Source organism: Nocardia sp. NPDC057272, from assembly GCF_042668615.1.
In the GTDB taxonomy this organism is placed as follows: Bacteria; Actinomycetota; Actinomycetes; order Mycobacteriales; family Mycobacteriaceae; genus Nocardia.
In genome coordinates this window covers 1-55,353 of record NZ_JBHUYK010000035.1, presented here as the reverse complement: position 1 = coordinate 55,353, position 55,353 = coordinate 1, and the positions used below count along the sequence as shown (strand labels likewise).

General features: G+C 68.3%; 56 protein-coding genes (1 of these 56 only partly in view). 30 read left to right on the top strand and 26 right to left on the bottom strand.

Annotated features, from left to right (window positions below):
- Positions 1-1,449, bottom strand: the 5' portion of a protein-coding gene (locus tag ACFULV_RS31285) for an ATP-binding protein (protein ID WP_378635934.1). 6 nt of this gene lie to the left of the window's left edge; the window shows 1,449 of its 1,455 coding nt (coding positions 1-1,449); its start codon is at positions 1,447-1,449; its stop codon lies beyond the left edge, outside the window.
- 9 nt (positions 1,450-1,458) lie between these two features.
- Positions 1,459-2,145, bottom strand: coding sequence for a response regulator transcription factor (locus ACFULV_RS31280; RefSeq protein ID WP_358071318.1), 687 nt, complete (start codon positions 2,143-2,145; stop codon positions 1,459-1,461).
- Between the two features lie 292 nt (positions 2,146-2,437).
- Between ACFULV_RS31280 and ACFULV_RS31275 the strand changes: the two genes are divergently transcribed.
- The 6 genes from ACFULV_RS31275 (at position 2,438) to ACFULV_RS31250 (ending at position 8,098) form a co-directional block, all read left to right on the top strand.
- The gene (locus ACFULV_RS31275) at positions 2,438-5,218 is read left to right on the top strand and encodes an ATP-binding protein (protein ID WP_378662997.1); all 2,781 of its coding nucleotides are present in this window, start codon (positions 2,438-2,440) and stop codon (positions 5,216-5,218) included.
- Positions 5,215-5,619 carry a roadblock/LC7 domain-containing protein gene (locus tag ACFULV_RS31270; RefSeq protein WP_056813970.1) on the top strand — a complete coding sequence of 135 codons (405 nt, stop codon included), beginning with the start codon at positions 5,215-5,217 and terminating at the stop codon, positions 5,617-5,619. The genes ACFULV_RS31275 and ACFULV_RS31270 overlap by 4 nt, the downstream gene beginning before the upstream one ends.
- Positions 5,620-5,625: 6 nt before the next feature.
- On the top strand, positions 5,626-5,997 hold the full coding sequence (locus ACFULV_RS31265; RefSeq protein WP_056813973.1) for a DUF742 domain-containing protein: 372 nt from the start codon (positions 5,626-5,628) through the stop codon (positions 5,995-5,997).
- 4 nt (positions 5,998-6,001) lie between these two features.
- Positions 6,002-6,601, top strand: a complete 600-nt coding sequence (locus tag ACFULV_RS31260) for an ATP/GTP-binding protein (RefSeq protein WP_266295760.1) — start codon at positions 6,002-6,004, stop codon at positions 6,599-6,601.
- Positions 6,594-7,370, top strand: a complete 777-nt coding sequence (locus tag ACFULV_RS31255) for an MHYT domain-containing protein (protein WP_378662994.1) — start codon at positions 6,594-6,596, stop codon at positions 7,368-7,370. Before ACFULV_RS31260 ends, ACFULV_RS31255 begins: the two co-directional genes overlap by 8 nt.
- Before the next feature lie 503 nt (positions 7,371-7,873).
- Positions 7,874-8,098 carry a hypothetical protein gene (locus tag ACFULV_RS31250; protein WP_336084385.1) on the top strand — a complete coding sequence of 75 codons (225 nt, stop codon included), beginning with the start codon at positions 7,874-7,876 and terminating at the stop codon, positions 8,096-8,098.
- A gap of 76 nt (positions 8,099-8,174) precedes the next feature.
- Here the strand turns inward: ACFULV_RS31250 and rpmF are convergent, their stop codons facing one another.
- Genes rpmF through mrf form a run of 3 tightly spaced genes read right to left on the bottom strand, consistent with a single transcriptional unit; the run spans position 8,175 to position 9,919 of the window.
- On the bottom strand, positions 8,175-8,348 hold the full coding sequence (rpmF, locus tag ACFULV_RS31245; RefSeq protein WP_378635926.1) for a 50S ribosomal protein L32: 174 nt from the start codon (positions 8,346-8,348) through the stop codon (positions 8,175-8,177).
- A 3-nt stretch (positions 8,349-8,351) separates the two neighbouring features.
- On the bottom strand, positions 8,352-8,618 hold the full coding sequence (locus ACFULV_RS31240; protein WP_378662991.1) for a type B 50S ribosomal protein L31: 267 nt from the start codon (positions 8,616-8,618) through the stop codon (positions 8,352-8,354).
- Positions 8,615-9,919, bottom strand: a complete 1,305-nt coding sequence (gene mrf / locus ACFULV_RS31235) for a ribosome hibernation factor-recruiting GTPase MRF (protein ID WP_378662988.1) — start codon at positions 9,917-9,919, stop codon at positions 8,615-8,617. The genes ACFULV_RS31240 and mrf overlap by 4 nt, the downstream gene beginning before the upstream one ends.
- A gap of 103 nt (positions 9,920-10,022) precedes the next feature.
- Between mrf and rpmB the strand changes: the two genes are divergently transcribed.
- Genes rpmB through rpsR form a run of 4 tightly spaced genes read left to right on the top strand, consistent with a single transcriptional unit; the run spans position 10,023 to position 11,038 of the window.
- Complete coding sequence (gene rpmB, locus ACFULV_RS31230; RefSeq protein WP_194826729.1) at positions 10,023-10,259, top strand: 50S ribosomal protein L28; 237 nt, start codon at positions 10,023-10,025, stop codon at positions 10,257-10,259.
- Between the two features lie 9 nt (positions 10,260-10,268).
- On the top strand, positions 10,269-10,439 hold the full coding sequence (gene rpmG / locus ACFULV_RS31225) for a 50S ribosomal protein L33 (RefSeq protein ID WP_378635921.1): 171 nt from the start codon (positions 10,269-10,271) through the stop codon (positions 10,437-10,439).
- Positions 10,439-10,744 carry a 30S ribosomal protein S14 gene (gene rpsN / locus ACFULV_RS31220; protein ID WP_378635918.1) on the top strand — a complete coding sequence of 102 codons (306 nt, stop codon included), beginning with the start codon at positions 10,439-10,441 and terminating at the stop codon, positions 10,742-10,744. The genes rpmG and rpsN overlap by 1 nt, the downstream gene beginning before the upstream one ends.
- Positions 10,745-10,780: 36 nt before the next feature.
- Complete coding sequence (gene rpsR, locus ACFULV_RS31215) at positions 10,781-11,038, top strand: 30S ribosomal protein S18 (RefSeq protein WP_067449582.1); 258 nt, start codon at positions 10,781-10,783, stop codon at positions 11,036-11,038.
- A gap of 59 nt (positions 11,039-11,097) precedes the next feature.
- Here the strand turns inward: rpsR and ACFULV_RS31210 are convergent, their stop codons facing one another.
- Positions 11,098-11,655, bottom strand: coding sequence for a LysM peptidoglycan-binding domain-containing protein (locus ACFULV_RS31210; RefSeq protein WP_378635915.1), 558 nt, complete (start codon positions 11,653-11,655; stop codon positions 11,098-11,100).
- Between the two features lie 170 nt (positions 11,656-11,825).
- Here ACFULV_RS31210 and ACFULV_RS31205 point away from each other — a divergent pair, with 170 nt between their 5' ends.
- Positions 11,826-12,269, top strand: coding sequence for a hypothetical protein (locus ACFULV_RS31205; protein ID WP_378662985.1), 444 nt, complete (start codon positions 11,826-11,828; stop codon positions 12,267-12,269).
- A 55-nt stretch (positions 12,270-12,324) separates the two neighbouring features.
- Here the strand turns inward: ACFULV_RS31205 and purH are convergent, their stop codons facing one another.
- The 6 genes from purH to sucC all read right to left on the bottom strand — a co-directional run bounded on the left by purH (position 12,325) and on the right by sucC (position 19,576).
- A complete protein-coding gene (gene purH, locus ACFULV_RS31200) occupies positions 12,325-13,890 on the bottom strand; it encodes a bifunctional phosphoribosylaminoimidazolecarboxamide formyltransferase/IMP cyclohydrolase (RefSeq protein WP_378662983.1) in 1,566 nt (521 codons plus the stop codon).
- The gene (gene purN / locus ACFULV_RS31195; RefSeq protein ID WP_378636340.1) at positions 13,883-14,563 is read right to left on the bottom strand and encodes a phosphoribosylglycinamide formyltransferase; all 681 of its coding nucleotides are present in this window, start codon (positions 14,561-14,563) and stop codon (positions 13,883-13,885) included. The genes purH and purN overlap by 8 nt, the downstream gene beginning before the upstream one ends.
- Before the next feature lie 36 nt (positions 14,564-14,599).
- Entirely contained in the window at positions 14,600-16,123 is a 1,524-nt protein-coding gene (locus ACFULV_RS31190; protein WP_378662980.1) for a DUF6350 family protein, read from the bottom strand.
- Positions 16,124-16,237: 114 nt separating this feature from the next.
- Positions 16,238-17,272 carry a DUF5336 domain-containing protein gene (locus tag ACFULV_RS31185; RefSeq protein WP_378662978.1) on the bottom strand — a complete coding sequence of 345 codons (1,035 nt, stop codon included), beginning with the start codon at positions 17,270-17,272 and terminating at the stop codon, positions 16,238-16,240.
- Between the two features lie 204 nt (positions 17,273-17,476).
- Positions 17,477-18,394 (bottom strand): succinate--CoA ligase subunit alpha, encoded by a 918-nt coding sequence (sucD, locus tag ACFULV_RS31180; RefSeq protein ID WP_378635903.1) that lies wholly within the window; start codon positions 18,392-18,394, stop codon positions 17,477-17,479.
- A gap of 12 nt (positions 18,395-18,406) precedes the next feature.
- Positions 18,407-19,576 carry an ADP-forming succinate--CoA ligase subunit beta gene (sucC, locus tag ACFULV_RS31175; RefSeq protein ID WP_358109230.1) on the bottom strand — a complete coding sequence of 390 codons (1,170 nt, stop codon included), beginning with the start codon at positions 19,574-19,576 and terminating at the stop codon, positions 18,407-18,409.
- 517 nt (positions 19,577-20,093) lie between these two features.
- On the opposite strand from sucC, the gene ACFULV_RS31170 reads away from it, so the two are divergent.
- Complete coding sequence (locus ACFULV_RS31170) at positions 20,094-21,134, top strand: M23 family metallopeptidase (RefSeq protein ID WP_378635899.1); 1,041 nt, start codon at positions 20,094-20,096, stop codon at positions 21,132-21,134.
- Between the two features lie 216 nt (positions 21,135-21,350).
- Entirely contained in the window at positions 21,351-22,730 is a 1,380-nt protein-coding gene (locus tag ACFULV_RS31165) for a DUF1731 domain-containing protein (protein ID WP_378662976.1), read from the top strand.
- A 52-nt stretch (positions 22,731-22,782) separates the two neighbouring features.
- Here the strand turns inward: ACFULV_RS31165 and ACFULV_RS31160 are convergent, their stop codons facing one another.
- Positions 22,783-25,365, bottom strand: coding sequence for a UvrD-helicase domain-containing protein (locus tag ACFULV_RS31160; protein WP_378662973.1), 2,583 nt, complete (start codon positions 25,363-25,365; stop codon positions 22,783-22,785).
- 377 nt (positions 25,366-25,742) lie between these two features.
- On the opposite strand from ACFULV_RS31160, the gene ACFULV_RS31155 reads away from it, so the two are divergent.
- Entirely contained in the window at positions 25,743-26,036 is a 294-nt protein-coding gene (locus tag ACFULV_RS31155) for a chorismate mutase (protein WP_056816138.1), read from the top strand.
- 102 nt (positions 26,037-26,138) lie between these two features.
- On the opposite strand, the gene ACFULV_RS31150 is transcribed toward ACFULV_RS31155, so the two are convergent.
- On the bottom strand, positions 26,139-27,596 hold the full coding sequence (locus ACFULV_RS31150) for an NAD-dependent succinate-semialdehyde dehydrogenase (protein ID WP_378662970.1): 1,458 nt from the start codon (positions 27,594-27,596) through the stop codon (positions 26,139-26,141).
- 89 nt (positions 27,597-27,685) lie between these two features.
- Here ACFULV_RS31150 and pgi point away from each other — a divergent pair, with 89 nt between their 5' ends.
- Positions 27,686-29,326: a glucose-6-phosphate isomerase gene (gene pgi, locus ACFULV_RS31145; protein ID WP_378662967.1), complete on the top strand. Its 1,641-nt coding sequence runs from the start codon at positions 27,686-27,688 to the stop codon at positions 29,324-29,326.
- Here the strand turns inward: pgi and ACFULV_RS31140 are convergent.
- The 4 genes from ACFULV_RS31140 to ACFULV_RS31125 all read right to left on the bottom strand — a co-directional run bounded on the left by ACFULV_RS31140 (position 29,295) and on the right by ACFULV_RS31125 (position 32,944).
- Entirely contained in the window at positions 29,295-29,861 is a 567-nt protein-coding gene (locus tag ACFULV_RS31140; protein ID WP_378662964.1) for a potassium channel family protein, read from the bottom strand. The genes pgi and ACFULV_RS31140 overlap by 32 nt on opposite strands.
- Before the next feature lie 115 nt (positions 29,862-29,976).
- On the bottom strand, positions 29,977-30,642 hold the full coding sequence (locus tag ACFULV_RS31135) for a nucleoside/nucleotide kinase family protein (protein WP_378662961.1): 666 nt from the start codon (positions 30,640-30,642) through the stop codon (positions 29,977-29,979).
- Positions 30,643-30,691: 49 nt separating this feature from the next.
- A complete protein-coding gene (locus tag ACFULV_RS31130; RefSeq protein ID WP_378662958.1) occupies positions 30,692-32,320 on the bottom strand; it encodes an acyl-CoA dehydrogenase family protein in 1,629 nt (542 codons plus the stop codon).
- Positions 32,321-32,338: 18 nt separating this feature from the next.
- Positions 32,339-32,944, bottom strand: coding sequence for a TetR/AcrR family transcriptional regulator (locus tag ACFULV_RS31125; RefSeq protein WP_378635879.1), 606 nt, complete (start codon positions 32,942-32,944; stop codon positions 32,339-32,341).
- A gap of 64 nt (positions 32,945-33,008) precedes the next feature.
- Between ACFULV_RS31125 and ACFULV_RS31120 the strand changes: the two genes are divergently transcribed.
- Together ACFULV_RS31120 and ACFULV_RS31115 are read left to right on the top strand one after the other, a co-directional pair.
- On the top strand, positions 33,009-33,821 hold the full coding sequence (locus tag ACFULV_RS31120) for a crotonase/enoyl-CoA hydratase family protein (protein WP_378635876.1): 813 nt from the start codon (positions 33,009-33,011) through the stop codon (positions 33,819-33,821).
- Positions 33,821-35,188, top strand: coding sequence for a hypothetical protein (locus ACFULV_RS31115; protein WP_378662955.1), 1,368 nt, complete (start codon positions 33,821-33,823; stop codon positions 35,186-35,188). Before ACFULV_RS31120 ends, ACFULV_RS31115 begins: the two co-directional genes overlap by 1 nt.
- Here ACFULV_RS31115 and ACFULV_RS31110 read toward each other — a convergent pair whose 3' ends face one another.
- Complete coding sequence (locus ACFULV_RS31110) at positions 35,189-35,878, bottom strand: TetR/AcrR family transcriptional regulator (protein ID WP_378662952.1); 690 nt, start codon at positions 35,876-35,878, stop codon at positions 35,189-35,191.
- Positions 35,879-35,935: 57 nt separating this feature from the next.
- On the opposite strand from ACFULV_RS31110, the gene ACFULV_RS31105 reads away from it, so the two are divergent.
- A complete protein-coding gene (locus ACFULV_RS31105; protein WP_378662950.1) occupies positions 35,936-36,613 on the top strand; it encodes a DUF4386 family protein in 678 nt (225 codons plus the stop codon).
- Here the strand turns inward: ACFULV_RS31105 and ACFULV_RS31100 are convergent.
- Both ACFULV_RS31100 and ACFULV_RS31095 read right to left on the bottom strand, forming a co-directional pair.
- Positions 36,562-37,254, bottom strand: coding sequence for a TetR/AcrR family transcriptional regulator (locus ACFULV_RS31100; protein WP_378662947.1), 693 nt, complete (start codon positions 37,252-37,254; stop codon positions 36,562-36,564). The two genes, ACFULV_RS31105 and ACFULV_RS31100, sit on opposite strands and share 52 nt — an antisense overlap.
- A 44-nt stretch (positions 37,255-37,298) precedes the next feature.
- Positions 37,299-38,597, bottom strand: a complete 1,299-nt coding sequence (locus tag ACFULV_RS31095) for an alpha/beta hydrolase-fold protein (protein WP_378662944.1) — start codon at positions 38,595-38,597, stop codon at positions 37,299-37,301.
- A gap of 132 nt (positions 38,598-38,729) precedes the next feature.
- Here ACFULV_RS31095 and ACFULV_RS31090 point away from each other — a divergent pair, with 132 nt between their 5' ends.
- Positions 38,730-40,832, top strand: a complete 2,103-nt coding sequence (locus ACFULV_RS31090) for a bifunctional lysylphosphatidylglycerol flippase/synthetase MprF (RefSeq protein ID WP_378662941.1) — start codon at positions 38,730-38,732, stop codon at positions 40,830-40,832.
- Positions 40,833-40,849: 17 nt separating this feature from the next.
- Here the strand turns inward: ACFULV_RS31090 and ACFULV_RS31085 are convergent, their stop codons facing one another.
- Positions 40,850-41,542: a pyridoxamine 5'-phosphate oxidase family protein gene (locus ACFULV_RS31085; RefSeq protein ID WP_378662939.1), complete on the bottom strand. Its 693-nt coding sequence runs from the start codon at positions 41,540-41,542 to the stop codon at positions 40,850-40,852.
- 79 nt (positions 41,543-41,621) lie between these two features.
- Here ACFULV_RS31085 and ACFULV_RS31080 point away from each other — a divergent pair, with 79 nt between their 5' ends.
- From ACFULV_RS31080 to ACFULV_RS31070, 3 genes are read left to right on the top strand one after another with little or no spacing between them, the layout of a single operon-like run.
- Positions 41,622-43,016, top strand: a complete 1,395-nt coding sequence (locus ACFULV_RS31080; protein ID WP_378662937.1) for a PLP-dependent aminotransferase family protein — start codon at positions 41,622-41,624, stop codon at positions 43,014-43,016.
- A 50-nt stretch (positions 43,017-43,066) separates the two neighbouring features.
- Positions 43,067-43,312 carry a DUF2630 family protein gene (locus ACFULV_RS31075; protein ID WP_101465668.1) on the top strand — a complete coding sequence of 82 codons (246 nt, stop codon included), beginning with the start codon at positions 43,067-43,069 and terminating at the stop codon, positions 43,310-43,312.
- Positions 43,309-44,754 (top strand): dihydrolipoyl dehydrogenase family protein, encoded by a 1,446-nt coding sequence (locus ACFULV_RS31070; RefSeq protein ID WP_378662934.1) that lies wholly within the window; start codon positions 43,309-43,311, stop codon positions 44,752-44,754. Before ACFULV_RS31075 ends, ACFULV_RS31070 begins: the two co-directional genes overlap by 4 nt.
- Here the strand turns inward: ACFULV_RS31070 and ACFULV_RS31065 are convergent.
- Together ACFULV_RS31065 and cobF are read right to left on the bottom strand one after the other, a co-directional pair.
- On the bottom strand, positions 44,747-45,616 hold the full coding sequence (locus ACFULV_RS31065; RefSeq protein WP_378635851.1) for an Fpg/Nei family DNA glycosylase: 870 nt from the start codon (positions 45,614-45,616) through the stop codon (positions 44,747-44,749). The genes ACFULV_RS31070 and ACFULV_RS31065 overlap by 8 nt on opposite strands.
- Before the next feature lie 18 nt (positions 45,617-45,634).
- Positions 45,635-46,393, bottom strand: a complete 759-nt coding sequence (gene cobF, locus ACFULV_RS31060) for a precorrin-6A synthase (deacetylating) (protein WP_378662931.1) — start codon at positions 46,391-46,393, stop codon at positions 45,635-45,637.
- A gap of 58 nt (positions 46,394-46,451) precedes the next feature.
- Between cobF and ACFULV_RS31055 the strand changes: the two genes are divergently transcribed.
- From ACFULV_RS31055 to ACFULV_RS31030, 6 genes are all read left to right on the top strand, one after another.
- Complete coding sequence (locus ACFULV_RS31055) at positions 46,452-47,255, top strand: thymidylate synthase (protein WP_378635846.1); 804 nt, start codon at positions 46,452-46,454, stop codon at positions 47,253-47,255.
- Positions 47,252-47,737, top strand: coding sequence for a dihydrofolate reductase (locus ACFULV_RS31050; RefSeq protein WP_378662928.1), 486 nt, complete (start codon positions 47,252-47,254; stop codon positions 47,735-47,737). The genes ACFULV_RS31055 and ACFULV_RS31050 overlap by 4 nt, the downstream gene beginning before the upstream one ends.
- A 104-nt stretch (positions 47,738-47,841) precedes the next feature.
- Positions 47,842-48,168, top strand: a complete 327-nt coding sequence (locus ACFULV_RS31045) for a cupin domain-containing protein (RefSeq protein ID WP_101465662.1) — start codon at positions 47,842-47,844, stop codon at positions 48,166-48,168.
- Positions 48,169-48,246: 78 nt separating this feature from the next.
- Positions 48,247-49,302 carry a Dyp-type peroxidase gene (locus tag ACFULV_RS31040; protein ID WP_378635841.1) on the top strand — a complete coding sequence of 352 codons (1,056 nt, stop codon included), beginning with the start codon at positions 48,247-48,249 and terminating at the stop codon, positions 49,300-49,302.
- A complete protein-coding gene (locus ACFULV_RS31035; RefSeq protein WP_378662926.1) occupies positions 49,303-50,100 on the top strand; it encodes a family 1 encapsulin nanocompartment shell protein in 798 nt (265 codons plus the stop codon).
- Positions 50,101-50,195: 95 nt separating this feature from the next.
- Complete coding sequence (locus ACFULV_RS31030) at positions 50,196-50,723, top strand: hypothetical protein (RefSeq protein ID WP_101465660.1); 528 nt, start codon at positions 50,196-50,198, stop codon at positions 50,721-50,723.
- A gap of 6 nt (positions 50,724-50,729) precedes the next feature.
- Here the strand turns inward: ACFULV_RS31030 and ACFULV_RS31025 are convergent, their stop codons facing one another.
- Positions 50,730-51,650 carry a GlxA family transcriptional regulator gene (locus ACFULV_RS31025; RefSeq protein ID WP_378662923.1) on the bottom strand — a complete coding sequence of 307 codons (921 nt, stop codon included), beginning with the start codon at positions 51,648-51,650 and terminating at the stop codon, positions 50,730-50,732.
- 203 nt (positions 51,651-51,853) lie between these two features.
- Between ACFULV_RS31025 and ACFULV_RS31020 the strand changes: the two genes are divergently transcribed.
- A complete protein-coding gene (locus ACFULV_RS31020) occupies positions 51,854-52,675 on the top strand; it encodes an alpha/beta fold hydrolase (protein ID WP_378635832.1) in 822 nt (273 codons plus the stop codon).
- Positions 52,676-52,711: 36 nt separating this feature from the next.
- Here ACFULV_RS31020 and ACFULV_RS31015 read toward each other — a convergent pair whose 3' ends face one another.
- A complete protein-coding gene (locus tag ACFULV_RS31015; protein ID WP_378635830.1) occupies positions 52,712-53,383 on the bottom strand; it encodes a TetR/AcrR family transcriptional regulator in 672 nt (223 codons plus the stop codon).
- Between the two features lie 217 nt (positions 53,384-53,600).
- Between ACFULV_RS31015 and ACFULV_RS31010 the strand changes: the two genes are divergently transcribed.
- The gene (locus ACFULV_RS31010) at positions 53,601-55,136 is read left to right on the top strand and encodes an amino acid permease (RefSeq protein WP_378662921.1); all 1,536 of its coding nucleotides are present in this window, start codon (positions 53,601-53,603) and stop codon (positions 55,134-55,136) included.
- The last annotated feature ends 217 nt before the right edge of the window (positions 55,137-55,353 follow it).

Here is a 55,353-nt window from a genome sequence, read left to right as displayed (position 1 = left end):
GGCGTCGGACTCGTCGAGAACGGTCGGCGCCTCCCCCGGCAACACGATGCGCACCAGCGCGCCGCCCCGATCGGAGGTGTCCACCGCGATGGTGCCGCCGTGTTTGGTCACCACCTGCTTGACGATGGCCAGCCCGAGTCCGGAACCGGGCATCGAGCGCGAGGCGGTCGTGCGGTAGAAGCGTTCGAAGACCAGTTCGCGTTCGCCGGTGGGGATGCCGGGGCCCGCGTCGCCGACGGCCAGTTCGAGCAGTCCGGGACCGGCCGGGCGCATGGTGATCCGCACGACCGCGTCGGGCGGACTCCACTTGGCCGCGTTGTCGAGGACGTTGAGGACGGCCCTTTCCAGCCCCGCCTCGTGCCCGTAGACGAACCAGGGGGCCAGATCGGCCACGAAGGTGATGCCCACCCGTCGGCGGCGCGCACGCTCGAGCGCACGCTCGGCCACCTCGCCGAGATCCACCCGCTCGTACACGGTTTCGGGGGCATCCTCACGGGCCAGGTCGACCAGGTCGCCGACCAGAGTCGACAGCTCACCGATCTGCGCGACCACATCGGCGCGCAATTCGGCCATGTCCTCGTCGGGCAGCCGGGGCGCGCCCGGCCTGCCCGAGGCGATGAGCAGCTCCATGTTGGTGCGCAGCGAGGTGAGCGGCGTGCGCAGTTCGTGGCCCGCGTCGGCGACGAGCCGGCGCTGACGATCGCGTGATTCGGTCAGCGCCCGCAGCATCGTGTTGAAACTCTCGGTGAGTCTGGCCAATTCGTCGTCACCGGTCACCGGGATCGGCGTCAGGTCGTCGGTGCGGGCGACGCGCTCGGTGGCCGCGGTGAGCCGGGCGATCGGGCGCAGACCGGTGCGGCCCACCGCGGTTCCGGCCGCGGCGGCGAGCACGACACCGCACGCGCCGACCACGAACAGCAGCCATGCCAGCTGATCGAGCACCTCGCGGGTGCGGTAGAGCTTCTGCGAGATGATCAGCGTCGCGCCGCTGTGCGTGCGCGCGGCGAGTACCCGCTGGTCACCGACGGTGCGCAGGGAGGAATTGATCTTGCCGTCGGCCACCGCGAGCTCCTGGGCACCGACCGGTGGAATCGTCTGCTGGGGTGGCATATAAGGCTTGTGACCGGCATAGATCAGCGCGACGCCGACATCGTTGGAGAACAGCCCGGCCAGCACGATCGACTGGAAACCGGCGGTCTCGAAATTGTTGTTGATCATCGTCGCCGCGCGGGCCTCGAGCTGGGCGTCGACGTCGGCGTAGAGCGCGCGCGCCACCATCGCGTAGGCGGCGATCGAGGTGACCGCGACCGCGATCAGCACCACCGACGCCGCCAGCAGCGTCACCCTCCAGCGCAGGGACACCGAGCGCGTGAGCGGGGTCGGCGGACGCATCTCGCTCGCGTCCAGCGGCCTGCCGAGAACGGCGACCGCGGGTTCCTTGTGTGCCATCTCGCCCGCCTACGGAGGGGTCTCGCGCAGCACGTAGCCGACGCCACGCACGGTGTGGATCAGTCGTTCCTCGCCGTCGGCCTCGGTCTTGCGGCGCAAATAACCGATATAGACCTCCAGCGCGTTGCCGGAGGTCGGAAAGTCGTAACCCCAGACCTCTTCGAGGATTCGTCCGCGAGTGAGCACCCGGCGCGGATTGGCCATCAACATCTCGAGCAACGAGAACTCGGTCCGCGTCAGGCTGATCGCGCGTTCGCCGCGCGAAACCTCGCGCGTGACCGGATCCAGCGACAAGTCAGCGAACACCATCGCCTCCGACGCTTCACCGGGATCGGGCGTTCGACGACGCAGCAACGCCCGTAAACGCGCCAGCAATTCCTCCAACGCGAAAGGTTTCGGCAAATAATCGTCGGCGCCCGCGTCGAGCCCGGCCACTCGTTCGGACACCGAATCGCGCGCGGTCAAAACGAGAATCGGCAGATCGTCGCCCGTACTGCGCAGCCTTCGGCACACTTCGAGGCCGTCCAGGCGCGGCATCATGACGTCGAGAACCAGCGCATCGGGCCTGGCCGCGGTCACTTTCTCGAGTGCGTCCAGACCGTCGACAGCCAGGTCGACGGTGTAGCCGTTGAAGCTCAGTGACCGGCGCAGTGATTCCCGCACCGCGCGATCGTCGTCGACTACCAGAATGCGCATGTGCTGTAGTTTGCCGTGAACGACTGAGAACGTACTGAGAGGCCTCGGCGCGCCGAACGTCGTGTTCTCACCGGACGTGTGTTGTAGGTCTTGACAAACCTCAACGAATCGTCGTTGTGTCAGCGCATATTCGGCGAATTACAGACCGTGTGGCCCGGATTGCCGATGCCCACTCGGCACGGTATCTTTCCTGCGGTAAAAGAAGACCTCCAGTTGGTTCTGCGCTCGCATCGCTCCGCGACCTCCCCGCGCGGGCCGGGGTCACACGTGGAAGCAGAGGCAACGCACGCGGATGGAACCTGCATCGCGCTCCTGGCAATTCAGCCTGTCCAACTGGTCGGTTACGCGCAAGGTCGGTGTGGTGCTGGTGCTGCCGGTGATGCTCGCGACCACCTTCGCCGTGCTGCGGATCAACAACGAACTGCAGACGATGACGCAGCTGGGTGCGGCCACCGAACAGGCCACCGTCATCCGTCCCGTCGTCAAATTCGCCACCGCCACCGAACAACTCGCCGTCGCCGCGACGGCCAACTGGGGTGCGATCGCCGACCCCCAGACCGACGCCGCGCTCACCACCTACGACCAGGCGCTCGCCGAGGTGCAGAGCGCGCTGCGCTCGGCCCGCATCGATCCCGGCGTCGCCAGTGAACTCACCGCGGCCACCACCACCGGCGCCACCCTGCGCAACACCGTGCGCGGCGGCTCCCCGGCGATGGTCGGCGAGCAGACCGACGAGATCGGCGAACGGATCGGCAACGCGCTGTCCAAGACCCCACAGGTCGAAGACTTCGTCGTGCAGCGCTACTTCCTGCAGCTGACCGCGCTGCACCAGGCCCGCCGGGTGCTCACCCGTGAGCGCACCCTGGTCGTCTCGCCCGAGTCGGGTCGCAGTCAGAGCGCGCGGTCGAAGATGCTCGTCGAGCTCGGCTCCGAAGCGAACATGATCAAGACCTACGGGATGATCCTGCCCGAGCGCGCGGGCAGCCAGGCCGCGCTGCTCGACGCGGTGCAGACCCGGATCAGCGTGTTCAGCCAGAACAACGGTGATCCGACCACCAACGCGGCGGTGCTCAACACTCTCCAGGTGAGCGCCGACACCTACGCCTCCACGATCTCCGCGCTGCTCGACAACATCGACCACACCCTCGACAGCAACACCGCGACGGCACAGACCGGCGCCCTGCGTGAGACCACCCTGGTGCTCGGCATGCTGCTGGCGGGTCTGGCGCTCGCGCTGGCCGTGGCCCGCACCCTCGTGGTGCCTGTGCGCAGGCTGCGCCGCGACGCGCTCGAGGTCGCGCACGTGAAGCTGCCCGACGAGCTGGCCGTGGTCCGCAGCGGCGGCGCGACGCCGGAGATCATGCCGGTGGGTGTGCATTCCACCGACGAGATCGGCCAGCTGGCCCGTGCCGTCGACGAGATCCACGAGCAGGCGCTGAATCTGGCGGGCGATCAGGCCCGCCTGCGCCTGCAGATCGGCAACATGTTCGAGACGCTGTCGCGGCGCAGCCAGTCGCTGGTGGAGCAGCAGCTCGCGCTCATCGAGGAACTCGAGCACGACGAGGACAACCCCTCGCGCCTGCAGACGCTGTTCCGCCTCGACCACCTCGCCACCCGCATGCGCCGCAACGGCGACAACCTGCTGGTGCTCGCGGGCACCGTGCTGCGCCGCGGTCATCTGCCACCGGTGCCGCTGTCGGACATGCTGTGGAGCGCGGTCTCGCAGGTGGAGGACTACCAGCGGGTCGAGATCGGCAACGTGCCCGACGGCGTCGTGGCCGGTGAGTCCGCGGTCGATATCGAGCACCTGCTCGCCGAGCTCATCGACAACGCCCTGCGCTACTCCCCGCCGAGTACGTCGGTGGCGGTCATCGTCGGCCGGGCGGTCGACAGCGGCTATCTGATCGAGATCACCGACCGCGGCCTCGGCATGTCGGCCGAGGACCTGCAGACGACCAACGACCGGCTCGCCTCCGGTGGTGAGGTCACCATCGAAACCGCCCGTCGCATGGGTCTTTTCGTGGTCGGCAGGCTCGCCAAGCGGCACACCATCACCGTCAGCCTGCGCCGTACCAGCGGTGCGGCCCCGCAGCCCGGCATCACGGCCAGCGTGCATCTGCCCAGTGCGCTCGTCGCGCCGTCGCCGCCCATGTCGTCGGGCCCGTCCACCGGGCCGAATCCGATCGTGCCCGCCGGCATCGGCCCGTACGCGCTGACTCCGGCCGACATCACCGGCCCGAATCCGATCATGCCGACCGGACCGCGCCCCTTGGTTTCGCTCGACACCGTGACCGGTCTCGACCTCCCCGCCTCACCGCTTCCCGCGCTGCCGATGTTCGCGGATCCGAATCCGCTCGTCCCGACCAACGGTGCGAGCACACCCAAGAACCCACTCACCAGTGTCGGTCTCCCGCAGCGTGTTCCGGCCGCGGTACCGCCGCCCCCGCCGGACCCGGCCGTCGTCGAACCCGACGAGGACGCGGCACCGGCTGGCATGTGGGCCGAGCACGATCACGACACCGACGATCTCCCGGTGACGACCGATCCGGCGGCACCCGCTCCCGACTCGTCGCCCTTCGGCTTGCCGCAGCGCATCCCCGCGAACGCGCTTGCCGAGCTCGCCGCGTCGTCCGCACCGGCCGCGCCCCAGGAGCCGGAACCCGTGCCGCGTCCCATCGACGTCGACCCGATGCCGACGACGAGCACCCGTTTACAGCCGGTCTCCGGCCCGGCGCCGACCCCGATCTACCAGCGGATGGTCTCGGAGTGGCTCGTCGAACCCGCCTCCGCCCCCACCGAATCCGGTAACGGCAACGGCGCGTCGTGGAGCGCTCCCGGCGACGCGGGCTGGTCGGCCGCCGCCGAGGCGGACCACCCACCCACGTCCTCGCGAACGAGCGGCGGGCTGCCGATCCGCAAGCCGGGCGCTCAGCTCGTGCCCGGTGGGCTCACCCCCGCGGAGGAAGCGGGCGCTCGCGACCCCGAGGAGATCCGCAACAACCTGACCAGACATCTCAGCGGCGTCCGCAGCGGCCGTGCCGAGATCCAGCACAACGACGGAGGCCTCGAATGAGCAACGCGCACCCCACAGACGAGAATCTGAACTGGTTGGTCGCCCGCTTCACCCGCGACGTACCCGGCGTCTCGCACGCGGTGCTCGTCTCGGCCGACGGACTGCTCCAGGCGACCAGTCCGCATCTACCCGCGGACCGCGCCGAACAATTGGCCGCGGTCACCGCCGGTCTGGCCAGCCTGTCGATGGGTGCCGCACACCTGTTCGACGGCGGCAAGGTGATGCAGTCGATCGTGGAGATGCAGCGTGGATACCTGCTGGTGATGAGCGTCGGAAACGGTTCGCACCTGGCGGTTCTGGCCAACAAGAGCCACGACATCGGCCGCATCGGCTACGAGATGGCGTTGCTCGTCGACCGGGTGGGCTCGGCGGTTACCGCCACCGCCCGCTCCGCCGGCTGAGGTGAGATGTCGAGCCCTTACGGATCCGATCACCGGCCGACTACCAGGGTCAGGCCCTATGCGCTGACCTCCGGCCGCACCGAGCCCGCGATCGCGCTGCCCTTGGAGGCGGTCGTCGAGACGGTATCTTATACAGCGCACAACGACTGGTCCGCAGGCGATTTGCGGATCGAAATCGTGCGTCTTGCCACACATCGGCTTTCTGTCGTCGAGATTGCCGCATACCTTGGTCGCCCACTGGGTATGGTCCGGGTGATGATCGGTGATCTCGTAGTGGGCGGGATTCTTCGAGTGCATTCGACGCTGACCGAACAGGCGAGCTACGACGAACGCCGATCACTGATGGAGAGGACTTTGCGTGGACTCCGTGGCCTCTGATGGCATGCGCCCGCCGGCACAAGAACAACGGGTCGCGTCGACCAAGATCGTCGTCGCGGGCGGATTCGGCGCCGGTAAAACGACTTTCGTCGGTGCGGTGTCGGAGATCGTGCCGCTGCGCACCGAGGCGATGGTGACCCATTTCTCCGACGGCATCGACGATCTCGCCGAGACGCCGGAAAAAGAAACCACCACCGTGGCCATGGACTTCGGGCGCATCGTGCTGCCCGGCAACCTGGTGCTCTACCTGTTCGGCACGCCGGGCCAGAAGCGATTCTGGTTCATGTGGGACGACCTGATCCGGGGCGCCATCGGCGCGGTGGTGCTGATCGATACCCGCAGGCTGGAAGACAGTTTCGCCGCCGTCGACTTCTTCGAGGCGCGTGGACTGCCGTTCCTGATCGCGGTGAACCGCTTCCCCAACGCTCCCCGCTTCCCCATCGCCGAACTGCGCGAAGCGCTCTCGGTGCGCGAGGGCATCCCGATCGTCGACATCGACGCGCGCAATGCCGTCGAGGTCCGTCAGGCACTGGCGGCGGTGACCGAATACGCCATCGCCCAGCTCGAGCCGCAGCAGTTCGAAGGAGCGGGCAGGCGTGCCTGATCTGCTCGCCGCGACCGGTGCCGAGACATTCGCGCACGGCACCGGGATCGCGTGGCTCGCGTTGGACCTGTCGGCGCTCGGCGCGCTGGTGGCGTTCGCCTGTATCCGGCATGCGAAGTACTCGATCCGGTTCCGGCTGATCTGGCTGACGATGGCCGCGGTCTCACTCGGCGGGGTCGGGCTGTGGCTGGCGAATTCCGTCGCGCTGCTCGCGATGCGGGTGAACGACAGCACGATGCGCTACAACGTCGCGCTCGGTGCGGCGGCGCTGGCCATCGCGGTGGTCGGCGTCCTGGCCGGATTGCTGATCAGTGGCCGGACCCCCCAGGTGCCGCGGCTGATCATCGGTGGGCTGACGATGGGGTTGAGCGTCGGACTGTCGACCTATCTCACCCTCGACGCGCTCGCCGTGCAAGGCACCGTCGACGAATCGCTCGGCCTCATCGGGGTGTCGGTGCTGGTGTCGATGGCGCTGTGCACCGCGACCCTGTGGGTATCGCAGGTGGTCCGGCGGGTGCCGATGCGGGTGCTGGTGTCGGTGCTGTTCGCGCTCGGCGTCGCGGCGGTGTACTACACGGCCATCGCCGCGCTGAGCTTCTCGATCGATCCGGGTATCCGGACACCGGCCGGGATGCCACTGTTCGACCTGGTGTTCCCGATGTTCGTGATCGGTGCGCTCGGCCTGACCGTGCCGATCACCGCGGTGCTGGTGGCGCCGGATCGACGGGATGTCGCGGTCCCGACACGTCAGCCCGTTCCGGCCCGTTGAGCGCAACCAGCTAACGTCCGGTTTGCCGGAATCTTTCCGGTCTTCCGCCCCGCTGATCCGAACTCGTTCAACCTGCGGCGAACTGCCGCGAAAACCGCCTCTGAAGTGGCGATGAGCGGGTTCCCCATACTCGGGGAACCCGCCCTCCCGCACGAGAGTACATACCTGCGAGGGACTCCGCATCAGTGGTTCGGGAATTTTCTTGTGGCGAAAAACAAACCGAGAGTTGGTAATTCGACCGTCAGCAAATGTTCCGCAAGCCCTTGCGCGCGTCCGTGCCAAGTGGTGTGCATCACACGGGTAACGGGGCGGTTGCCCCACACCCGCCGCAGGGCCCTGAACAGGCACAACAGCACCGCAGTAAGTCCCCTGGACAGATGGCAGGGCAGAACGAACCGCCGAGCCCTCGGAAGCCCACCACGTGGTGCGCCAACCGAGTTATGGTCGCTGAAGGGCGCATTCGTCTCGCCCGGCACATCCAAGGTTCGTTCGAAGGAGTTCGCATGGCCGTCAACGTGGTGCTCGACAAAGTCCTCGACAAGGAATTCGAGAACAAGACGCTCGCCGAAATTCTCGCCGCGCCCCCGTCGGCGCTGGCCGGCCTCACTGAGGCGCACGACAAGCAGCTGCTCGAGGCGCTGAAGATCAAGACCATCGCCGACCTGGGCAACAACAAGTTCTTCCAGCTCGCCGCGACTCTGGTAGCGCTGGCCGAGCGCGAAGGATGACGCGGGCCGCACACCCAGGGCGGTAGAGACAGGCAACGGCCTGCCGGGCGGTTCCGGCAGGCCGTTGTTGTCGGCGTCAGAGCCGGGCGGGGTCGATCATGCCCTTCCGGACCGCGTTGACGATGCGGCGTGGTACTCGGTACTCGACACCGCCCACTGTCACCGGGACCAGCTGCGGGACTTCCGCTTTCCACTGTGCGCGTCTGCTTCGGGTGTTCGAGCGCGACATTCTGCGCTTGGGGACCGCCATGATTCAGCCTTCCTTGCCCGCGCGCGAGCGCTTTCCGTACTTGCGCTCGAACTTCTCGACCCGGCCCTGGGTGTCGAGGTTGCGGGCGGTGCCCGTCCAGAACGGGTGCGAATCCGAGGTCACGTCGACCAGCATGAGCGGGTAGGTGTTCCCGTCGGCCCATTCGATCGTCTGACCACTGGTCGCTGTGGACCTGGTCAGGAACTGCTTCCCGGTGCTCGCGTCCTCGAACACGACGGGGTGATAGTCGGGGTGGATGCCCGGTTTCATGCTGTTTCTCCTCTCGGGTTGGTGCGCTCGCTCGCCGAGGCCGTTGCCTCGGTGGGATCGGCGCAGGGATCTTGATGCCAGTCGCCGAAGGGGTCCTCCCACAACGCGACTCGTTCCGGCGCCCGGTCGACGAGCAGCAGTTCGTCGTCCTCGACCAGCGCCCAGTGCAGGGCGTGCCGGATCTCGGCGGGGTCCGCGTCGTGGGCCAGGATCACCAGCGACACATCGCGATCGCCGAACCGCTCGTCCCAGCCCAGCGCGCCCATCGCCCGCCGATCCGGGTCGGCGCCGGCCTGTTCCTCGGCGCTCATCGCGGCCAGCCAGCGACCGGCGCCGCCGACCCGCAGCCCGCCGCCGGCCGACTCGAGCCAGACCACGTGGTCGGGCTGGGTCGCCAGCCAGATCCGGCCGCGGGCGGTGACCACGCCGTCGAGGAGTACGTCGAGGGCCTCGTGCAGCCGCTCGGGATGGAACGGCCTGCGCGCGGCGAATTCGACGATCGAGACGCCGTAGTCGGTGCTCAGCGGCGGCTGCCCGCGCAGCAGCGGTGCGTGCGCGTCGAAGATCCGGCCCCGGCGTGAGTCCGCGGGCACACGGGTCAGCAGCGCACCGATCTCGATGGCGTCGAAGCCGGACAGCTCGGGCAGCCAGGCGACCGGCGCGGCGGGTGCGAGACGGGCGAGCACGGCGGCCAGCCGCTCGTGATCGAGCGCGTCGGCGCCCGCGGTGAGTACCACCAGCGCGTCGGCGAAGTCGACCTGGCCGACGGCCACCTGCGCGACCGTGCGCTCGTCGTCGGCGGAGGCGAGCCCGCGATCGGCCAGCACCTCGTCACCGGTGGCATCGGCGAGCCACTGCTGCCCGTCCAGGCAGGTCAGCACGGCTTCGATCCGCACAGTGCGGCCCGCGGGCCCGTCGACGCGATCGGCCACCCCGCTGACCTCGACATGCTCGATCGCGTGGCACAGCGCCTCCGCCTCGATGCCGGGATCCAGCGCGAGCACGATCCGCTCGATGTGATCGCGGGTGGCGAGCGTGCACAGCATCGGCAGCAGATCGGCGCGCAGCGTGCACGACACGCACCCGTGCGCCAGTTCGAGCACCGTGGTGCTCACGTTGCCCGCGGTCCGCACCGTGCGCCGCACCACGCCCTCACGCAGCTCGGCGAGGTCGTGATGCACCACCACGGTGCCCGCGTCCTCGCTCAGCGTCGCCGCGATGTGCTCGACGCCGCCCATGGCGGGTCCGGAGAAGCCGGCCAGCAGCACCACGGGCGTTCTCCGGTCTGACTGGTCCAGCACCCGATACCCCTTTCGACAATGATTTTCATTTACCTCACGGCGACTGTACAGTGCGGAATAATCGTTGTCGAAAATGGTTGTCATAACCATGGAAGGAGGTCGCATGTCGGCCCACTGCCAGGTCACCGGTCGCAAACCCGGCTTCGGAAAAGCCGTCTCCCACTCGCACCGGCGCACCAACCGACGCTGGAACCCCAACATCCAGCACAAGACCTACTACCTGCCCAGCGAGGGCCGCCGCATCACGCTGACGGTCTCCACCAAGGGCATCAAGACCATCGACCGCGACGGGATCGAGGCTGTGGTGGCCCGCATCCGCGCTCGTGGGGACAAGATCTAGGAGCTGAACATGGCCTCGAAAGCGACCGATATCCGGCCGATCGTCAAGCTGAAGTCCACCGCGGACACCGGCTTCACCTACGTCACCCGCAAGAACCGCCGCAACGACCCCGACCGGCTGGTCCTGCGCAAGTACGACCCCGTCGTGCGCCGCCACGTCGACTTCCGCGAGGAGCGCTGATGGCGAAGAAATCCAAGATCGCCCGCAACGAGCAGCGGCGCGAGATCGTCGAACGGTTCGCGACCCGGCGCGCCGAGCTCAAGGAGATCATCCGCAAGCCGAGCACCGGCGAGGCCGAACGCTCGGCCGCCCAGGCCGAACTGCGCAACCAGCCACGCAACGCCAGTCCGGTACGATTGCGCAATCGGGACGCTGCCGACGGCCGCCCACGCGGCTACCTCCGCAAGTTCGGCCTCTCCCGTGTTCGTGTGCGCGAGATGGCCCATCGGGGTGAGCTTCCCGGGGTCCACAAATCGAGCTGGTAGAGACTCCCCAAACTGATTCGTGAGAAGGAATATCCCATGGCAGTGAAGCGAGCACCGTCCAAGAAGGCACGCGCCGACCAGGGGCGTAAGCCGAAGAAGAATCCGCTGATCGCCGCGGGCATCGAGTACGTCGACTACAAAGACGTCAACCTGCTGCGGACCTTCATCTCCGACCGCGGCAAGATCCGCAGCCGCCGCGTCACCGGCCTGACCCCGCAGCAGCAGCGTCAGGTCGCCGTCGCGGTGAAGAACGCGCGCGAGATGGCGTTGCTGCCGTTCACCACCACCAAGTAGCGCCGTGAACGCGAGAATGGCCCCGAAGCTGTTGCCTCGGGGCCACTTTCGTCTGCGCCTTACGGGATGGTCAGTACCTGACCGGCGTTGATCAGATCCGGGTTGTCGATACCGGAGGCCGCGGCGATCTCCTGGTAGCGGTTGCCGTCACCGTAGAAGCGCTCCGAGATCGCCCACAGGGTGTCGCCCGACTCGACCGTGTAGGTCTGTGCGGCCGGGGGCGGCGGGACCTCCTCGGCGATCGGGGCGGCCGCGACCGGCTCCGGGGCGGGCAGCGGGTTGTCGGTATTGGTGGCGGTGGCCCACGCGACCGAGCCGTCGGTGCCGTAGAGCACCACGTTGCGGTCGGGCTGCACAACCAGCTTCTCGACGTTCTTGCCGCTGGTGTCGGTCGCCCAGATGCGCGCGCCGCCACCGCTGTAGACGACGAAGTCGCCGTCGTGCTGCAGGGCCGCGCGCTGCGCGTCCTGCCCGTGCGTCATGGCGGCCCAGACGACGTTGCCGTCGGGCTCGGTCAGCACCAGGTTGCCATCCGGCTGCAGAGCCAGGGTGTAGGCACCGCCGGTCAGGGACTGCCCCAGTCCCAGTTCTTCGCCTACGCGCAGCGTGTCGGCCACGTTGTTCCTTTCGAAGATCGCCAATTGCTTCAGCCCAACAGAAGATGCCGGCCGATTGCCGCAGAGCCGCATCGAAGCCGAATGTAGTCGCCGCGGCACGGAAATGGAGGGGTTATGCGCAGGGTTCGCGGAAAGTTCACGGTCGGGCCGTGCCGTCTAGGGTTGACACCATGAGAACGATGTCGCGCTACACCGCCGCCGCGGCAGCCGTGGCCGTGCTGATCGCACCCCTCACCGCCTGCGGATCCTCAGATGACCCTGCGCCTCAACCGAATACGTCGACAACGAACGCCCGCCCCGAAGACCCGAACCCCGGCATCGGGCAGCCCTTCACCGCGGATCCGACCCTGGTGAACCCGCACCCGATCCCGTTCACATCCTGGAACCGGCTGAGCGAGAACAGGATCAGCGTCAACTTCCAGACCGGCAACCCCGAGTGCTACGCCGTGGACGCCTCCGTCACCGAAACCGCCGAGGCGGTCACCGTGTCCCTGCGTTCCGGGACCCGAGCGGACTCCGTGAACAAGATGTGCACCATGAACGCCGTCTTCGGCACGCTGGAGATCCCCTTGGGTTCCCCGCTGGGCAGCCGCGAGGTACTCGACGCCGGATAGCCGAAAACGGGTGCCGCACCGAGGATTCGGTGCGGCACCCGTTTCGGGTCCGGACTCAGTGAGCGAAGTGGCGTGCGCCTGTCAGGTACAGGGTGACGCCGGCTTCCTTGCAGAGTTCGATGGTGTCCTTGTCGCGGATCGAACCGCCGGGCTGCACGATCGCGCGAACACCCGCGGCCACCAGGATCTCCGGCCCGTCCGAGAACGGGAAGAAGGCATCGGAGGCGGCGACGGAGCCCTTGGCACGCTCACCCGCGCGCTCGACGGCTAGCTTGCAGGAATCGACACGGTTGACCTGACCCATGCCGACGCCGACCGCGGCGCCGTCCTCGGCGAGCAGGATCGCGTTCGACTTCACCGAACGGCATGCGCGCCAGGCGAATTCGAGGTCGGCCAGGGTGGTGACGTCGGCCGGGTCGCCCGCGGCGAGCGTCCAGTTGACCGGATCGTCGCCCTCGGCGTCGAGAACGTCGCGGTCCTGCAGCAGCGCACCGCCGCTGATCGGGCGCAGCTCCACGCCCTTGCGCTGCGGCGCGTCGGCCACCAGCACGCGCACGTTCTTCTTGCGCTGCAACACTTCCACGGCACCGGGCGCGTACCCGGGGGCGATGATCACCTCGGTGAAGATCTCGGCGACCTGCTCGGCCATCTCGACACTCACCTCACGGTTGGCCGCGATCACGCCACCGTAGGCACTCACGGGGTCGGTGGCGTGCGCCTTGCGGTGCGCCTCGGCGATATCGCCTGCCACGGCGATGCCACACGGGTTGGCGTGCTTGATCACCGCGACCGCGGGCTCGTCGAAGTCGAACGCGGCCCGCCAGGCGGCGTCACCGTCGGTGTAGTTGTTGTACGACATCTCCTTGCCGTGCAACTGCTTCGCCTGCGCGATCCCGACCGTGCCGTCGTTGCTGGTGTACAGCGCGGCGGCCTGGTGCGGGTTCTCGCCGTAGCGCAGCACCGCGGCGCGCTCCCACGAACCGGCGACCCAGCCGGGGAACTGCTCGGTCTCCTCGGCGACGGCGGGCACGGCGACCGAGCCCATCCAGCTCGCGACGGCCACGTCGTAGCTCGCGGTGTGCTGGAAGGCCTTGGCGGCCAGCGCGGTCCGCTCGGCGAGGGTGAACCCGCCGGACTTCACCGCGGCGAGCACGTCGTCGTAGTCGGTGACGTCGACGACCACACCCACCGACGGGTGGTTCTTCGCCGCGGCACGCACCATCGACGGCCCGCCGATGTCGATCTGCTCCACACACTCGTCGACGCTCGCGCCGCTGGCCACGGTCTGGGTGAACGGGTACAGGTTCACCACCACCAGCTGGAACGCCTCGACGCCCAGCTCCACGAGCTGGTCGACATGCTCGGCGCGGCGGGTGTCGGCCAGGATGCCCGCGTGCACGCGCGGATGCAGCGTCTTGACCCGGCCGTCGAGGGTCTCCGGGAACCCGGTCAGATCCTCGACCTTGGTGACCGGAATCCCGGCCTCGGCGATCTTGCCCGCGGTCGACCCCGTCGACACCAGCTCCACACCGGCCGCGTGCAGCCCGGCGGCGAGCTCGACGAGCCCGGTCTTGTCGTAGACGCTCACCAGCGCCCTCTGGATCGCCTTACGTTCACTCACCGGCGTGCTCGCTCACTGGTATTTCTGCCTTTCGTCCGTCGGAGACAATGCCTCGCGTCGCGACGGCGGCGATGACCTCCGCCAGTAACCGTCGCTCGACAACCTTGATGCGCTCCTGCAGCGTGTCCTCGTCGTCGCCGGGCATCACGGCGACCGCTTCCTGCGCGAGGACCGGGCCGGTGTCCACGCCCGCGTCGACCAGGTGCACGGTGCAGCCGGTGACCTTGACGCCGTAGGCGAGGGCGTCACGCACCCCGTGCGCGCCCGGGAACGACGGCAGCAGCGCGGGATGGGTGTTGATGAGACGACCGCCGAAACGTTCCATGAACGCGGGGCCGAGGATTTTCATGAAGCCCGCCAAGACCACCAGATCGGGCTTGTGCGCGTCGACGGCCTCGGTGAGGGCGACGTTCCAGGCGTCCCGGTCGGAATAGTCTTTGAGCCCCACCTTGAAGTGCGGCACTCCGGCGGCCTCGGCGTGCGCGGTGGCCGGGCAGTCCCGGTCGACCCCGACTGCCACGATCTGCGCCGGGTAGCCGGGCTCGCGTGCGGCGGCCAGCAGTGCGTTGAGCAGCGAGCCGGTGCCCGAGGCCAGAACGACGACGGTGGCCGGTGTTCTGGCGGGCTTCCACGGGGCAAACGAGGACGTCAGCGCTCTACTCCTGCGTGTGATCGGGCGGCGGCGATGGCGATAGGCGCCGGGTCGAGCTTAGCGACCGGGGGTCTTGTCCTCGTCCGGCAGGTCCGACTCGACCACTTCGACGTCGACGATGTCGTCGGCGGGCTCGTCGGTCGAGCCGGGTGCGGCGATGCTCACTTCGAGGTCGTCGTCGAAGTCCTCGACCAGTTCGCCGTCGACTTCTACTGCGGGATCGTCGTATTCGACAGCGTCGGCGTACTCGTCGGGATCGTCGTCGTCCTCGTCGTCGTACTCGTCCTCGTCCTCGTCGTAGTAGTCGTCGTCCTCGTAGTCGTCGGCGTCGTCGTAGTCGTCGTACACCTCGGCAGGCGCGGTCGGTGCCAGGAAGCGGCGGGCGAACACCATGCCGACGAAGCCGCCGAATCCGAACCAGGTGACCATCAGCACGACCAGCATCAGCAGATCGACGCCCACCCACCCGACGGCGCCGAGCTGACCGCTGCCGAGGATCGCGAGCATCAGGAACGTCAGCGTGGACAGCGCGGCGCAGGTGAGCGTGGCCCACGGCGCGCCGGGCCGGTCATCGCTGGTGCGGCCGAGTTCGATCCCGCCGAGCACGCCGACGGCGAGCGGGACCAGCAGCAGCGCCGCCCACCACGGGGACACGGGCCCTTCCGGCACGGGGATCAGCGCGGGCAGCACCGGCATGTGCCCGCCGGTCACGCCGAACAGCCCGACCGAGCCCGCTCCGAACAGCACCGCGGCGCCGCTGAGGATCCCCGCCGCGCCGATCACCACATTCGGCAGATAGAGCAGGGAAAGCAAGGTCATACCCAGCACGTCGGTGACGTTGTGGGCCTGCTGGAAGGCACCGTCGAGCCGGGACAGATGCACGAAGAAGGAGATCACGGTGGCCAGCACGGCGCAGCCGAGCATGCGCAACACGGTGCGACGCGCCGCGCGGGCGCCGAGGACCGCCCATTCCGGGATCTCGATCGGCACCAGCGCGCACAGCGAACTCCACGCCCGGCCGGCGATCCCGGCGGCGGCCGCGAACAGATACAGCACGAACACCCAGCCGAACGCCGCGATCGGACCCGACGATTCGAGCGGGGTGACGCCCGCGGCATCGCCGGTGACGGCGAGGCAGACGGCCGTCATCAGCAGCGGTCCGGCCAGCACGGCACCGGTCAACCAGCCCAGTTCGACGGGAGTCGGGCGGTTCGGGACGGCCCGCGCGCATTCGCGGCCGGCCAGCCAGACCAGCACGGCCGTCGGCGCCAGCGGCAGCAGGCCGAGTGTCGTCCTGCCGACCGTGAGCGGAACCTGGTGGGCGGCAAGCCACGTCGCGGCGACCGCGGCGGGCGCACTGGTGAGATCTGTGCCGGTGGTGAGCATGACCACGAGGACGAGCAGCACCGTCGCCGCCAAGGCGGTGATCGTCGGCCTCGCCGCGACCAGCAGCAGGGTGCGCGCCCGCTCGGGCGAGAGCGACCACCAGCCGGGCTCCTGCCCGGGCGGTGATGCGGCGATTGTCTCCCCGGTGCCGCGTGACCCGGAGGTCCGGCGCACGAGGGCGTTACGGGAGCTCATGACAATTCAGCGTGGCAGCTTCCCCGGCGGCCGGGGGTCAGGCGCGCCGCGAGCCCACAGGCGTACCTGTGGGCTCGCGATCGAACCTGAACCACCGTGCGGCAGCCGTCGGTTTTACTTGTTGTCGTCGTTCGGACGGAACGCGGTGGTCGCATCGGCCGCCGGATCGGCGGTCTGCTCGCCACCGAAGGGCTGCGGCTGACCGGGCGACGACGGCTGCGCGCCACCGTAGGTCGGCGCACCGAACGGCTGGCCCTGCTGCTGCCCGCCGAACGTCTGCGTCGCGCTCTCGTCGGGACGCGGCTGTGCCTGCGGCGCCGCACCATACGGCGAGGGCTGCTGCGCCTGCGGGGCACCGTACTGCTGGCCGTACGGCGACTGCTGTGCCGGCTGACCGTAGGACTGCTGGCCCGGCTGGCCGTAGGACGGCTGCTGCGCCTGCGGCACCGACGGCTGGCTCTGCTGGCCGTACGGCGACGGCGACTGCGTCGGGTACTGCCCACCGGTCTGGGCCTGGCCGTAACCGGTCTGCCCGTAGGGCTGCTGGCCGGTGCTCTGGCCGTAGCCCTGCTGGCCGTAGCCCTGCTGCGCGTACTGGCCGTACTGGTTCTGCTGCTGCTGCTGCGGCTGGGCCGGTTTCGGCGCGGGCACCTTGATGATGCCGAGCCCGAACAGCAAGGCCAGCACCATCAGCACAGCGACGATGAACGAGAACGCGGCCACCGCGAACGCGCCCCACTGCAGTTCCATGCCCTCGCCCACGCTGATCAGCGAGACCACGATACCGACGAACGAGGCCACGGCCAGTGCCGCGGCGACGCCGAGAACGTTCTGCTTGGGCAGCAACGACAGCCCGGCGAGCAAGGCGGCGGCCAGGATCAGTGTCGCGAGGGCGCCGCTGCTCGACTCGAACATGCTGCCGGTGCTGGTCTCACGCAGCGCGGTGAAGCCGACGTACGGCGCGAAGCCGAGGAGGAAGGTGACGACGCCGAGTCCGGCGGCGGCCGCGGTCAGGATGAACGGCAGTCCTTTGCCATCCGAACCGGTCGCGGTCGATGGCGAAGCCGCGGCGGCTCCGGTACTCGGGCCCTGAGGCGCGGCGGGTGTCGCGGGTGTGTTGTACCCGGAGCCCCCGGTCGGGTATGACATGTCTCGTCGTCTCCTTGTCGAGTCGTGCGCATCGGTCGCGTCGAACTGACTGGTGCCTGATCCGATACCTGACGCTACTGCACGCCACGGCCCCGGTCATCCCCTACCGATGCAGGCTGTGGATAAACCACCGCCTGTGGATGAATCGACGAAGGCCGCCCAGGTTAAACCTGAAGGCGGCCTTCGACAGTGTGAGATTTCAGATCACGCAGAAGCGATGGACGCCTTCTCCAGGATCTCGCGAGCGAGCGCGGCGGTGGCGGACGGCGTCTTGCCGACCTTCACGCCTGCGGCCTCGAGCGCTTCCTGCTTGGCCTGCGCGGTACCGCCACCACTGGAGACGATGGCGCCGGCGTGGCCCATGGTCTTGCCCTCGGGCGCGGTGAAACCGGCGACGTAGCCGACGACCGGCTTGGTCACGTTGGCCTTGATGTAGGCGGCCGCACGTTCCTCGGCGTCGCCACCGATCTCGCCGATCATGACGATGATCTTGGTCTCGGGGTCCTTCTCGAACGCCTCGATGGCGTCGATGTGGGTGGTGCCGATGACCGGGTCGCCGCCGATGCCGATCGCGGTCGAGAAACCGAAATCGCGCAGCTCGTACATCATCTGGTAGGTCAGGGTGCCCGACTTCGACACCAGGCCGATCGGGCCCTTGCCGGTGATGTTGTTCGGGGTGATGCCGACCAGCGCCTCGCCGGGGGTGATGATGCCGGGGCAGTTCGGGCCGATGATGCGGGTCTTCTCGCCCTTTTCGACGTTGTAGGCCCACGCGAAGGCGGAGTCCTGCACCGGGATGCCCTCGGTGATGACCACGAGCAGCGGGATCTCCGCGTCGATGGCCTCGATGATGGCGTCCTTGGAGAAGGCGGGCGGCACGAACGCGATGGAGGTGTCGGCGCCGGTCTTCTCGATCGCCTCGGCGACGGAGGCGAACACGGGCAGCTCGATCTCGTTGCCGTCTTTGTCGGTGTGCTTGACCGTGGTGCCGGCCTTGCGCGCGTTCACGCCGCCGACGACGTTGGTGCCCGCCTTCAGCATCAGCGCGGTGTGCTTGGTGCCCTCGCCGCCGGTGATGCCCTGGACGATGACCTTGTTGTCCTTGTTCAGGAAGATGGACATGTTCGCTGTTCCTTACTTGGCGCTGAAGGCGAGTTCGGCGGCCTTGTCGGCGCCCTCGTCCATGGTCTGGGCCAGCGTCACCAGCGGGTGGTTGGCCTCGGCGAGGATGCGGCGACCCTCTACGACGTTGTTGCCGTCCAGACGAACGACCAGCGGCTTGGTGGCCGCGTCACCGAGCACCTCGAGGGCGCCCACGATGCCGTTGGCGACCGCGTCGCAGGCGGTGATGCCACCGAAGACGTTGACGAACACGCTCTTGACCTGCGCGTCGCCCAGGATGACGTCCAGGCCCGCGGCCATCACGGAAGCCGAAGCGCCGCCGCCGATGTCGAGGAAGTTGGCCGGCTTCACGCCGCCGTGGTTCTCACCGGCGTACGCGACGACGTCCAGGGTCGACATGACCAGACCGGCGCCGTTGCCGATGATGCCGACCTCACCGTCGAGCTTGACGTAGTTGAGGTCGTTTTCCTTGGCCTTGAGCTCGAGCGGGTCGGTCGCGTCGACGTCGGCGAACTCGAGGTGGTCGGGATGCCGGTACTCGGCGTTCTCGTCCAGGGTGACCTTGCCGTCGAGGGCGAGGATCTCGTCGTTGGGGGTGCGCACCAGCGGGTTGACCTCGACCAGGGTGGTGTCCTCGTTGACGAAGACCTCCCACAGCTTCTGGATGGTCACGGCCGCGGCGTCGAGCACGTCGGCGGGCAGGTGGCCCTTCTCCGCGATCTCACGGGCGAAGGCCAGGTCGACACCCTTGACGGCGTCGACGGCGATCTTGGCGAGGCGCTCGGGAGTCTTCTCCGCGACCTCTTCGATCTCCATGCCGCCCTCGACCGAACACATGGCCAGGTAGGTGCGGTTGGAGCGGTCGAGCAGGAAGGAGATGTAGTACTCCTCCGCGATGTCCTTGGCCTCGGCGACCAGGAGCTTCTTGACGATGTGGCCCTTGATGTCGAGGCCGAGGATGTTCTGCGCGTGCGTGAACGCGTCTTCCGGGGTGGCCGCGTATTTGACGCCGCCAGCCTTGCCGCGGCCGCCCACCTTGACCTGCGCCTTGACCATCACGGGCTTGCCGATTTCCTCGGCAATGGCGCGTGCTTCTTCGGCCGTGTCGCAAACACGACCCTCGGACGAAGGCACTCCGTGCTTAACGAAGAGCTCCTTCGCCTGATATTCGAAGAGATCCATGTACTCACCGTCTCGTCTGCGTTGCTATGACAACGTCTTTGTTGGCGGCCCGACGTCGGTAGCGGGTCGGATCGGACTGTAGCTAGTCACGGGGAGGGGTAAACGACCACGTTCATAGTAAGTGGCGCAGGTCACGACCCATAACGGGAGCCCCGGAAAACCGCTGGCCAAGGCTACTGGCGAGTAGTTTTTGGACGTTTCACAACGCCTTGGCAGGTCGGGCCGCCTAAAACCGGAACCCCCCGGCATCTACTACGTTATGTCGTCGACAGACCTCACCCGGGATGCCGGAAAACGGTGAGATATTCCCTTGCGTTACGGTGACGAATGTCACACACGCGTGTAGGTTTTCGACCAGCGCTTGCCACTCTGCAATCGCTTCGTTACCGTCAATGCGGTCGAAGTCACAACCAGGTCACGACAACCAGGTCACGACTGGCAAGTCAGGACTGAGGAGGACGACAAGCTTGAGGTACTTCAGTACTCGCTTGGAACAGCTGGCGAATCGGCACGGCCGATGAACCACCGCTCCACCCTTCCAGTCGAAAATCGCACCAACTCCGGCCACCGTTACCGGTACGCCGACGAATACACGTCGCATCCGCAGGCCCGCCGGGCCCCCGCCGCCGCATGGCCGCAGACCGACGACGCGTGGCGCGACCAGAACTCGTGGTCCGAAGACGCGGCGTGGACGCCCGCCGAGGACGAATGGACCGCCGACGAGTCCTATGACACCGGCACCTACGGCGCCGACTGGGCGCCCGCGGCCGAAGAGACCACCGCGGAAGAATCCCCCGCGCCGCGCCGCGCCGAACGGCGTGGTGGCGCACACCGCGTCCCCGCACCGCCCGCCGCGCTGAAGGGCCGCGCCGCGGTCATCGCCGTCGCCGCAGGCGCTGTTGTCGCCGCGGGTCAGGCGGCCATGGCCGATCCGGGCCAGCCCGCGCACGGCATCGATTACGAGGCAGCGGGTCAGGTCCACGAGATCGCCGCCCAGTCGATGAGCACGGCCGATATCGGCGACCCCGGCACCGGCGCGGCTCCCCAGGTACTCGACGCCACCGCCATCGCCGACAAGAACCACTTCGACGACATCCTCGCCAAGGGCGCCAAGTTCGCCGAAGACCTCGCCGCCCAGGAATCCGCCAAGCTGCGGCCCCTGTTCGCCAAGTTCACCTCGGGCAACTACACCTCTGGGTTCGGTGCTCGCTGGGGCGTCCAGCACCTCGGAATCGACGTCGCAGGCCCGATCGGCACCCCGATCTACGCGGTCGCCGACGGCACCATCATCGAAGCGGGCCCGGCGTCCGGTTTCGGCATGTGGGTCCGTGTCCTGCACGACGACGGCACCGTCACCATCTACGGCCACATCGACACCGCCACGGTCTCGCAGGGCGAGCGTGTGATGGCGGGCGACCAGATCGCCACGATGGGTAACCGCGGCTTCTCCACCGGCCCGCACTGCCACTTCGAGGTCTGGCTCAACGGCACCGACAAGATCGATCCGGTCCCGTGGCTGGCCACGCGCGGCATCAGCCTCGGCGCCCAGCGCGATTAGTAATCACCGCCTCGTGGATTCAGGCCAGATCTGAGTACTGGTCAGCTTGCTTCGACTGCCGTCGAGATGGTGACGCGGGCGTTCGCTGTGTCGGTGAGTGACCGACGATCGGTTGTTTGCCCGGCTGTTGCGTAATCGAGGCAGCTTGTGGTCGGTCTTGTTGCGTGACCAGCGGCACGCTTCCCCTGAGCAGGTGGCGGGGTTAGCGTTTCGGCTATGGCTGGTACGACGAAGTACACGCAGTTCATCGGGCTCGCACCGGAATTGGTGTGGGGAGTGCTCGGGGATCTCGAGCAGTGGCCGGAGTGGAACCCCGGAGTGCGGTCGGTGCGGATGCACGGACCGGTTGCCGTCGGCGCCACCGGCGACTACCTCCCCGACGGCAAGGTCTCCGCGCGAATCCACGGGCGGTTCGCGGAACCGTTCACTGTCACCGTGTTCGAGCCGAATCGTGAGCTCGGCATCGAGCAGCCCGAACCCGCGGGCACCATGCACCTCACCTGGCGGTTGACTCCGCGCGACGGCGGCACCGAGATCACCCAGGAACTGCGGTTCACCGGTCCTTCCGCCGCCGCGGCGCGCACCGTCGTCCGTCCGTTCATCGAAACCGATGCGCGCGTGAACTTCTCGCGGCTGGCCCGGCTGGCCGGACTGGCTCCCGTCGACGACGCGCTGAATGTCGTCATCGCCGGTGGCACCGGCGCGCTCGGTCTCCAGATCGCCGCCGATCTGACCTGCCGCGGACAACGTGTCACCCTGCTGACCCGCCGCCGCAACCCGGATCTGCCGTTCCGCCAGACCGAATGGGACGGCCGCTCGGTCGGCTCCTGGTCCGCCGAACTGCGCGAACCCGGTCGGCTCGCGGTGATCAACCTCGCCGGGAAACTGGTCGACTGCAGGCCGACCGAACGCAATGTCGCCGAACTGCGCTCCAGCCGAGTCGATTCCACCACCGCTCTCGTCGCCGCGGCCCGCCTGCGCGACACCCCCGTCGACTACTGGGTCCAGGCCAGCACCACGGCCATCTGGTCGGACGCGGGCGAAACCCGGTGCACCGAAACAACTCCCCTGCCTGTCGGCCTCCCGCAGATGACCGGCGTCGCCCAGCCATGGGAGGAGGCGTTCGACCCCGCCGGCGCCGACCACTGGACGATCCTGCGCACCTCCATCGTCCTCGACCCCGACGCCCCCGCCCTCAAACGCCTGAGCCAGCTCACCAAGGCAGGTCTCGGCGGCCGCGTAGGCCCCGGCGATCAGTGGTTCAGCTGGATCCACATCGAGGACTGGCTGGCCATCGTCCGCGCTTCCCTCGGCCTCGACCCCACCGTCACGCTCCCCGACGGCGTCCTCGTAGCCGCGACCGAATTCCCGGTCCGCAACACCGAACTCATGGCCACCCTCCGCCGAATCCTGCACCGCCCCCCATCACCCCCGACGCCGTCGGCGATCCTGAAAATTGGCGCGGTAGCCCTTCGCACCGACCCCGCCCTAGGCCTCACCGGCCGCCACGCCACCTCCGAAGTCCTCCACAAGGTCGGCTTCGACTTCCGCTACCCCACCCTCGACGAGGCCCTGACAGACCTGTTGCCCCACTGACCCTGCCCCCGCCCACGCTCCGTATGCCGGGAGCCTGGGCGGGGGTCCACCATCACAACTTCACAATCGTCCGGCTGAACTGCGGAATCAGCCGGATCTTCCCCGCGGACCCGAAGTCGATGGTCACCGTGGCCAACGGCCCCACCCCATCGGCGGCCACGACCCGCCCCAGCCCGTACTTGTCATCGGTAACCCGGTCCCCCACGGCAAGAACGAGTTCGGTGTTGTTCCGCTTCACCGCCCCGCCGGGCGCAGGCCGGCGCTCGCCGGATCCGCCACGCACGCCGGGCCGCTGATCCCACCCACTCCCGCTGGTCCAATCCCGATCGAAGCCACTGTCCTCACCCCGGCGCCGCCCGCGCTGCACCGGCGAGATGACCGGTTCCAATCTGCGCCAATCCAGCAGATGCTGCGGAATCTCCTGCAGGAAACGGGATTCCGGGTTCGACACCGGCTGCCCCCAGCCGGACCGCACCACGGCGCGCGAAAGATAGAGCCGCTGGCGAGCCCGCGTGATCCCCACGTAGGCCAGACGACGTTCCTCGGCCAGCTCGTTCGGATCCCCCAGCGCCCGCATGTGCGGGAATTGCCCGTCCTCCCAGCCGGTCACGAAGACCACCGGGAATTCCAGGCCCTTGGCCGTGTGCAGCGTCATCATGGTGACCACGCCGGTGCCCTCATCGGGAATCTGATCCGTATCGGCCACCAGCGACACCCGCTCGAGAAACGCGGCCAGCGATCCCGGCTCGGGTTCGCCGTCGCCCGCCTCCGGCACCAGCCCTTCCTCACGGGCGGCCTCGGCGTTGTTGAAGGCCTCGGAACTGAATTCGCGTGCGACGCTCACCAATTCGTTGAGGTTGTCGAGCCTCGCACCGTCTTGCGGATCGTCGGAAGCTTCCAATTCACCGCGATATCCGGTGCGGTCGAGCACCGCCTCGACGACATTGCCCACATCGGGATAGTCGCTGTCGGCCCGCTTTCCGGCCACCCGGATCTCGTCGAGCAGATCGAGGAATCCCGCGATGGCCCGCTGCGCGCGGGTGTTCAGCAAGGCGACTCTGCCCTCGGCGGCATCACGCAGCGCCGCGGCGAAACCGATACCGCGCTGTTCGGCGTGCACTGCCACGCACGCCTCCGCACGATCGCCGATCCCGCGACGTGGAGTGTTGAGAATACGGCGCACGCTCACCGCGTCCTCGGGATTCTCCAGCACGCGCAGGTAGGCGACCACGTCACGCACTTCTTTGCGCTCGTAGAACCGCACACCACCGACGACCTTGTACGGCAGGCCCATGCGGATGAAGATCTCTTCCAGCGCACGCGAATTGTTGTTGGTGCGATAGAACACCGCCACGTCGCCGTAGTTGGCCTCGCCCGTGTCGACGAGCCGATCGATCTCCTTGGCGACGAAGGACGCTTCGTCGTGCTCGTTGTCGGCAACGTAGCCGGTGATCAGTTCACCTTCGCCGGAATCGGTCCACAGCTTCTTCTCGCGCCTGCCCTCGTTGCGCGCGATCACCGCGTTGGCGGCGGACAGAATGTGCTGGGTGGAGCGGTAGTTCTGTTCCAGCAGAATGGTTTCCGCGTCCGGGAAGTCGCGTTCGAATTCCTCGATGTTGCGGATGGTGGCGCCACGGAACGCGTAGATGGACTGATCGGCGTCGCCGACCACGCACAGCTCGCTCGGCTCGACCGCCTGCTCGTCGGCCGCACTGTGGTGCCCGACCAGCTCACGCACCAGCACGTACTGGGCGTGGTTGGTGTCCTGGTACTCGTCGACCAGCACGTGCCGGAACCGGCGCCGGTAGTACTCGGCGACCTGGGGATGGTTCTGCAGCAGGGCCACCGTCTCGCCGATCAGATCGTCGAAGTCCATCGCGTTGGCCGTGCGCAATCGCCGTTGGTACTCGGCGTAGACCCGGGCGACCAGCGCGGGCAGTTCGGTCTCGTCGGCTTCGGCGTCGGCGGCGGCCTTTTCCGGACCGATCAGTTCGTTCTTCAGATTCGAAATGGCGGTCGCCAGCAAACGCGCCGAATACTTCTTCGTATCGATCTCGAAATCGCGACTGATCATCGTGAGCAACCGACGAGAATCGTCGGCGTCGTAGATCGAGAAATTCGAATTCAGGCCGGGCAGGAGGGCCGCCTGCATCCGCAGAATGCGCACACAGCTGGAATGGAAGGTCGACACCCACATGTTGGCCGCCCGCGGACCGACCAGCCCGGCGACCCGTTCCCGCATCTCGGCGGCAGCCTTGTTGGTGAAGGTGATGGCCAGGATCTCCCCGGTGCGTACGCCGCGCGCCGCGAGCAGATAGGCGATCCGGCGGGTGAGCACGGCGGTCTTGCCCGAGCCCGCGCCCGCCACGATCAGCAGGGGGGAACCCGCGTGCATCACCGCGGCACGCTGGGGCGGGTTGAGCCCGTCGAGGAGACGCTCGATCTCCTCGGCGCGCTGTTGTTCACGCTCCTGACGACGCTGTGACTGGTCGGCGCTGTTTCTGGCCGCCGCCTGAGCCAGCGCGGACGCGCCGGTGCCACCCCCGTCCCGAGGCGCTGGCACGGCACCCTCCGGCGCGGGCGCGGGTTCGCTGGGATCGGTGGCTGAGGCGTGGGGAGCGACCGTGATATCCATCGTGTGTCCACGCTACCGGCGGGCACCGACAAGCCGCGAACCGCCGCTGCCGCGATGACCGGGCGGCGACAGCTGGGCAAACTTCCGGTGAACCCGGCCAGGTCGACGCGGGCGACGCTTGGTGAACGTTCTCAGCGAATTCACAAACAGAACTGTTTTGCCTACCTAGCGCCCCGTGGCAGACTGAGCCACATGGTCAGCGCTTCTCCGCATGTCCGGGTCGGCAGCCGATCCGATATCGTGGCGGGGAGTACTGATCGCGCACTCCCGGGGGGATCCAGTACTGCCCATCGGGAAAAGTTTCAGGGTGACGGAACAGATCGGGTAACAGGCCGTTCGGTTTGACCGATCCAAGTTCTGACACGAGGAGATGAATGATGAGCACCCCTGCTACGACCACCGGCTCCGATTCGGCCTTGCCGCAGTCCGAAGCTGAGATCGACAAGCTCCGCCTCGAGATCGATCAGCTCGATGCCACGATCCTCGCCGCGATCAAACGCCGCAGCGAGATCTCCCGGATCATCGGCCGCACCCGGATGGCCTCCGGTGGTACGCGCCTGGTCCACAGCCGTGAGATGAAAGTCCTCGAGCGCTTCAGTGAGCTGGGCCAGGAGGGACACACCCTCGCCATGCTCCTGCTCCGCCTCGGCCGCGGCCGTCTCGGCCGCTAGCCCCCAGACCACAAACCACGCGGCGGACCAGCCAGTTCGCCGCTTCCGAAAAGCCGCCCCGGGTGCGACACCATCCCCGGGGCGGTTATTTTTCTGTCCGGCTCAGGTCAGGGCGATGTACTTGGTATTCAGGTATTCCTCGATGCCCTCGGTGCCACCCTCGCGACCGAAGCCCGATTCCTTGACGCCGCCGAACGGGGCGGCGGGGTCGGAGATGACGCCACGGTTCACGCCGACCATGCCGCTCTCCATCGCCTCCGAGATGCGCAGCGCACGGTCGAGATCTCGGGTGAACACGTAGCTGACCAGCCCGTATTCGGTGTCGTTCGCGGCGGCGACGCCCTCCTCGTCGGTGTCGAACGCGACGATCGGGGCGACCGGACCGAACACTTCCTCGCGCAGGATGCGGGCGGACGGCGGGACATCGCCCAGGATCGTGGCGGGGTAGTACCACCCCGGCCCGCTGGGAACCTTGCCGCCGATCAACGCTCGCGCGCCCACGGCGACGGCATCGTCGACCAGGTCGCTCACGATCTCGCGCTGGTCCTCGCTCACCAGGGGGCCGAGGGTGGTCGCGGCGTCGGTGCCGGGGCCCATCACGACGGTGTCGGCCATCGCGGCGACGAACTTCTCGGTGAACTCGGCGACCACGCCGCGCTGGACGTAGAACCGGTTTGCGGCGGTGCAGGCTTCGCCGCCGTTGCGCAGCTTCGCCTGCATCGCACCGGCCACGGCGGCGTCGATATCGGCATCGTCGAACACGACGAACGGCGCGTTGCCGCCCAACTCCATGGACGTGCGCAGCAGCCGGTTCGCGGACGCCGCAACGAGCTTCTTACCGACTTCGGTGGAGCCGGTGAAGGTGAGCTTGCGCAGCCGCGGATCGTCGATCAGCGGACCCGTGACAGCCCCGGAACGCTGGGTGGTGATCACCGACAGCACCCCGTCGGGCAGGCCCGCCTCGCTACAGAGCTTGGCCAGCGCCAGCATGGTCAGCGGCGTCGCGGAGGCGGGCTTGACGATCATCGTGCAGCCCGCCGCCAGCGCGGGCCCGATCTTGCGGGTGCCCATGGCCAGCGGGAAATTCCACGGTGTGATCGCCAGGCACGGACCCACCGGCTGCTTGGCGACCATGATCCGCCCGGTTCCCGACGGCGCGTTCAGATACCGCCCGTGGATCCGCACGGCCTCCTCGCTGTTCCAGCGGAAGAACTCGGCGCCGTAGCGCACCTCGTTGCGGCTCTCGGACAGTGCCTTGCCCATCTCGAGCGTCATCAGCAGCGCGAATTCCTCCGCTCGCGCGGTGAGCTGCTCGAACACCGTCCGCAGGATCTCGCCCCGCTCCCGCGACGGCGTCGCCGCCCACGCCTGCCCCGCCGCGACGGCCGCGTCCAGCGCCCGCATCGCGTCCTCGGGAGTCGCGTCGGCCACTTGTGCGATCACCGTCCCATCGGCCGGGTTGCGCACGTCGAAAGTGCCGCCTCCGGTGGCCTCGACGGGTCCGGAGCCGATCCACAAACCCTTGGGTACGAATTCGAGTACATCGCGTTCAGACACCATGCCGCCAGCCTAAGCCCGGTGCCGCGGCCACCACCCTGAACCCGTCGACACACAGCGCCGCTCGATGGCCAACGCGGTACCCTCGGCTCGTGAGCAGCGACATCACCGAGTCTTCGGCCTGGCAGGCACTGCACAGCAATCACCGCACCGTTGCGCCGATGCACCTGAGGCAGCTGTTCGCCGATGACCCGGCACGTGGTCGCGAGCTGACGATGCAGGTGGCGGATCTGCACATCGATTACAGCAAACATCGCGTGACCCGCGAAACCCTGCGCCTGCTCGTCGATCTCGCGCGCACGGCGGGTGTGCCGCAACGCCGTGACGCGATGTACGCGGGCCAGCACATCAACACCTCCGAGGATCGCGCGGTCGGCCATATCGCCCTGCGCCTACCGGTCGGCGACCAGCTCTGCATCGACGGCACCGACGCCGACGCCGAGGTGCACGACGTCCTGCGCCGGATGGGCGAATTCGCTGATTCCGTGCGCTCGGGCGCGTGGCGCGGCGCGACCGGCGAACGCATCGAGACCATCGTCAATATCGGCATCGGTGGCTCGGATCTGGGCCCCGACATGGTGTATCGCGCACTGCGCCACTATGTCGACGCGGGCATCGGTGCCCGTTTCGTCTCGAATGTCGACCCCGCCGACCTGGTCGCCAAGCTCTCCGGCCTCGACCCGGCCACCACCTTGTTCATCGTCGCGTCCAAGACGTTCTCGACGCTGGAAACCCTCACCAACGCCACCGCCGCGCGCCGCTGGCTGGTCGACGCGCTGGGCGAGGAAGCGGTCGCCAAGCATTTCGTCGCGGTGTCGACCAACGCCGAACGCGTGGCTGCCTTCGGCATCGACACCGCGCACATGTTCGGCTTCTGGGATTGGGTCGGCGGCCGCTACTCGGTGGATTCGGCGATCGGCCTTTCGGTGATGGTGACCATCGGCAAGGAGCAGTTCGCGGAATTCCTCAGCGGAATGCACGCCATAGACAAGCATTTCGCCACCGCCCCGCTGGAGGAGAACGCGCCGGTACTGCTGGCGATGCTCGGTGTCTGGTACTCGAATTTCTTCGGCGCGGAATCCCGTGTGGTCCTGCCCTATTCGAATGATATGGCCCGATTCCCCGCCTATCTCCAGCAATTGACGATGGAGTCCAACGGCAAGTCGGTACGCGCCGACGGCACCCCGGTCACCTCGTCGACCGGCGAGATCTTCTGGGGCGAGCCGGGTACCAACGGTCAGCACGCCTTCTATCAGCTCCTCCACCAGGGCACCCGCCTGATCCCCGCCGATTTCCTCGGCTTCGCCAGGTCCACCGACGACCTGCCGACCCGCGACGGCACCGGCAGCATGCAGGACATCCTGATCAGCAACCTGTTCGCGCAGTCGAAGGTGCTGGCGTTCGGCAAGACCGCCGAGGAGATCCGCGCCGAGGGCACCGACCCGGAACTGGTGCCGCACAAGGTGATGCCGGGTAATCGGCCCAGCACCACGATCCTGGCGGCGGAGCTCACGCCGTCGGCGCTGGGTCAGCTGATCGCGCTCTACGAGCACCAGGTGTTCGTCGAGGGCATCATCTGGGGTGTCGACAGTTTCGACCAGTGGGGTGTCGAGCTGGGCAAGCAGCAGGCCCTCGCGCTGATGCCGCTGCTGAGCGGATCGGAAAAGCCGGTGTCGGTGGGTGATTCCTCAACCGACGAACTCATCGAGTGGTATCGGGCGCACCGCCGCTGACCTCGCGAGCGGCACGGGCAGCGGCCTGGACCCGGCCGGTCACGCTGGTAGTGATGATGGTGAGCAGAGTGCCGAGCACCACCAGGTCGAACACGATCTGCACCATCGTCGCGATGCGCGCGGCCTGACCGACGGCGTGCACGTCGCCGTAGCCGACGGTGCCGAGGGTGACGAGCGTGTAATACAGCGCGTCGGTGCGGGTTTCCAGCCCGTCGAACTGATCCGGGTGAAGCTGCTGCAAGCGATAGTAGAACAGCGCGAACACCACGCCGACGATGCACACGAGCAGCAGCAACCCATCGACCTGCGCACCCGCGGCGGTCGGCGCCCGCAGGTAGTTCTCGATCCGTCGCCAGACCAGCCACGCCAGTCCCGCGACGCCGGCGACGAAGATGAACACCCCGCTCAATCGCCCCGGCCATGCGTCGAGCTCGAACATCCACCCCACCGGCACGCTGTAGTACAACAGCACCGCGCACAATGCCGCCGCACCATTGCGCATCACACGCCCGGGAAACCGCCGACCTCGCTTCATCACTCCATGATTGCCCCGATGGCGCCGATTTCCGTGCCACACGCGCCGGGTCGGCTACGGTTCGTCAACGGTGCGCACGCGGACCGGGGTTACCGATGAGCCGGTGGAGGTGCGCTCAGGTCACGCGGTAGCCGTGCCCCGCAGCGGTCAACACGTGGTCAGCTCGGTTCCTGCTCGCCGCGATGAGATCGGCGTTGCGCAGATCGCTCCCCATCACCTTCTCCTGCGCCTGGGCCGGTGTTCGCCCGCCCGTGGTGTGCCGGTCCAGGAGTCGTTCGGTGAGCACCGGACGTGGCGCGTCCAGGTACCAACACGCGTCGAGCAGCCCGCGAACGTCAGCCCAGCCCGGCGACTCGGCATCGGTCAGCAGCAGGTAGTTGCCTTCGACGATGACCACCCGTTCGTCGCACACGACCGCACCGCCGGCTGTCGGCTCGTCGATCGTGCGATCGAACAGCGGCCACGGCACCGGCGCTCCGACCGGAGTTTCCCGCAGCGACCGCAGATCCGCGACGAACCCGGCCGCGTCGAAGGTATCCGGCTCACCCTTGCGCGCCAGAGCGTTCCGCGCCCGCAGTACCTCGTTTCGCAGGTGGTAGCCGTCCATCGGCGCTACTACCGCAGGCCGCCCGGACGTGATCAACTCGGCGCACAGACGCTGCGCCAGTGTCGACTTGCCGGCACCAGGCGGTCCAGCGATCCCCAGCAGGAAGCGCTCACAGGACATCGGAACCCGTTGAGCCAGTTCACGCACCGACAGCACCCCACTCGCCCAGGTCACCGTTGAACCCTATCGACGAGCACACCGGGTATCGATGAGGACATCGGACTCAGCGCAGGTCGACGAATCCGCGCTCTAGGATCGCGCCGGTGTCCACCCCTACCGGCAGGGTGCCGAAGGCGATGCCCCAGTCGGCGCCGAGGCGGGTCGCGCAGAAGGCATCCGCGACGGCGGGATGTCCGTGCCGCACCAGCTGTGCGCCCTGGAGGACGAGTGCCATCAGTTCCACGACGCGGCGGGCGCGGTATTCGATATCGGACAGGTCGGTGAGTTCCTTGCCCACCCGGTCGATCGCGTCGTCGAGGCGCGCATCGGCGCCGCGGGCGAGCCCGACCTCGGCGAAGTAGGCCTCGACCGTCTCGGGCTGACGTCCCATGGCACGCAACGCGTCCAGCGCCGCCACATTGCCCGACCCTTCCCAGATCGACATGAGCGGCGCCTCGCGATACAGCCGCGGCATCCCCGATTCCTCGGCATAGCCGTTGCCGCCCAGGCATTCCAGCGCTTCGGCGGCGTGCGCCGGAGCACGCTTGCAGACCCAGTACTTGGTGATGGCGAGCGCGATCCGGCGCAGCGCGGCCTCGGCCGGATCGCTGCCCGCGCGGTCGGTGGCCCCCGCCAGCCGCATCATCACCGTGGTCGCGGCATCCGATTCGATGACGAGGTCGGCCAGCACATTGCGCATGGCGGGCTGGTCGATCAGCTCGGCGCCGAAGGCCTTTCGGTGGCGGGCGTGGTGGATCGCGGTGACCGCGCCGAGCCGCATGCCGGTGGCCGAGCCGATCACGCAGTCGAGGCGGGTCATGTTGACCATCTCGATGATCGTCTTCACCCCTGCCCCCTCGGCGCCGACGAGCCAGCCGGTGGCGTTCTCGTATTCGATCTCCGAGGACGCGTTGGACTTGTTGCCCAGCTTGTCCTTCAGCCGCTGGATGCGGATGGGGTTGCGGGTGCCGTCGGGCAGTACCCGGGACAGCAGGAAACACGACAGGCCGCCCGGGGCCTGCGCGAGCGTGAGGAACATGTCCGACATGGGCGCCGAGGTGAACCACTTGTGCCCGACGATGCGGTACGAGCCGTCGGGTTGTGGTGTGGCGGTGGTGGTGTTGGCCCGGACGTCGGAGCCGCCCTGCTTCTCCGTCATCGACATACCCGCGATGAGACCTGCCTTGGCCGATGGTTCGCGCAAGCCGAAATCGTAGGTGCGCGAGCCGAGCAGCGGCTCGAAGCGGGCGGCCAGTTCGGGGTTGTGGCGCAGCGCGGGCACCACCGCGTAGGTCATCGAGATCGGGCACATGTGTCCGGCGTCGGCGGCGCCCCAGGTGTAGAACTTGGCGGCGCGCGCGGTGTGCGCGCCGGGCCGCTCGTCCAGCCACGGCGAACCGTGCAGCCCATGTGTGACCGCGACATTCATCAGGTCGTGCCAGTGCGGGTGGAATTCCACCTCGTCGACACGATTGCCCCACCGGTCGTGGGTGTGCAGCACCGGCGGGTACTCGTTGGCGAGCCTGCCCCACTCCTGCGCCTCGAAACCGCCTGCCAGCGCACCGAGTTCGCGCACTTCGGCTTCGGCCCAGCCCGCGCCTTCGCGGTGCAGGCCTTCCAGCAGCGCGGGGTTGCGCGCGGCATCGAAGGGGATCAGTGGTGGTGCCTGGTTGAACACTTCGTGGGTCGGCATGTCCGGTAACTCCTTCGACTACGACGTTTCCGTGCGCGCACCGAGTGCGCGCACGGCGAAAGCGACCAATTCGGGGATGACGGTCTCGGCGTGCGGCGCGGCGGCCAGCGGACCGACCAGCACCTCGCCGATCGCGCCGACGAGGGCGGCGGCGGTGAGGCTCGAGTCCTGGGCAGGCAAGCGGCCTTCGGCGACGCCGTGTGCGATCGCGGTCTCGAACGACGCGGCGAACGCGCGCCGGAATTCCAGCCGCTGCGCGTCGACGGCGGCGTCGACGGGCTCGGCCAGCAGCACGTAGGCCAGTTTCGGATTCTTCATCGCGCGCCCGGCGAAGGTCTCCACCGCGGCGGTGACCCGCCCCACCACGTCACCTTCGGCCACGGCGGCGCGCACCGCGTCGACCTCGCGGGCGACGACCGTCTCGAAGACCGCCGCGACCAGTTCGGCCTTGTTCTCGAACTGCTTGTACACGGTGCCGGTCGCGATACCGGCCTCCGCCGCGACCGCTGCCATCGACAGCCCGGCGAACCCGTCACGCGAGAGCACGCGGGTGGCGCCGTGCACGATCAGCGCCCGTTGCGCGTCGAGCCGGGCCTGTACGGCCGGGGTCCTGCGGTACACCATGTGAAGAAGTGAACCATTGATTCACCTCTTCACACAAGGGGTGCCGTGGCCGTATGGTCGAGGAATGGAAACAGGTTCACCCGCCGAAACCAGCGCGCCCGGTCCGGCGAATTCGGTGCGCGTCGAACACGCGGGCCCGGTCACGACGGTGATCCTGGATCGCCCACACGCCCGCAACGCGGTGGACGGCCCGACCGCTCACGCGCTGGTGAAGGCGTTCCGCGCGTTCGACGCCGACCCCACCTCCTCGGTCGCCGTGCTGTGGGGCGAACACGGCACCTTCTGCTCCGGCGCCGACCTCAAAGCTCTCGGCACCGAGAACAGCAACCAGGCCACCGAGGACGGTGACGGCCCGATGGGCCCGACCCGGCTGCGGCTGTCCAAGCCGGTGATCGCGGCGGTGTCCGGGTACGCCGTGGCGGGCGGTCTCGAGCTGGCCCTGTGGTGTGATCTGCGAATCGCCGAGCAGGACTCCACCTTCGGCGTCTTCTGCCGCCGCTGGGGTGTCCCGCTGATCGACGGCGGCACCGTGCGCCTGCCGCGCATCGTCGGTGAAGGCCGCGCACTCGACATGATCCTCACCGGCCGCCCGGTGAGCGCGCCCGAGGCGCTACAGATGGGCCTGGTCACTCGTGTCGTGCCCACCGGCGAGGCCCGCCGCGTGGCCGAGGAGCTGGCCGCCCAGCTCGCCGCGCTCCCCCAGACCTGTCTGCGCACCGACCGCGCCGCCCTGTACGACCAGTACGGACACACCGAGGAGGAGGCGCTGCGCGTCGAATTCCGGCACGGCATGACCGCCCTGACCGGCGGCGCACTCGACGGCGCCGCCCGCTTCGCCGCGGGTGAGGGCAGGCACGGTAGCGCCGACCACCGCTGATGGACCGCCTCACGGTCGTCGACGAGATCTTCCTGCGGACCCACCGCGGGATGGGCACCCCCATCGCGCTACAGGGTCTGTGGCGTACTCCCGATGCGATGGAACCCGCGCTGTTGCAATCGATTCACGATCGCTTGCGTGTGGGCAGGCTCGGCCGCAGGGTGGTCGACTCCCGGGTTCCCGGCGCCCGCAGAGGCTGGCAGCCCAACACCAGCGCCCACCCCCTCGACCTCCTGCCGAACCGGACCGCGATCGCCGAGACCGACTGGCCGGCAATGCCGATCGCCCACCACGATTCCGGTCGCGGTGCCGGCCCACTCCCCGCCCACGCGGTCCTGCCATGGGCCGACAGCCTCGGCACCGATCTGGACCCGGAGTTCGCGCCCGGCTGGCGTCTGTCCGCCGCCCGCCTCGACGGCGGCGGAACCGTTGTCGCCCTGACCTGTTCGCATGTCCTGGCCGACGCCCGTGGCCTGATCCACGCCGTCACCGCCGCCCTGCGCTCGCTCGATCCGGCGCACGCCTCGATCGGCCTACTGCCCGCCGGTGAAACGCAGTACCGAACAACGTCTTCGGAGTGGACGGATGCGGTCTCCCAGTGGGTCACCATCTTCGGCGGCACGACCCGTGCGCTGTTACGCAGGTTCCCCCGGCGGTCGGCACGACCGGCCACGGACCACGTTCCGCGCGAGCCGGCGTCCAGCGGCATTCCGCCTGCGAATCCCGGCTCGCCCAGCGACCGGCACCTGCGCCCCCTCCTGCTGACCTTCGATGCCGCCCACTGGGACACCACCGCGAACACCCTCGGCGGGACCCCGAACAGCCTGTTCATCCACTTGATCGCGAACATCCTGTGGCAGAACGGCTTCCCGAACCCGATCATCACTGCGAGCCTGCCCGTCGACACGCGCGACGAACCCCGAGTCGACAACGATCTCGCGGTGACCGAGATCGCCATCCACCGCCTCGACACTCCCGCGACCATTCGCGACAAGGCCAGGTCCGCCTATCAGCACCGAATGTCGAGCCCCGCGGGCCTGCCCGAGGAGATCCTCCAGGTGATCCCCGACCGCTGGGCCTACACCCTCAGCAAGGGCGCGGGCGAGCGAGACATTCTGTGCTCCAACATCGGCACCCTCCCCGACGCGGTGCGAAGAGTCGGCCCACACGACTGCACCCGGGTGGCCGCCCGCGCGATCCACCCCGGCATCACCGCCTTCCCCCGCACCCAGCTCGCGGGCTACCTCTCCCACCTCGGCGATACCTACACACTCGCCCTGGTCAGCCTCGCCGCCGACAACGATTCCCTGCTCGACGCCGTCGACAAGGCCTGTGCGGCAACGGGATTACATCCCGCGCCCTGGTAGTCAGCCGGCAGCTATCCCCTTGAGCAAGGCACGCAGCCCCCACACGAACTGATCCTCGGAGTTCCACGCCGCCATCGCGTCGACCTGCGCCGCCGAGCGTGGCCAGCGATCGCCGTCGAGCAGGGCCAGCCCCTCGCGACGTTGCGCGACCCGCTCGGATTCCGGGGTGAGCGGCGGCTTTCCGTCGGTTTCGGCCACCGTGAGCGCGATGCCGCCCAGCACCTGCACGATCACCGCGTACACGCCGTTCGCCTGCCTCGCCTCCGACAAACCGCCTCGAGCCAGGCACCCGAACATCGCCTCGCCGACATCGCTCGCCGACGGCCCGTCCATCGGCCCCGACATCATCAACAGCGCGACCGCCGGATGCGCGAGCAGTTCCGCGCGCAGGCCGAGCGCGAACCGGATCACCGCGTCGGCCCACTCCACGCGGGGGTCGCGCAGGGGTTCGAGGGCAACCGCCGAGAGCACGCGTTCGATCACGGCGCGCTCCAGATCGGCCCGGCTCGCCACGTAGGTGTACACCGCGTTGGGGTTCACCCCGAGCTTGCCCGCCACCGCCCGGATCGACAGCGCCCCGGTCCCGCCCTCATCGAGAAGCTGTAGCGCGATGTCCACCACCTGCTCTTCGGTGAACGAGCGCCGCGCCGGCCGCGCCGCGCCGCCACCTGTTGACTTCGCCTTCGACATGCGGTGAACTGTACCCCGTACAGCTACCTGTACTCCGTACAGCCAGAATGGATTCTCATGCGAACCAAGCCATGGACCGCCATCACGCTGCTGATCAGCGCCCCGATTCTGATGAACCTCGCCTTCGTCGGCCTCGGGATGACGTTCGACTACCCCGACGTCCTGCAATTGCCCGCCACCGAGGTCCTCGCCCGATTCCGGGCCGAGCAGACCACGATCGTCACGCTGTTCGCCCTCCTCGCGGCCGCGGCGTGCGCTTTCGTCCCGCTGTCCGTCCTGCTCGGGCGCCTGGACGACTCCCCCACGATGCGCTGGGCGGTGCGAGCCGGCGTCGCCGCCGCCCTCGTGCAAACGATCGGCCTGCTGCGCTGGCCGCTACTGGTCCCCACCCTGACCGACGCGGACACCTTCGAACGACAGCACACCCTGCTCGGCACCCTCCTGGGCGAAACCGCCGGGTACACCCTCACCGCGATCTGGACCGCGCTGGTCATCGCGGCCCTGCGCACCCCACCGTGGTTCGCCGCCCTCGGTTACACCAGCGCCGCCGCCATCGCGACCGGCGTCGTCATCCCGCTCGGCATCGAGCCCGCCGCCGTCGTCGTCAACTTCCTCGGCTATGTGTTGTGGAGCGGGTGGCTGCTGAGCTTCGCGGCCCTGCTGGGCCGCGGCGCGTTCGCGCATCAGGTCGCCGTCATCCCGACGAGCAGCACGCGAAGCCCCCAGACGAACTGATCAACGGAGGTCCAGGCGGCGATCTCCTCCCGGTGCGCCGCGGTGCGCGGCCACCGGGTCGGATCCAGGTCGCGCAGAGCCGCGCGGCGGGCCGCGATCCGCTCGGATTCCCCTGGCAGCGGTGGCTTTCCATCGGTTTCGGCGACGTCGAGGGCGATCGAACCGAGGACGTACACGAACACCGCGTAGACCCCGTGCGCGCGGATGGGCGCCTGGAGGCCACCGCGTGCGAGGCAGACGAACAGCGCCTCGGTCATATCGCGCGCCACCGGTCCGTCGGCCGACGGGCTGTCCATCGGCCCCGACATGATCAACTCCGCCACCGCGGGGTGGTCGAAGAGCCGACCGCGCATGCTCAGCGCGAACTGGATCACCGCCGCGGTCCACTCCACACCGTCGTCGGTGAGCGGCCCGAGCGACACCGACGACAGCACGTTTTCGATCACCGCGCGTTCGAGGCCGTCCAACCCACCGACGCGGGCGTGCACCACGTCCGCGTCGACCCCGAGCCGTCGCGCCACCGCCCCGACGGACAGGGCCCCCGCGCCGTCCTCGTCGACGATGCCGAGCGCGGCGGCGGCGATCTGGTGCTCGGCGGGCGGGCCACCGACGTCCGTACCTGGGGTTTTCACCTCGGACATGCGTCGAACTGTACTCCGCGCACCCCCGCGGAATCCGGCACCGATCAGGGTGTCAGGCCGAGCCGGGTGGCCAGCCACGGCAGCTGATCACGCAGCCCGAACTCCCACAGCGCGAAGTTGTGGCCACCGGGGAGAATCCGCAGCCGCACATCCATCCCCGCCTCCTCGGCCGCCTGATACATCCGCTCCACCTGCGGCCGGTACATCTCGTCGTCGGCGCCGACGACGAACGCACCGGCGGAATCCGGGTACGCCCGCGTCCGCAGCAGGTCGAGCGGGTTGACCCGTAACAGCGCCTCGGTATCCCCGCCGAACGCGGCGTCCACCGTGCGCCGGCGGTCGCCCAGGGTCGGTTCGTCCTGACCGGACATATCGAGGAAGGTGGGATAGACCGCCGGATAATTGGTGGCCAGTTGCAGCGCGCAGGTGCCGCCGTAGGAGAGTCCGCCGATCGCCCAGGAACGCGGATCCGGGTCGATCTGCAGATTCGCCCGCGTCCAGTTCGGCACATCGACGGCCAGGTAGGTGGCGACATTGCCGAGCTTCGAGTCCAGACACAGCGGGTTCGCCAGCTGGGAGCCGGTCCCGTCGGCCACCACGACGACCGGTGCGAGCCCGTTGTGCGCGCGGGCGAACGAATCCATGGTCTCGGCCAGCTGCCCACCGACGAACCAGTCCTGCGGCGCGCCCGGCTCACCGGCGAGCAACACCAGCACTGGCAGCAGCGGACGCGGATCCGCGAAATAGGCGGGCGGCAGATAGATCTGGGCATCACGCGCGGCGAACCCGGACGCCGTCGGCGGCACTGTCGCGGTCAGTACTCGCCCGCCGTCGGGCAATCCGCCGGGCGCGTGCCAGGCCGGCTCGAGCGGACGCGCGCTGATCACCTGCTCGCGCCGCGTCAGCTCACGGGCGTCGATCCGGTCGACCTGTTCCACCCCGAACGCCGCGCCCACCGTCGGATACGACGCGTACTCCCGGTTGATCCCGACTCCCACCGCTACGAGCACCGCCGCGGCCGCGAGCACGGTCACCACACCGGTCCACACGGTCCGGCGCACCAGAATTCGCGGGACAACCAGCAGCACCGCGGCGACCGCGATCCCGATCAGCACGTACACCGACACGGCGATCGGGTCGGGAAAGGGCCGCCACACCTCCTCCACGAACAGGTACAGCGCCACGGTGAACACCACCGCGGCCAGCACCACGATCGGCATGATCGTCGTGACATAGCGTCGTACGCGAGGTAACAGCAACCAGACCGCACCCAGGGCGCCCAAGACCGTCAACGCCACCGGCAGCCATCCGGTGAGCAACGACAGATCGGTGATTCGCGTCATCCCTGACCTCCGCAGATGCCACCTCGACCGCCCTAGCGCACGCATCGCGGTCGTGGTGCGGCCGCGATGACATACGGTACACAGACGACCTCACCGCGCCGGTGCGGCGCACTCGCAGCAAAGGGTGGTTCTATGAACGACAACGCGGCTGCCTCCGAATCGGCGCCCTCGCGCGGCGTCGCCTTGGCGCACACCGTGATCCGCCGGATGCCGTTCACCCTCGGCTTCCTCCTCGTGGTCGCGATCCTCGGCGTCGCCAGCGGTGGCTTGTGGCGCAGGCTCGACGAACGTTCCTGGTATCCCGATATCGCCTACGGCTGGCCCCCGCTTACCGAGGGCAAGTGGTGGACGCCGCTGTCCGGCTGGTTCTTCGGACTCACCCCCTTCCAATACTTCTGTATGGCAGTTGTTTTCGCGGCGGCGGTCGGCTGGACGGAGTGGCGGCTCGGCACCGTGCGCACCGCACTGGTCTGTCTGTCGGGCCAGCTGATCGGCATTCTCGGCGCGTCGGTGACGGTCGGGCTGCTGGCCCACACCCATCTCGATTGGGCCGACCGGCTTTCCGAGGTCCGCGATGTCGGATTCACCACGGCCGCGTTCGCGGCGCTGGCCGCGGTCTCGGCGACGCTGCGGTCGCCGTGGCGGCTGCGGGTGCGCGCCGTGCTGATGGCGCACGTGGCGCTCACGTTCCTGTTCGAGTCGACCTTCGCCGATCTCATGCACCTCATCGCGATCGCCGTCTGGCTGCCCGCGGGCGAAAAGCTGTTCAGCCGCACCGAACACGGCTTCTGGCCACGTACCCGACGTGAAGTCCGCATGCTGGCCTTCATCGGACTGCTGGTGATCGCGACAGCCTCGGTGGCGGTGTACTTCTTCCCCGGCAACAGCCTGCTCGGTCCCACCGAGAACGAACGCGGCTCGCTGTGGAGCACGATCCTGACCGTGGTGGTGATCACGGTGGTGGCCGAGCAACTGCGGAAAGGCAGGCACTGGGCGTGGTGGGGCACTCTCGCCTACGGCCTGCTGCACGTGGTGTTCACGCTGGTGCTGCTCGGCGTGGCCATCGGCACCGACTTCGAGACCGAAGGCGCGGTGACCTTCGGAACAGGTCTGCTGTGGGCGGTCGAGGTGGCGCTGCTCTACAGCGGCCGCGGCGCGTTCCGGGTGCCCGTGCGGCGCAAGATCACCGACGGCGCGCTCACCGGCACCGATCCCGGACAAGCGGTGCGTGCCCTGCTCGCCCGCTACGGCGGCAGCACCATGTCGTGGATGACGACCTGGCCGGAGAACAAATACTGGTTCGCCGCCGACGGGGAACGCTGCGTCGCCTATCAGCGTCACGCGGGCACCGTCATCGTGCTCACCGATCCGATCGGCCCCACCGATCTGCTCCCCGCCACCATCGCCGGATTCACCGATCGCTGCGAAGCCGACGGACTCGTCCCGTGCCTGTTCTCCACCACCGAGGCGGTCGCCGAGATCGCGGGCGAACTCGGGTGGCGCAGTGTGCAGATCGCCGAGGACACCATCGTCGACCTGCCGCAGCTCGAGTTCAAGGGCAAGGCGTGGCAGGACATCCGTTCCGCGATCAACAAGGCGAACAAGGAGGGCATCGAGTTCCGGCTCGTCGAGCTGGCCGACGAACCGTTCGTGGTGATCGCCCAGGTGCGCGCCATCTCCGAGGAGTGGGTGGGCGAGAAGGGGCTGCCCGAAATGGGATTCACCCTCGGCGGCGTGGAGGAGGCACTCGACCCGGCCGTACGGGTGGGGCTGGCCGTCGATGCCAAGGGCGGCGTACACGGTGTCACCTCGTGGTTGCCCGTGTACGGCCCCGGCGACGAGATCCGTGGCTGGACTCTCGACGTGATGCGCAGGCGCCCCGACGGGTTCCGGCCGGTGGTGGAATTCCTCATCGCCTCGTCCTGCCAGGCGTTCAAAGAGGAAGGCGCCGAGATCGTTTCGCTCTCGGGCGCACCGCTGGCACGCAGTGCGGGTACCGACGGCGCCGAGCCCATCGATCGTCTGCTCGAGGGGCTCGGCGCCGCGATGGAGCCGTATTACGGCTTCCGGTCACTGCATTCGTTCAAGGCCAAGTTCCAGCCCCGCCACGAGCCGGTTTACCTGTGCTACCGCGACGAGGCCGACCTGCCCCGCATCGGCATCGCCCTGACGAAGGCATACCTACCCGAGGTCTCGGCCAAGGATCTGATGACACTCGGGGCGTCCGGCAAATAGACGCCGACGCGCGGATCTCAACGCACGGGCACCGCGACCGGCGTGACCCGCGCACTGACGTCAGCGGGCACGTCGATGCCGGGTTCGAGGTTGCCGGCCGGGATCGGCTCGCCCCACACCTGTCGCAGCGGCAATACCCCCGCCCACACACCGCCGGTCGCGATGTCGTCCTCGTCGTCGTTCGGCCCGCCCGAACGCACCTTCACCGAGGCCTCGGTGAGGTCGAGCGCGAGCACCATCGTCGCCGCCATCTCCTTGCGGTTGGGCGGGCGTACCCGATCCCAGGCTCCGGGCGCGGAGTGCTCGACGATCGCCCGCAGCGCGTTGTCGCGCTCGGCCTCGTCGGTGACCAGCACCGCGCTGCCCCGGATCACCGCGGAGCGGTAGTTCATCGAGAAGTGCATGGCCGAGCGCGCGTACACCAGCCCGTCGACGTGGGTCACCGTCAGGGAGATGTCGGTGTCGATCGCGGCGCGCATATTGCCCGCGCCGGTGGATCCGTGCAGGTAGAGGGTGTCGCCGACGCGACCGTAGATGGTGGGCAGCGCCACCGGCGATCCACCGAGCAGCACGCCGAGGTGGCAGACCAGGCCCGCGTCGAGCACCGCGTCCAGTGCCGCGCGGTCGGTGACGCCGCGTTCCTTGGAGCGCGTCAGCGTGGTGCGCGGGGTCGGTGACAGGGGGTTGCGGTTGACGTCGTGCGTGCTCATAAGATGAGCTTCGCCGAAGAAGTGGACTACGCGTAGATCCAATTCAACAGAATTTCAACAGGCCAATTCGAGGTGGACGATGCTCGACGACCTTCCGATCCCGCTCGACCGCACCGCCCCCGAACCGCTGTCGGTGCAGGTGGCCGATGCCCTGCGCGCCGCGGCGACCGATCGGGTGCTGCGCATCGGCGACCGGCTACCGTCCTCGCGCGCCCTGGCACAGCGGCTCGGGGTGAGCCGGGCGGTGGTGGCCGTCGCCTACGACCAATTGCACGCGGAAGGCTGGCTCACCGGCAAACACGGCTCCGGTACCTACCTCAGCACCGCCCCCGCCACCGCGCCACCGTCCACCGGCGCCGGCCACGGTGCCGATCCCGACGCGGGCCTGCTCGATCTGGGTCCGGGTGCACCGTGCGCCGAAGCCGTCGACTCCGCCGCTTGGCGCCGCGCGTGGCGGGCGGCCGGCGACCAAGCTCCCGAGGCCCGCAAGAACCGTGCGGGCGAACCGGACTTCCTGGCGGCGGTCGCCGACCACCTCCTGCGCCATCGGGGCCTGGCGGCCGGCGCCGGATCGGTGGTGCTGGCCACCGCCGGTACCAGCGCGGCGGTGGGTGAGCTCGCCACCGCGCTGCTCCGTCCGGGCGACACCGTCGCCATCGAGGATCCCGGCTACCTCCGCGCCGTCGGCGCACTGCGAGCCGTCGGCATCGAGGTGCTGCCGGTGCCCGTCGACGCCGGGGGTTTGTGTGTGGATCGGATTCCGCCCGGCGTCCGCGCGGTGTATTGCACACCGGCACACCAGTTCCCGATGGGTGCGATGATGCCCGCGGCGCGCCGGGTCGAGCTCATCGAATTCGCCAGAGGAACCGGCGCTTTCATCATCGAAGACGACTACGACGGCGAATTGCGTTACGACACAGCGCCGTTACCACTGCTCGCGGCGATGGCACCTGATGTCGTCGTCCATCTCGGCACCACCAGCAAGATCATCGCCACCACCCTCGGCGTGGGCTGGCTCGTCGCCCGCCCCGACATCACCGACGCGGTGCTCACCCACCGCGCGGAGATCGGCAGCTCCCCGAGCCCCGCCGGGCAGCGGATCCTCAGCGAATTCGCCCGCCACGGCGACCTGTCCCGGCACCTGCGCCGGCTCCGCAGAGTGGTCCCGCCACGACGCGCCCTGGTCGTCGACGCGCTCACCCGCCGCGGGCTCCCCGTCATCGGCGACGACGCGGGCTCGCACGTCGTCGTCGAACTCCCCGGCCCCGCCGCCGAGCGCCACGCCGTCGACGCCGCCCGCGCCCGCGGCGTCCTGCTCGACGGTCTGGCCCGCCACCACCTCGGCGAACCACACCACTTCGGCGTCGCCATCGGCTATACCGCGCTGAACAGCACCGACCTCGCCTGCGCCATGCCCGTCGCGGCCGACTGCCTCGCCGAAGCAGCACGCTCCGCCGGACCCGCGCGGTCGTAGCATGGACCAGGAACCGGCACGACCCCTCCGACTATCGAAGTGGTGAGAGCATGACTGATCAGGACATTCTGGCGCGGATCAAACAGCTGGTCGACGACGAGCACTCGCTGCGAGCCAAGGCCACCGCGGGCGAGATCGACCCGGTAGCCGAACGCAAGCAGCTGGCCGAACTGGAAGTGATGCTCGATCAGGCCTGGGATCTGTTGCGGCAGAGACGCGCCCGCAGCGGCTCCGGCGAATCTCCCGAGGACACGGGGCTGCGTTCCCCCCGTGAGGTCGAGGGCTATCTGCAGTGACCGAGCTCGAGTACGACGTCATCGTCATCGGTGCCGGCCCGGCGGGTGAGAACGCCGCCGCCTACGCCATCGCGGGCAGCGACCGCACCGCCGCCCTGGTCGAGCGGGAACTGTTCGGCGGCGAATGCAGCTACTGGGCGTGCATTCCCAGCAAGGCACTGCTGCGCCCCGGCGCCGTACTCGACCTCGGCGAGGCGATGCCGGGGGTGAGCGCGAGCGGCCCGCAGGTGGCCGACATCCTCGCCCGCCGCGACGCCTTCGTGCACGACCACGACGACAGTTCCCAGGTCGAGTGGGCGAAATCGACCGGCATCGACACCGTCCGTGGGGCCGGCCGTCTGGTCGGCGAACGACTCGTCGAGGTAAGCACCGACGACGGCGTGAAGCGCTTGCGCGCCCGGCATGCCGTCGTCCTGGCGACCGGCACCACCGCCACCATCCCGGATATTCAGGGCGTGCGCGAGGCGCTGCCGTGGACCTCCCGCGACGCCACCAACCTGACCGTCGTCCCGCGCCGGGTCGCCATCATCGGCGGCGGTGTCGTCGCCTGCGAAACGGCGACCTGGCTGGCCGAACTCGGCGCCGAGGAGGTGACCCTGCTGGTCCGGGGTGACCGCCTGCTGCCGCGCAGCGAGCCGTTCGCGTCGGAGCTGGTGCTGCGGGGCTTGCGTGACACCGGAAACGTCGAGGTGCGGTTCCACACCGAACCGTTACTGGTCTCGCGCCGCGATCCCGAGGACACCGGCGTCGGCCGCCTCCACGGCGGTCCGGTCACCCTGGTGCTCGGCGACGGCGAACTCGAGGTGGACGAACTCGTCGTCGCCACCGGCCGCGGCCCCGCCACCGCGGATCTCGGTCTCGACGCGGTGGGGCTGCCCGCCGGCTATGTCGAAGTCGACGACCAGCTGACCGCGCGTGCGGTGTCCGGCGACTGGCTCTACGCCGTCGGCGATGTGAATCATCGTGTGGCGCTGACACATATGGGCAAGTACCAGGCCAGGGTAGCCGGTGACGTGATCGCCGCCCGCGCGGAGGGCAGGCCACTCGACGGCTCGCGGTTCACCGCGAGCGCCGACCATCAGCAGGTGCCCCAGGTCGTCTACACCGCACCGGAACTCGCCTCCGTCGGCCTCACCGAACACGAGGCGCGCACCACCGGACACGCGGTGGACACCGTCGAGCTCGACATCGCCGTCGCGGGGTCCGCGCTCTCGCGTGACGACTTCCACGGCCGCGCGAAACTCGTGATAGATATTGCCGCCGACCGTATTCTCGGCGCCACCTTCGTCGGTCCCGATATGGGTGAGCAGTTGCACGCGGCCACCATCGCGGTGGTGGGACGGGTGCCCATGGAGGCTCTGTGGAACGCGGTGCCCGCCTTCCCCACCGTCAGCGAATTCTGGCTCCGGCTGCTGGAAGCCTGGCGCGAGAAGACTATTTGAGCAGCCGCGACATCCGCCGGTCGGCGAGCACCTTGCCGCCGGTCTGGCAGGTGGCGCAGTACTGGAAGGACCGCTCCGCGTAGGACACCTCACGCACGGTGTCACCACAGACCGGGCACGCCTGCCCGGTTCTGGCGTGTACCCGCATGCCTGAACGCTTTTCGCCCTTCAATCGGGCCGCGTCCTGTCCCACCGAACGATCGACCGCGTCGAGCAGCACCGTGCGCATCGCGATGTACAACTGCGAAACCTTTTCCGCGGACATCGTTCTGGTGTTCGCGAACGGGGAGATCTTCGCGGTGTGCAGGATCTCGTCGGAATAGGCATTGCCGATTCCGGCGATCAGAGTCTGATCCACGATCGCGGTCTTGATTCGCTGCGATGTGCTTTTCAGCAGCGCGGCGAATTCGTCCTCGGTCAGTCCGAGCGCGTCGGGTCCGAGCCGTGCGATCCCCGGCACCGCCATCGGATCCTCGACGACATACACCGCCAGCCGCTTCTTCGTCCCCGCCTCGGTCAGGTCGATCGCGGGCGTGGCGCCCTCGGGCGTGAAGAAATGCACGCGCAGCGCCAGCGGGCTCTTACCGCCCGGCTTGGGCGGCAACGGATTCGGCTCATCGACCCAGCGCAACCATCCGCCGCGCGACAAATGGGTGATCAACCACAGTCCGCCACAATCCATTCCGAGGAATTTCCCCCACCGCCCCGCACCGGTGACATCGCGGCCGGACAACGCGGTGACCGGCGGATCGAACGTTTTCACCGCGCTCAAGGCCGCCACGTCCACACGGCCGACCACAGCGCCGACGGCATGATCCCGAAGGAACTGCGCCAACGCCTCTATTTCCGGCAGTTCGGGCACGGTTGCCAGTTTAGCTATTCATCGTGCGTCGGCGCGGGATCCGTCGCGGAGCAGATAGACATCCATGATCCAGCCTTTTTCCGCGCGCAGTTCCGCGCGGCGGGCCACGATGCGGCTTTCGACTTCGCGCAGATCGCCTTCGATCAGGATTTCGTCGGGCATGCCGAGGTAGGCGCCCCACCAGATATGGATATCGTCGCCACGGACCTCGGTGAACGAGCATTCGCCGTCCAGCATCACCACGGTCGACCCGGGTCCGAGCCCTTCTTCGCGCAATCTGCGCCCTGTCGTGACGTGGACGGGCTCACCGATCCGGTGCAGCACCATGCGGTGCCGGGCGGCCAGCGCGGCGATGCTGGTGACGCCGGGGATCACCTCGTAGTCGAAGTCGGCGCGCCCGCGCGCCAGCACGTGCTCGACCATGCGCAGGGTGCTGTCGTAGAGCGCCGGATCTCCCCACACGAGGATCGCGCCGACGCCGTCCACCTGGTCGAACGCGGCTTCGAGGAGTTCGGAACGCCGTTCGTGCCAATCGACGACGACACCGGCGTAGTCGGCGGGAGTGCGCTCACGCGGCGGATCGGTGATCTCGATGATCCGATGCGGCGTGTCCACGTGTTCGGCCAGGATCGTGGTACGCACGTCGACCAGTTCCTGTTTCTCGGCGCCCTTGCCGATCACGAAGAAGGCCTCGGCCTTTCGCATGGCCTTGATCGCCTGCATCGTCACCTGGTCGGGGTCGCCGGCGCCGATGCCGATCACGTAGAGCTTGCGCATAGCCGAAGAGCTTGCCAGGTGCCGATCAGCAGAGCCGACCCCCGTAGAATCGCAAGACGTGGCCACCCCTGATACGCAGTACGAGGATCTGCTCCGGCACGTTCTGGAGCGAGGCACGCCCAAGGCCGATCGCACCGGCACCGGAACCCGCAGCATCTTCGGTCACCAGCTGCGCTACGACCTGGCTGAATCCTTCCCGCTGATCACCACCAAGCGGGTCCACATGAAGTCCATCGCCTACGAACTGCTGTGGTTCCTGCGCGGCGACTCCAACGTCGCCTGGCTGCGCGAGCACGGCGTGACCATCTGGGACGAATGGGCCGACGCCAAGGGTGAGCTCGGCCCCGTCTACGGCGTGCAGTGGCGCTCGTGGCCAACCCCCGACGGCACCCACATCGACCAGATCGCCCAGGTGCTGCACACCCTGCGCACCGACCCCGACTCGCGCCGGATGATCGTCTCGGCCTGGAACGTGGCCGACCTGGACAAGATGGCGCTGGCCCCCTGCCACGCCTTCTTCCAGTTCTATGTCGCCGACGGCAAACTGTCCTGCCAGCTGTACCAGCGCAGCGCCGACCTGTTCCTCGGTGTGCCGTTCAATATCGCCAGCTACGCCCTGCTCACCCTGATGGTCGCCCAGCAGACCGAGCTCGAGCCGGGCGAGTTCATCTGGACCGGCGGCGACGTGCACATCTACGACAACCACGTCGACCAGGTCCGCGAGCAGCTCAGCCGCGAGCCCTACCCGTTCCCGACGCTGCACCTGCGCCCGGCGACGAGCCTGTTCGACTACGCCTACGAGGACATCGAGCTGTCCGATTACAAACATCACCCCGGCATCAAGGCGCCGGTGGCGGTGTGAAGCAGATCGGCCTGATCTGGGCGCAGGCGAACGACCGGGTGATCGGTGTCGACAACACCATTCCGTGGCGGGTGCCCGAGGATATGGCGAATTTCCGCGACACCACCATGGGGCACCCGGTGATCATGGGCAGACGGACGTGGGATTCGCTGCCCGCGAGCTTTCGTCCGCTGTCCGGCCGGCGCAACATCGTGGTCACCCGCCAGGCCGAGTGGGCGGCCGACGGTGCCGAACGCGCCGCCTCCGTGCCCGACGCGCTGACGATGACCGGCGAGTCCGACACCTGGGTGGCGGGCGGCGGCGAGATCTACCGCGCCGCGCTGCCCTCGGCGACGACGCTGCTGGTCACCGAGGTCGACACCACCGTGGCAGGTGATGCCTTCGCCCCGGTCATCGGCCCGGAATGGCATGCGGACGACGCCCCGTGGCTGACCTCGAAAACCGGTCTGCGCTACCGCATTCGCCACTACACCCGCGGCTGACAACACACAGCTAACGGTCGCGGCAAAACGCCCGAACGCGTGGGCGCCGTCGGGCATACTCCTGGCAAGACCTGCCCGCGAGATGCCTGCGAAAGGCCCGATCCATGGACAAGAAATCGCTGACGGCGGTGGCCCGTCAACAGCTCAAGCTGGCGGCCACCTCGACGAGCGGCCGGAGTTCGCAAACCCTCATCGGCGGCCATACCCACGCGCTGCGCCAGACGGTCGTCGCACTCGCCGAGGGACAGAGCCTGGCCGAACACGACAATGCGGGTGATGCCACCATCCAGGTGCTCTCCGGCACGCTGGTGCTGATCGCGGGCACCGACGAGTGGAAGGGTTCGGCAGGCGATCTCATCGTGGTGCCGCGCGCCCGCCACAGTGTCAAAGCTGTGGACGACGTCACATTTTTGCTGACCGTCGCGAAATAGCAGGTCGATCGCCCGAAAACATCTGACACCTCGAGGCGTTGATCGGACCTGTCGGTGCGGAGCCGTACTGTGGACGCCATGGGTGAGCCACAGCCGATCCTCGATCCACTCACGCCGTCCGCGATCTTCCTTGTCGCCACCATCGATTCCGGTGGCGAATCCGCGGTCCGCGACCTCTTGGCAGACATCTCCGGATTGCGCCGTTCGATCGGTTTCCGGGTGCCCGGTGAAGGATTGACCTGCGTCACCTCGATCGGCTCGGCGGCCTGGGACCGGCTCTTCGTCGGCCCGAAACCCGCTGAGCTGCACGAGTTCCCGGGTTACAACGGCCCGATCCACAGCGCCCCGGCCACCCCTGGCGACCTGTTCTTCCACATCAGGGGCGAGACCCAGGGCCCGTGCTTCGAACTCGCCATGGTGATCGGCGCCCGCCTCAAAGGCGCGGCGACCATCGTCGACGAAACGGTCGGCTTCCGCTATTTCGAGCAGCGCGACCTGCTCGGCTTCGTCGACGGCACCGAGAACCCCGAAGGCCCGGGCGCGGCCTCGGCGGCGCTGATCGGCGACGAGGATCCCGAGTTCACCGGCGGTAGCTATGTCGTCGTGCAGAAGTACACCCACCCGCTCGACCAGTGGAACGCGCTGTCGATCGAGGAACAGGAGCGGGTGATCGGGCGGACCAAGCTCGCCGACTACGAACTGCCCGACGACGTGAAACCCGCCGACTCGCACGTCGCGGTGAACACGATCACCGACCCCGACGGCACCGAGCGCCAGATCGTGCGCGCCAACATGCCGTTCGGCACCATCGGCGCCGGCGAGTTCGGCACCTACTACGTGGCCTATGCCGCCACCCCGAGCGTCACCGAACGCATGCTCGAACGGATGTTCCTCGGTACCAGCGAGGCGGCTTACGACCGCATCCTCGACTTCTCCTTCGCTGTTACCGGCACGCTCTTCTTCACTCCCACCGTGGATTTCCTCGATGACCTGCCCGACGCACCCGACACGGCAGCCACCGAGGTCGAGCCGGCGACACTGTCCGAAATCGTCCCCGTCGAACGCGCGAACGCGGCGGCAGCCGCTCGCTCGGACGGCTCCCTCGCAATCGGCACGATGAAAAGGAGTAATTGAATGAACAACCTGCATCGCGAACTCGCGCCGATCACCGGCGAAGCCTGGTCGCAGATCGAGGAGGAGGCAACCCGCACGTTCAAGCGCAATATCGCGGGTCGCCGGGTGGTCGACGTGTCGGGACCGCACGGCTTCGACTTCTCGGCCCGCAACCTCGGCCGGGTCACCTCGATCGCCTCGCCCGACGACGGCGTGCAGGCTCGTCAGCGCGTGATCCAACCGGTCATCGAGCTGCGGGTGCCGTTCACCCTGCAACGCTCCGAGCTCGACGACATCGAGCGCGGAGCGGGCGACGCCGACCTCGACAACCTCAAGGACGCCGCGCAGAAGATCGCCTTCGCCGAAGACCGCGCGATCTTCGAGAGCTACGCCGCCGCGGGCATCACCGGGATCCGCGAGGCCGCCTCGAACTCCCCCGTCGCCCTTCCGGGCAATGTCGTCGACATTCCCGATGCCATCTCGCACGCCCTCACCGGCCTGCGCCTGGCCGGCGTGCAGGGCCCGTACTCGGTGGTGCTCAGCGCCGAGCTGTACACCCAGGTCAGCGAAACCTCCGATCACGGTCACCCGATCCGGACCCACATCGAGCGGCTGATCGACGGCGAGATCATCTGGGCTCCGGCGATCTCCGGCGGTTTCGCGCTCACCACCCGCGGCGGCGACTTCGAGCTCGCGCTCGGCCAGGACCTGTCGATCGGCTACCTCAGCCACGACGCCGAGACGGTGCAGCTGTACTTCCAGGAGACCTTCACCTTCCTCGTCGAGACCTCCGAGGCAGCGGTGTCGCTCGGCTCGTGAGCCCACAGCGGTGCGCACCGCTAGGGTGAGCCACGAATCGTGATTCGCCGATCGGCGCGAGCATCGGGCCCGGCGAGCTGGAGAGGGAGGTCCGCATGTCGGTCGTGCGTGCCGGTGTGGTGTCCACCAGGCGGAGTCTGTTCTATTGCTTGATCGCGGTCCTGGTCACCACGGGCGTCGTCGGGTTGTTCCTGGCGATGTTCGGGGTGAACCGGGTGATCACCGGGCTGCTGGTCGGGGCGGTCGGCGGCTTCGCGGTGGGTGTCGCGCTGTTCGTCCGTGACGTCATCGAGTTGCACGAGCACGCGATCTACGCGCGGACCCCGTTCCGCTCGTCGACCGTGCCGTGGGACCGCGTCGTCGCGGGCCGCTTCACCCTCGACGAGCACGCCCGCTGGGCACTGGCACTCGACCTGAACGGCGAGTCGGCCGACGAACTGGTGCTGCTGTCCATCCCACCGGTGATCCGCCCCGTCACGGGCGCCTACGACATGCGCAAGCGCGAACAGGTGAGCGAGATCCGGGAAATGCTGCGCGCCAAGCGAATCCCGATCACCGTGCTGCCCGAGATCGCGGGCGCACTCAACCAGCACTGGCAGATCGCCCCGCCGACCGCCCGCTGAGACCCGCTACGCACTCGCCTCGGATTCGAACCTGCGCCGGTAGTCCGAGGGCGACACCCCGAGCCGCGTGACAAAGGCCCGGCGTAGTGCCTCGGCGCTGGCGAAACCCGCGCCGGACGCGGCCCGGCTCACCGAACTGCCGGCTTCGAGCTCGGCCCGCGCGAGATCGAACCGCACATTCGCCGCGTACTCGGCCGGGCTGAGCCCGGTCTCCTCGGTGAACAGGCGGGTGAGGTGACGGACGCTCACATTGACGTATCGCGCGAGGTCCACCACGCTGTGCCGCGCGGCGGGGTCCCTGGCGATCAGGTCGGTGACCACGCGCACCGGACCGGGTGGCAGGGCGACGGCGCGCATGGGCGTCGAGAACTGGGTCTGCCCGCCGGAACGCTGCAGATAGACCAGAAGCCCCTGAGCGACCTGGCGAGCGATGTCGCTGCCCAGATCGTCCGCTACCAACGCGAGCGCGAGGTCGATGCCCGCCGCGACGCCCGCCGAGGTCGCGATGTCGTTGTCCCGCACGAAGATCCGGTCCGCCTGCACGTCGATCCGGGGATACCGGCGGGCGAGCTCGGCGGCGAATTTCCAGTGTGTGGTCGCGCTTCGGCCGTCCAGCATCCCGAGTTCGGCCAGCACGAAGGCGCCACTGCAGATGGACACGACCCGACGGCTGCGCGCCGCGAGAACGCGGGCGGCCTCGACCAGATCGGGACGCACGAACTCGGCGGGGCGCACTTCGCTGCCGGGCACCACGAGCGTGTCGAGCAGGGGCGCATCCGCCACGGAAGTCGTCACAGCAACTCCCTGGCCCACCGAGCTGTGCACCGGTGCGCCAGTGGGCGAGATCAGCACGATCTCGTAGGCATCGGCGAACTGATTCGCCTCGACGAATACCTCTGCGGGACCGACGTAGTCGAGTGCCTTCACCCCGTCGAACAGGAGAAACCCGATACGCCGTGTACCACTGGAAGTAGTGTGATGTAGGCGATTCCGGGGTGTGGACATGCCGATAAATCTACTGTTTGGCCGGAATGGCGGGATCTTCGGCCGTTCCGGTGGGCGACAGCGCACCGGCGCTCGACAACTATGGGCAACCTACTCGTCCGCATCTCCGACAGGAGCACAGCACAATGCCCTACTTCACCACCACCGACGGCACCGAGATCTATTTCTCCGATTGGGGCACCGGACAACCTGTCGTCTTCAGCCACGGCTGGCCGCTGAGCTCCGACGCGTGGGCACTGGAGCGCAAGACCTTCGCCGACGCGGGCTACCGCGTCATCGCACACGACCGCCGCGGTCACGGCCGCTCCTCGCAGCCGTGGCAGGGCAACGACATGGACACCTACGCGCGCGATCTCGCCGAGCTGATCGAGTCACTCGACCTGCGCGATGTCATCGTGGTCGGGCACTCGACCGGAGGCGGCGAAGTCGTGCGTTACGCCGCCCAGCACGGTGTGGACCGGGTCGCCAAGGTCGTCACCATCGGCGCGGTACCGCCGATCATGGTCGCCACCGAGGCCTATCCCGACGGCTTGCCGATGGAGGTGTTCGACAATATCCGCGCCGGGGTGCTCAGCGACCGCTCCAGCTTCTATCAGGAGCTCGCCCCCTCGTTCTTCGGCTTCAACCGCGAGGGAGCCGTCGTCTCGAAGGGCGCGCAGGACGACTTCTGGCGCCAGGGCATGCTCGCCGGGATCCAGGCCGCCTACGAGTGTGTCGCCGCGTTCTCCGCGACCGACTTCACCGAGGATCTGAAGGCGCTGCGGGTGCCGGTCTTCATCGCACACGGCGACGACGACCAGATCGTGCCGATCGCGAATGCCGCGCTGAAGTCGATCGAGCTCGTCGAGAAGGGAACGCTGAAGGTGTACGCGGGCGCACCGCACGGCGTCTTCGGCGCCTATCAGCAGGAGCTCATCCAGGACATCCTGGCGTTCATCCGAAGTTGAGGTATCGCGGCGCTCCTCGCCACCGGGTACGGCCTCTCAGGCGGGAGCGATCTCGCCCAGCCGTGCGAGGAGCGCCGCGGCCGATGCCCGCACCGCACCCGTGTCGCCCGGGTAGCCGACGATGCGCAGAACGGCGTCCGGGATGACGCGCTCGGTGTCCACGCCCGCCGCCCCCTCGTCGTACCTGATCGCGATCACCGTCTCCACCAGCCGGAACGGCAGGATCCGCGCGTCGCCGGATTCCCCCGCGGCCGTCGATGCCGCGGCGGCCAGACGCTCGTAGTGTCCGCGCAGTTCGTCACGTCGTCGCCGGAACGCGACGAAGCGTTCCGTGCGCAACTCCGGCAGCAGGTACAGCGCGCCCAGATTCCACCGCGCCGTCCGCAATTGGCGCACGTCGAACAGGGCCAGAGCGTAGAGCTGGGTCGCCGCGCCGTCCGGTTCGGTCATCATCCGCTGCGCCAGTTCGACCGGTCCCGCCACTGTTTCGGCCAGTAGCGCGTCGAGGATGTCGTCCTTGGCGGCGAAGTGGTGATACAGCGATGCCTGCCGGATGCCGACCGCGTCGGCGACTGCCCGCGTCGAGGTGTTGGCGTACCCCTTGGTGGTGAAGAGCTCCGCCGCCGCGTCGAGGATCTCCGCGCGCGGCGTAGTTCCCTGCCTGCGCCGCTGTTCCAGCCGGGGACGCCCGGGACCGAGATTCGCCACACCGAAGATTCTGTCATCGGGCCACGACCTGCACCGCAGCGGGCAGCTCACCAGCGAGAATGCCCGGCCGTCGAATTTCTGTCATTTGACAGAAACTCACGCAACGCAGAAGTTACCGCGGGGCGTCCAGTCGATACACGCACGACACCGTTCGAGCGATCGCGCGCGCAAAACTATCGACTGATAGATATTGGCCGAACCGCTGAAGGACACCGACATGGCCACGACATTCGAATCCCCCGCCGCCCCACCCGAACTCGGCCGCGACAGCGCCGATCTGGCAGCCTTCGGCTACACGCCGGTCCTGCACCGCAAACTGGGGCGTTACGCGTCCTTCGCGGCAGGTTTCTCGTTCGTCTCCATCCTCACCACGATCTTCCAGTTCTTCGGCTTCGGCTATTCGTTCGGCGGCGCCGCCTTCTTCTGGACGTGGCCGCTGGTGTTCGCGGGCCAGTTCCTGGTCGCGCTGAACTTCGCCGAGCTCGCCGCCCGCTACCCGATCTCCGGCTGTATCTATCAGTGGTCACGTCGGCTGGCCGGCGGGCTGATCGGCTGGTTCGCCGGCTGGATGATGGTGATCGCGCAGGTCGTGACCGCCGCCGCGGCCGCCATCGCACTCCAGGTGGTGCTGCCCTCGATCTGGAGCGGATTCCAGCTCATCGGCACCGACACCGCGCTGACCTCCCGCGACGGCGCGATGAACGCGGTGCTGCTCGGCAGCGTGTTGCTCGTCGTCACCACCACCATCAACGTGATCGGCATCGACCTGATGTCGAAGATCAATTCGATCGGTGTCACCGTCGAGATCGTCGGCGTGCTGGCGATCATCGCGCTGTTCTTCGCCAACACCGAGCGCGGCCCCGATGTGGTGTTCCAGACCGACCAGGCCTCCCCCGGCCCGTACTGGGCGGCGTTCCTGGTCTCGGGCCTGATGGCCGCGTACGTGATGGTCGGATTCGATTCCGCCGGTGAGCTTTCCGAGGAGACCAAGAACCCGCGCAAGGTCGCTCCCCGCACCATCCTGCTCGCGCTGGCGGTCTCGGCGCTGGGCGGCGGCCTCATGCTGCTCGGCGCGCTGATGGCGGCTCCGAGCCTGTCCGACGGCGAATTGTCCACCGGTGGACTGGCTTACGTCATCACCTCGAAGCTGAACAGCCCCGCCGGTTCGGTGCTGCTCGGCTGTGTCGCGGTCGCCGTGATCGTGTGCACCCTCGCCATCCAGACCGCGGGCTCGCGCCTGATGTTCTCGATGGCCCGCGACGGCAAACTGCCCTTCGCGAAAGCCCTGTCCACCGTGCACCCCCGCTTCGGCACCCCCGTGTGGCCCGCCGTCGCGATCGGAGCCCTCGGCATCTGCCTGCTGGTCCTGAACCTCGGCAACCCTGCCATCTTCGCCACCCTCGCCAGCGTCTGCATCGTCAGCCTGTACCTGGCCTACCTCCTGGTCACCGTGCCACTGCTGCTGCGCCGCATCCAGGGCCTGCCCGCCCCCGACGACAAGACCCTGTTCCACCTGGGCCGCCTTGGCATCCCCATCAACGCCCTCGCCGTCGTCTGGGGCATCGCCATGGTCATCAACCTGGCCTGGCCCCGCCCCGAGGTCTACACCCCCGCCGGCGGCAGCTGGTGGCAACTCTGGGCAGGCCCCCTGTCGGTGGCCGTAATCCTCACCACCGGCGCCATCGTCTACCGCGCGGTAGTAGCAGCCAAGACCCCCACCCCCCTCACCGAAACCGCCCCCGCCACAACCTGATCCGCCCCGACCACACCACACACCCAGCCAGCCAGCCGACACACCTTCAACAACCCACCGCACGCACACCCAGCCCGTCCCCGTCTTCAACAACCCACCCAACCCACCCACCGCACTCCCGACCCCTAGGGAGGGACGGCCACGAAGTGGCCGGTCCGCGGCCGGGCCGCCGGTCAGGCTCCGGGGCGTACGCGACGAAGGAGCAAGCACCGGTGCC

Bases quoted from the DNA above. Each gene is read 5' to 3' on its own strand.
- ACFULV_RS31280 (WP_358071318.1), bottom strand. From the start codon at position 2,145: ATGCGCATTCTGGTAGTCGACGACGATCGCGCGGTGCGGGAATCACTG.
- ACFULV_RS31275 (WP_378662997.1), top strand. From the start codon at position 2,438: ATGGAACCTGCATCGCGCTCCTGGCAATTCAGCCTGTCCAACTGGTCG.
- ACFULV_RS31270 (WP_056813970.1), top strand. From the start codon at position 5,215: ATGAGCAACGCGCACCCCACAGACGAGAATCTGAACTGGTTGGTCGCC.
- ACFULV_RS31265 (WP_056813973.1), top strand. From the start codon at position 5,626: ATGTCGAGCCCTTACGGATCCGATCACCGGCCGACTACCAGGGTCAGG.
- ACFULV_RS31260 (WP_266295760.1), top strand. From the start codon at position 6,002: ATGCGCCCGCCGGCACAAGAACAACGGGTCGCGTCGACCAAGATCGTC.
- ACFULV_RS31250 (WP_336084385.1), top strand. From the start codon at position 7,874: ATGGCCGTCAACGTGGTGCTCGACAAAGTCCTCGACAAGGAATTCGAG.
- rpmF (WP_378635926.1), bottom strand. From the start codon at position 8,348: ATGGCGGTCCCCAAGCGCAGAATGTCGCGCTCGAACACCCGAAGCAGA.
- ACFULV_RS31240 (WP_378662991.1), bottom strand. From the start codon at position 8,618: ATGAAACCGGGCATCCACCCCGACTATCACCCCGTCGTGTTCGAGGAC.
- rpmB (WP_194826729.1), top strand. From the start codon at position 10,023: ATGTCGGCCCACTGCCAGGTCACCGGTCGCAAACCCGGCTTCGGAAAA.
- rpmG (WP_378635921.1), top strand. From the start codon at position 10,269: ATGGCCTCGAAAGCGACCGATATCCGGCCGATCGTCAAGCTGAAGTCC.
- rpsN (WP_378635918.1), top strand. From the start codon at position 10,439: ATGGCGAAGAAATCCAAGATCGCCCGCAACGAGCAGCGGCGCGAGATC.
- rpsR (WP_067449582.1), top strand. From the start codon at position 10,781: ATGGCAGTGAAGCGAGCACCGTCCAAGAAGGCACGCGCCGACCAGGGG.
- ACFULV_RS31205 (WP_378662985.1), top strand. From the start codon at position 11,826: ATGAGAACGATGTCGCGCTACACCGCCGCCGCGGCAGCCGTGGCCGTG.
- ACFULV_RS31190 (WP_378662980.1), bottom strand. From the start codon at position 16,123: ATGAGCTCCCGTAACGCCCTCGTGCGCCGGACCTCCGGGTCACGCGGC.
- ACFULV_RS31185 (WP_378662978.1), bottom strand. From the start codon at position 17,272: ATGTCATACCCGACCGGGGGCTCCGGGTACAACACACCCGCGACACCC.
- sucD (WP_378635903.1), bottom strand. From the start codon at position 18,394: ATGTCCATCTTCCTGAACAAGGACAACAAGGTCATCGTCCAGGGCATC.
- sucC (WP_358109230.1), bottom strand. From the start codon at position 19,576: ATGGATCTCTTCGAATATCAGGCGAAGGAGCTCTTCGTTAAGCACGGA.
- ACFULV_RS31170 (WP_378635899.1), top strand. From the start codon at position 20,094: ATGAACCACCGCTCCACCCTTCCAGTCGAAAATCGCACCAACTCCGGC.
- ACFULV_RS31165 (WP_378662976.1), top strand. From the start codon at position 21,351: ATGGCTGGTACGACGAAGTACACGCAGTTCATCGGGCTCGCACCGGAA.
- ACFULV_RS31160 (WP_378662973.1), bottom strand. From the start codon at position 25,365: ATGGATATCACGGTCGCTCCCCACGCCTCAGCCACCGATCCCAGCGAA.
- ACFULV_RS31155 (WP_056816138.1), top strand. From the start codon at position 25,743: ATGAGCACCCCTGCTACGACCACCGGCTCCGATTCGGCCTTGCCGCAG.
- ACFULV_RS31150 (WP_378662970.1), bottom strand. From the start codon at position 27,596: ATGGTGTCTGAACGCGATGTACTCGAATTCGTACCCAAGGGTTTGTGG.
- ACFULV_RS31140 (WP_378662964.1), bottom strand. From the start codon at position 29,861: ATGAAGCGAGGTCGGCGGTTTCCCGGGCGTGTGATGCGCAATGGTGCG.
- ACFULV_RS31130 (WP_378662958.1), bottom strand. From the start codon at position 32,320: ATGCCGACCCACGAAGTGTTCAACCAGGCACCACCACTGATCCCCTTC.
- ACFULV_RS31125 (WP_378635879.1), bottom strand. From the start codon at position 32,944: ATGGTGTACCGCAGGACCCCGGCCGTACAGGCCCGGCTCGACGCGCAA.
- ACFULV_RS31120 (WP_378635876.1), top strand. From the start codon at position 33,009: ATGGAAACAGGTTCACCCGCCGAAACCAGCGCGCCCGGTCCGGCGAAT.
- ACFULV_RS31115 (WP_378662955.1), top strand. From the start codon at position 33,821: ATGGACCGCCTCACGGTCGTCGACGAGATCTTCCTGCGGACCCACCGC.
- ACFULV_RS31110 (WP_378662952.1), bottom strand. From the start codon at position 35,878: ATGTCGAAGGCGAAGTCAACAGGTGGCGGCGCGGCGCGGCCGGCGCGG.
- ACFULV_RS31105 (WP_378662950.1), top strand. From the start codon at position 35,936: ATGCGAACCAAGCCATGGACCGCCATCACGCTGCTGATCAGCGCCCCG.
- ACFULV_RS31100 (WP_378662947.1), bottom strand. From the start codon at position 37,254: ATGTCCGAGGTGAAAACCCCAGGTACGGACGTCGGTGGCCCGCCCGCC.
- ACFULV_RS31095 (WP_378662944.1), bottom strand. From the start codon at position 38,597: ATGACGCGAATCACCGATCTGTCGTTGCTCACCGGATGGCTGCCGGTG.
- ACFULV_RS31090 (WP_378662941.1), top strand. From the start codon at position 38,730: ATGAACGACAACGCGGCTGCCTCCGAATCGGCGCCCTCGCGCGGCGTC.
- ACFULV_RS31085 (WP_378662939.1), bottom strand. From the start codon at position 41,542: ATGAGCACGCACGACGTCAACCGCAACCCCCTGTCACCGACCCCGCGC.
- ACFULV_RS31080 (WP_378662937.1), top strand. From the start codon at position 41,622: ATGCTCGACGACCTTCCGATCCCGCTCGACCGCACCGCCCCCGAACCG.
- ACFULV_RS31075 (WP_101465668.1), top strand. From the start codon at position 43,067: ATGACTGATCAGGACATTCTGGCGCGGATCAAACAGCTGGTCGACGAC.
- cobF (WP_378662931.1), bottom strand. From the start codon at position 46,393: ATGCGCAAGCTCTACGTGATCGGCATCGGCGCCGGCGACCCCGACCAG.
- ACFULV_RS31045 (WP_101465662.1), top strand. From the start codon at position 47,842: ATGGACAAGAAATCGCTGACGGCGGTGGCCCGTCAACAGCTCAAGCTG.
- ACFULV_RS31040 (WP_378635841.1), top strand. From the start codon at position 48,247: ATGGGTGAGCCACAGCCGATCCTCGATCCACTCACGCCGTCCGCGATC.
- ACFULV_RS31035 (WP_378662926.1), top strand. From the start codon at position 49,303: ATGAACAACCTGCATCGCGAACTCGCGCCGATCACCGGCGAAGCCTGG.
- ACFULV_RS31030 (WP_101465660.1), top strand. From the start codon at position 50,196: ATGTCGGTCGTGCGTGCCGGTGTGGTGTCCACCAGGCGGAGTCTGTTC.
- ACFULV_RS31020 (WP_378635832.1), top strand. From the start codon at position 51,854: ATGCCCTACTTCACCACCACCGACGGCACCGAGATCTATTTCTCCGAT.
- ACFULV_RS31010 (WP_378662921.1), top strand. From the start codon at position 53,601: ATGGCCACGACATTCGAATCCCCCGCCGCCCCACCCGAACTCGGCCGC.